The following is a 57,671-nucleotide window of genomic DNA, read 5'->3' as shown; positions in this document are numbered from 1 at the left end:
GCACTACCAGGTAAGTTGGCGGATTGCCGAGGCGGTATCAGAGAAGGAGCTGAACTATTTTTGGTAGAGGGTGATTCAGCTGGGGGTAGTGCCAAACAGGCACGTGACCGTCATTTCCAGGCTATTTTACCCCTGCGTGGTAAGATTCTGAATACTTGGGAAGTCTCACCTGATACTGTACTCTCAAGCCGTGAGATCCATGATATTGCTATTGCTATTGGGGTAGACCCAGCATCTGATGATTTATCAGAGCTGCGTTACGATAAGATCTGTATTTTGGCTGATGCTGACTCTGATGGTCTGCATATTGCGACTTTAATTTGTGCGCTATTTGTCAAACATTTTCCAGCGTTAGTTGATGCGGGTCACTTGTTTGTAGCAATGCCGCCCCTATATAGAATTGATATAGGCAAAGAAGTTCACTATGCACTTGATGAAAGTGAACTTGAGCATATATTAAGTAAGGTGCCTGGCAATAAAAAACCACAAATTACTCGATTTAAAGGTTTGGGTGAGATGAGTCCCGAGCAGCTGCGTGAAACCACTATGAACCCAGATACACGTAGATTAGTACAGCTGGACATGGATGATATGCAGTTGACCAACAGCGTTATGGATATGTTGTTGGCGAAGAAAAGGGCCTCTGATCGTAAGACCTGGCTGGAGAGTAAGGGAGATCTTGCTGAGATTATGGTTTAAGCCAGTACCAATCAATTTAGAAAATTAAATGTAGGGACACAGCTTAATGTCTAATAATGATACATCAAAAAACGAATCAGCAGCCAAGTTAAGGCAGCTAACCCATAAAAGCTTAGGCGATAAAGTACCAAGACGTGGCGGAAGTATTGCACCACCTATTGCTCGGCGTTTGTTTAAACTTATGGGCTGGAAGGCTGTTGGTGAAATTCCTAATGTGCCAAAAGCGGTATTTCTAGCACTGCCACACACCTCAAATTTTGATGGATTGTATGCGATACCTTTAGTTCTAGGCTTGGACTTAGACATTAATATTATGGGAAAAGACAGCTTGTTTAAGTATCCTGTCTTGGCTCGTTTCTTTAAGTGGGCCGGCATCATTCCTATTAACCGCAGTAAAAAGGGCTCAGTACTACAAGCAACTATTGATCGCTTAAAGTCGAGTGAGTCATTGTATTTGGGGTTAGCGCCAGAGGGAACTCGAAACTATACTGATAAGTGGAAGACAGGTTTTTATTATATTGCTGAAGGCGCTCAAGTGCCTATTATTCCTGTAGCTATGGATTATAAAACCAAAGAGATTCGGTTTTTAAAGCCGGTGTACACCACAGGTGATTATGATAAAGACCTGGTGAAAATTGTTGAGCAGTATAAAGGGGTAGTGCCTAAGTATCCAGAAAAAATGTCAAAGCCCTTAAGAGATATCAATAAATAAACATCGGATGCAACAGCTTGATCAATGAATTTACTGCAAAAAAAGACCTATCTAAATATAGATAGGTCTTTTTTTAGGTTCAAATAAATAAAAATTTAAGAGCAATACAAAATAGTTGAATACAACAAAACAGGCTAGTCAGTTAAAGCCAATCCGCCATCAACAGCTAGCGTGGCTCCAGTAATCATACAAGCATCGTTACTGGATAGAAATAAAATGGCTTCACTAATTTCATTCATTTCGACCAATCTACCTAGCGCACTTTGATCAACAAACAGTTTCACATTATCAACATCATCGCTGTCTTCTGTTGTTAGCCCAGCATGTACGCCATTGACTCTAATGCCTTGTGGTCCTAGCTCATGAGCCAGTTGTTTATTATATTTTTCTAGGTCTGCTTGGGTCTGCTTATAGCTTTCTATCGACCAACTGGCACTGGTATCGGATAATAAAGACACATTCACGATACTACCTTTAGTCTTTGACAACTCTGTCAAAAGCACCTGACTAAATTCAATTTCAGTATTAATGTTTATCACAGTATCAATTCTATTATATTTTTCTACAATATGTGAGACTAGCCTTTCACTATGCTCTTCGTTGGTAATGTCACCAGTGACTGCTAAGTGATTACCGCTATTTATCCAAGTGTGGTCTTCAGGAAGCTCACTAGCTATGTATTTAAGTACTTTGCTATTGCGCCCTAGTAATACAACGTTACCGCCTTCTCGGGCTATCTCTAAAGCCGTAACTCGGCCTATGCTAGAGTCTGCACCTGTAATAACAATAACCTTGTCATTAAATCGCTTCATATCTTTTTAACCTATGTATGTAAAATTTTAGTAGTGACTATGATTTTGACAAGAAAAGAGGGTTATAGCAACCGCCATATTAAGGGTTTGAGTAACGGGGTAAATTTGAGTAAAACTATTCTCATATCGCTTTGGTATTAAAAAAGGCAACCTAGAAAGGCTGCCTTTTTTTGAATTGTAAAATTTATTATTACAGAATCGATCTATTAATTATTACTGATCATCTGAATTAGGAATTGAGGGCTCATCACCTGAAATAGTAGTGATTGAAGGCTCTTTACCAGTTTCTTTTGCAGTATTAGCAATGGCTTTTTCAGCTTTTGCTTTTTCAGCTTCAGTTTCTGCTTTGTCTTGTAGCTTACGTAAGAAGCGAGCAGCAGCTTCTTGACCACCAAGACCGAATGATAGAGCGAAGGCAACAGCCACGGCACCCAAAGTAAGACCAAAGGCTAGATTTACGATAGAATCTGCAATACCCATCGCTTTTAGACCCATTGCAAGCACAAGGCCCATAATAAGTACACGAACGATGTTGGCTAAAAACTGTGAGCCTTTATCAGAACGCTCAACCACACCAGCGATGATGTTGGCTAACCAGAAACCGATAAATAGGATAATAGCGCCTAAGATAATGTCAGCACCAAATGCGATGAACATAGTGATGATGCCACTGATTTGTTCAAAGCCTAGTAAGTCTGCAGCTAAAATACCAGCAAACAACATAGCAAAGAAGATGATGGCATAACCAACAAGATCTGAAACTTGAGTGTCACCCATTGCACTGTCTAGACCCACCTTAGCAGGAAGGGCGTTAATGGTAGTGTTTTCAAGTAAACCTTTAACCACATTAGCCACCATTTTCATGATGTAGTAAGTGATAATTAAAATGGCTGCAGCAGTAAAGATGTTTGGTAGAGCACTCATAATCTTGTTCAGCATATTAGTAGCTGGACGAGAGATTACTTCAATATTCAGTGCATCTAGAGCGATAATTGTGGTTGGAATGATTACCAATAAAAAGGCTAGAGAACCTGCAATGTTAGGTAAGCTGTTTTCGCGGTTATTACTAATACCTGCTTTTTCAGCAAAGCCTTGTAGGTTTAGGCTAGTTACCATGTTAGCTACGATACCACGGACAATTTTTGCCACAATATAGCCCACAAAGAACACAACGCCGGCCATGAATAGGTTAGGAATATAGCCAATTGCTTTGTTTAGCATATTAGTTAATGGGGCAAATAAACCATCTAACTGTAGTTGACCCAGTACGATAACTAATACAAACAGCAGGATAACCCAGTAAACCATATCAGCAATAGTATTGCTCATAGGTTGTACACCAGCTTCAGCACTTAATTTTTCATCAAGTGTAGTCTTTGACAAAGCGGTATTGATGGCAGTGCGAGCCACTGTAGCCACTACCCAACCAATTACACCGATGATAACGGCACCGATTAATGTCGGAATGAAAGATAAAACGCTATCAATCATATTGGCAAATGGGGCAGAGATTGCATTTAGGCTTAACATACTCAATGCACCAGAGATGGCCATTAAGAATACAAACCAAAAAACGACCTTTGAAATTATATTTTCAATGTCATAGGCTTTGCCTGTTGAAGTGTTCATACGTTGGTTTAAATTAACGCGAGCTAGCAAATTGCGAACAACACCGGCCAGTGCCATAGCAATTAACCAACCAATAACGAATACCAAAATGGCTGCGATAATCGAGCCAATCGGTCCGCCTAAGTTGTTATTAAACCAAACAAACATGTTGTCCATGCTGTTTCTCCTGTAATGTAATTCAATAAATGGGCTTGTAAAGAGTCCCGGTATCTACTTTTGTATTTTTAAGTTTAAGTATCAAAATAAGCTTAATTACCTAGGCCATTAAAAAGTAAATTATTAATTTTAATGGCCTAAATAAACTATAGCTTACAAGTTTTACAACAAAAAATGTGGATTTTATTAAAAAATCTATTTACACCAATTAATAAGTCAAAACCTTTCGCATCTTATTGCAGCTAGTCATGACTTATATTAGGTATAAAGTAAAGTTAGTTAACGTCACCACTTTATCGGATTAGACAGCAATAATAAATAGCTTTTATTCATAAAAATTTAAAGTTATGTGAGAAGTTGTGACATATACCAACTTTGTTAACATTTTCTATACAGTACAAAGACAAAATAAATTCGGCTAATGGTGATTAATCTACAATTTTGATACTATGTACGGCGATATTATAAAAAACATATAGCGTCATTTTTATTACAATTGTCCTGTGATACTTTTTGCTATAAAAGTTAAAATAGCAAGATTAAGTGAATCCACAGTCGGCTATAGAAATTGGTTATAGATAAAATAGTCTATTAGCATTTTATTTGAATATTAGCCCGCTTTATTAGCTGATTGTTCTCACTAAAGATTATTCTCACTAAAATAGTTATTCCTACTAAAATAGTTATTCCCACTAAAATAGAGTTTATATATGAATAAAGTAATGATCCCTAAGTTTTTAGCAGTAGCCCTAGCCAGTACTCTTGCCTTTGGTTGTGCAAACAATGGCAATAAATCTGACCAAAGTAGCTCAAGCTCAACGGTGACTGAAAAGAGTACGGACCTTGAAAAGGTAGGTTACAGCATTGGTTATGCTACTGCCGAAAGTTACAAAGAGTCATTGGATGATTTAAATCTAGATACCTTTGAGATGGGGTTTCGTGATGCTTATGACGGCAAAGAAGCGGTTTTAACCAAAGAGCAAATGCAAGAGGTTATGACCAAGTACGAAGAAAAGAAACAAGCTGAAATGATGGAGAAGATGAAGCAGGATGCGGTTACTAATAAAGCAGCTGGTGATAAATTCTTAGCAGAAAATGCGAAAAAAGAAGGCGTGAAAACCACAGCTTCTGGTCTGCAGTATAAAGTGCTTAAGCAAGGTACTGGTAAGCCTGTTGCAGGTAGTGAAATGGTTAAGATTAACTATGAAGGTAAGCTGCTTGACGGTACCGTTTTTGATAGCTCATATGACAGAGGTGAGCCAGTTATATTCCCAGTAGAGGGTATGATTCCAGGCTTCACTGAAGGCTTAAAGCTGATGAAAGAAGGTGGTACTTATGAGCTATATATTCCAGCCGACCTAGCTTATGGTGAAACTGGTAATGCCGGTATTGATCCTAATAGCACGTTAATCTTCAAAGTAGAAATGATTGAAGTTAATCCTAAAATGCCTGCGCAGCCAGCTCAATAACAGCATTGGCAATCAGATTGTAATAAAAAAACACCTGCTTTAAGCAGGTGTTTTTTTGGTTAGAAAATATGGTTTACAGTTTCTTTTTGAACACTTTAGAGTTACGGCCATTGTGGTAAGAGGTACGGCGTGGCTCAGGTAGAGCATCTGCATCGACTTCGACGAATCCTTGCTCCACAAACCAGTGTGCTGTTCGGGTAGTCAAAGCAAATAAGTGATGACGACCATGACTGCGGGCCTGCTGTTCTAAAAAGGCCAGTAAATCAGCGCCACGACTGCCGTTGCGATAGTCCGGGTGGATGGCAATAGAGGCGACCTCAGCGGAATCTTCATCTAAGGGATATAGAGCAGCACAGCCTAAGATCATGCCATCACGTTCAATAACGCTATATAGTTCAATCTCTTGTTCCAAACGCTCACGAGAACGCTGTACCAAGATGCCTTGCTCTTCTAAAGGCGAGAGTAATTCAATCAAGCCAACCACATCATCAATTGTGGCTCGGCGAATTTCTTCGTAAGGATCATGGCTGATTAGAGTGCCAGAACCATCTCGGGTGAATAGCTCTTCTAGTAAAGCACCGTCTTGTGCATAAGAGATGATGTGAGTACGGTGAATGCCTTCACGACAAGCTTGGGCAGCACAGTGTAAGAAGTAGTAAATTTCACGATCTAGGTCACGGTCTCTTAAGAAGCGATCGACTTCATTTGGGATCATGGCATGTAGCAAGCGACCTTCTTCATTAATTCCTGTTTCACCGCCCAAGAAGATCAGCTTGTCAGCATTAAGTGCTACAGCAGCTTTTAAGGCCACATCTTCACCCAACAAGTTAAAAATTTCACCAGTGGCAGAATAGCCCATAGATCCTAATATCACTATATGATTGTGAAGTAGGTTGTTTTTGATTGCCTCCACATCAATAGAGCGCACCTCCCCCGTCATCTGGTAGTCAACACCATCTCTGACACCATAAGGTCTCGCTGTAACGAAGTTCCCGGATACAGCATCGATACGTGAGCCATACATTGGGGAGTTGGCCAAACCCATAGAAAGTTGGGCTTCGATTTGCAGACGGATAGCACCCACAGCCTCTAAAATAGTTGGCATGGCTTCACGAGGGGTGACACGAATGTCATTATGTAGGGGGGAGTCAAACTCAAACTTAGCAAGGTTCTTTTCAATTTGCGGGCGAGCACCATGTACCAAAACCAGCTTAATACCTAAGCTATGCAGTAACGCAAAGTCATGAATTAAGTTGCTAAAATTGGGGTGATTAACCGCTTCACCGCCAAACATAATGACAAATGTTTTACCCCTATGGGTATTAATATATGGAGCGGAGTTACGGAACCAATGGACATAGTCAGGAGTTATTTGTGGCATAGCAGTGTCATTCATATTAAATATCACAATAGGCTTAAGGCGAATAGTAAGAAAATATACGCTTTTACGATAGCAAAAAATGCCAACTTGGGCTATCTTTATTTTACTAATCAAACTGTAGCAACTGACTTAATACAGCTTAATACAGACAGTTACGCCAATTTATTGCATACTAGCTGCTTTAAATTTGCTGTTAAATTTATACTGAAGTTGCTTGTATAATTTGAAGAGATAGAGTCCATTGGCTAGACTTACTTTATGCGCCAATAATTATATAGATAAAATGGGCATAAGGTCTTTAGGGTAGATATACTATGGCTGACATAGCTAAGGACCAAAATGTATACTGATTTTATTAACACTCCATAACCCCACTTAAAAAAGGAAAGGTATCTTATGAAATTTCATGCTTCAACTCGCGCTAAATTGGCCTCTAAGCTAGCTAATAAGACCGCTATTGCCTCATTAATGCTGGCAGGTAGCCTAAGCGCACAAGCTATGTTACCAACGCCAGCACCTGAAATGAGTAATCCAAGCAATGCCCAGAATGCCGCTGTTATGCAGCAAAGCCAAACCAATCAGGCCGGTAACGTAACTACCAAAACGGTAGCTGCCTTAGTGAGTGTTGATGCACAAGGTCAACCTGCTTTAAAGCCTATCGATGCCAATACTCGCTTAATAAAGGGTAATGTTATTGAGTATCACAGCTACTTCACAAATAACAGCTCAGATCGTATGCGCAATATGGTAGTAACCATGAGTATCCCTGATGAGGTGAAGCTGGTGGGTAAGCTTTCTCCAGAAAACGCGTATGCAAGTGTTGATGGTCAGAACTTCAGTCATGTTCCGTTACGTGGTCGTATTGATGGTCAAATGCAAGATGTACCTCTTGAGTTCTACAAGCACCTACGTTGGAATATCGAAGGTCTAGGCAAAAATGAAACTGCAGTGGTTAAGTACCGCGCTGTGGTTCGCTAATTTAGAGAAAACCGTTACTCAGGCTTAAGCGGTAAACGCTTAATCTAAAAGAGGCCCACAAATTGTGGGCCTCTTTTTTGTTGAGTAAGTTCTCTGTTGATTAATCTCTGTTCTGGAATTTACCTTATACCGCTCACGGCTTATTGTCGGTAGTAATCAGCCTCAGCTTTTGCAATAGCGGCTTTAATTGCTGGTAATTTCTGTTCAGTGGCTTTGACCCCTGCGGCGATTGCTTCTTCGCGATTGAGGGTGCTAATAGAGCTTATATTACTAACGTCAGGGCGAATAACGATATCAGCCCGAGATATCTCAGCACTGTTAATGGCTTCATAATTCTGGGTGTAAGGACCAGATCTATTAGTCGTAGCAGAGCTGTTATTCCTATAAGTGCTATAGCCTTGTTCAATAAGCGACCAGATACTTTTGTTGGCTGTGGCCTCAGTTTGAGAGGTATTGCCAGCTTGCAAATCTACAGCAATAACCAAGTCGGCTCCTAAAGCCTTAGCTGCATCCACTGGTACCATGCTGACCACACCACCATCGATATATTTTTTGCCAATTTGTCCAGAAGTCTTTGGGTCGGGAATACGAGGGGCTATAAAGACATTGGGCACACTGCTAGAGGCTTGTACTACCAAACCTGCTTCCCCTTCAGTAAACACCGCTTTTTTTAGGCTATGCTTCTCAGCGGCTACCGCTGCAAAGCGGATAGGAAAGGCTTGAATTGGCTTGTTATTGACTTGGGTATTAACGAAGTTACGAAGCTTGTGACCTTCGATAATACCTTGATAAGACACAGTAAAATCGGTCAGCTCACTATCAGCTGTGGTCACAGCGATAGACTCTAATTCAGCAGCCGACTTGCCACTGGCATAAATACTGCCCACAAAGCTGCCAACACTGGTGCCAACCACTAAATTTGGCGTGATGTGATTGGCTTCCAACGCTTTAATCACCCCTACATGAGCATAACCCTTCGCGCCACCACCGCCCAAAACTAGGGCAATAACGGGGCCGGCTGGTTGAGAGGTAGCCACCATCGGCTGCGTATCGGTGATTACGGTGCTACAGCCACTTAATAATAGGATAGATAGCCCCACCCAAGTTAGGCTAGGGGCAACGCAGTTATTCCTCATTGTATGAATCTTCAGCCACAGGAGTTAGTTCAAGCAGTTTAATAAATCGACCTTCGACATCAATCACTGAAATGTGCCAGCCTTGAGTGACCACGTGTTCGCCTTCTAACTCGCCCACATAGCCAAGTTCCTGCATTACTAGGCCACCCATGGTATCCACATCGGTATCATCAAAATTGGTATGTAGCTCCTCATTACAGTCTTCAATTAAAGTAGAGGCTTGTACAATCCAAGTATTGGGTTTTTCTGGATGCAGAATGATATTGTTAATATCACTGTCTTCGTCAAAATCGTCATGTTCATCGACAATATCACCAACGATTTCTTCCAGTAAATCTTCCATAGTGACCACACCCACCATGTTACCAAACTCATCTACCACCACGGCCATATGTACCTGGGTGCGCTGTAAAGAGCGTAATAAAGTGTCTGAGCGTGCTGTTTCGCTAATATATAGAGGCTGACGCACCAATGACTTTAAGCGAAAAGAGGTATCGACTCCCTCTTCTTGGCGAATGGTGTTAACCAATAAGGGAATTAAGTCTTTTGCCAATAAGATACCAATGACTGCATCATCATCCTGACTGTCAAAGACCGGATAGCGGGAGTGATTGGTCTCCATAATCATATCCATGATATCGCCTAGGGTGTCGTGTTCACGAATCCCTTCCACTTGTGGTCGTGGGGTCATAATTTCACGAACTTGAGTAGCAGGCAAATCCAGCACACCTTCAAGCATATCCACGGTATCAGGCTCTAAAAACTGACGCGAATCTTGTACTAATTTTATCAACTCATCACGAGTTTCAGGGGCAGTGTTTAACCAGCGCTTTAGGCCGCGCATCGACCAGCTGGCTGTGCCAGAATTGTCATCAGACATGGGGGAAGTATCACCTCGTATGGTTATTTAATTGCTCTCACTTTATCCCAAGGAAGCTTTATATTCAACGCCAAATCCCAATATTTTGATGGCTATTTTGTATTGTCCCTGTGTTGTATCATTTGCTAAGTTATATCGACTTAAATACACTTACCTCAATAAAGCTTTTGGGGTAGCCATAATCATGTCAAAAAACAGTATAGTTAGTAATAAAAACAACACTTTACCTTCTTCTAGTGCAGCCTCGCCTGGCGCAGCAAAAAAAGCTGTGGTTATCACCGCCAAGATTTTATTTTCTTTGGTTCTACTGATAGCGGCTCTATGGGCAGGACTTATATTTTGGGTGCATTTAGTAGATTATCCAATTCTACGTGGCATTGCCCTGACCCTTCTTGTGGTCTGTAGCTTAGTCACTCTAAGATCCAGCTTGAGTCAAAGCTTATATTGGCAAAGATGGTTGGCAGGGTTCGTCTCGTTATGGGTATTGCTAGCTATTTGGTTTGCCTGGTTACCCCCTAAGCAGGACCGACCCTGGATGGCGGAAGTAAGTCAAGTCTTACAGTTTACCCAAAGCGAGAGTAATCCAAATTTAATTACCTTACACAACGTGCGTAACTTTGACTGGGAACGGGCGCCTGGGGCTGAGAAGTTGGTGCAGCCAACACAGCCTTACTACTACAAAGCGGTAGAGAAAGGTGGCCAAGATGTGGTGGTGAATGAGCGCTGGAGTGAGCGGACGGTTGATCTTAGTAAGCTTAGCGGTGTTGATATCATCAACTCTTATTGGATGGGAGAGCAGATAGGACATACTTTATTAAGCTTTAGGTTTGAAGATGAGCGGCCGTTGAGTTTTTCAATTGAAATACGCAAAGAGCAAGACGAGTCCTTTTCAGCTTTCGGAGGCTTTGTAAAGCAGTTTGAGATGGCTGTGGTGGCCTCAGAGGAAAGAGATATTGTCTATACTCGCAGTAATGTACGCGGCGAGCAAGTGTATATGTTTCCTATTCAAGGCTTAAGCCAGCCGCAAGTACAGCAATTGTTTAGGGCTTATTTGCAGCAAGCAAAACAATTGCAGCAAGCTCCTAAGTGGTATAACACTTTGATAAGAAACTGTACTACGGTTATTTTTGATATGGCCCGTGCCATTGATGCAACAGACTTTCCGTGGGATTATCGAATCTTGATGTCAGGCTATGTGCCAAATTATTTGTATGATCAAGGATTGCTACCTGAGCAGCTCAATGGCAAAGCTCATCAGTGGGATATGGAGCAGTGGTATATCAACGCTCATATTAACCCTAAAGTGGCTAACTTTAGCTTTGAGGACAATCAGGACCCAGATGCCTATTCAGAAAAGGTGCGTCAAGGGCTGCCACAACCTAAGCTGGTGCCTTAGCCTTAAGCCTAGCGCATTAACACCTCTGGTAGTAATGAGTCCTTAATTAACCACCAAGTAATGGGATCATTGATCTTACGAAAGAAAGGATCGAAAGGAGGCGCAATAAAAATAAACATCAGCACTATAGCATACAGACCAAGGTAGTAATAACGCTGCGAGTCTTTATAAAACTTCATCGCTGTTCCCGAGGAGCGTTTCATACGGCGATTAAGTAAGTCGACGCTATAAGCTTCATCTAATCCTAGGTGAATCATGGAGCCTAAAAATAAGAATGCCCCATAAAACCAACTCACTATCGAAGAGGTGTCTAATAAGTAGTAATTAACACAGGTTAGACTCAGTGCCAATACCAACATATAAGGCACAGAGTGAATAATACCGCGGTGCACTGTTAGCTTAGTAAATATTGAAAACACTGCGTAGCGCATTATCAAATAACCCAGTACCCAAAGCAGTAACATAGACAGCAATGACAGCTCACTGCGCCAATGGATAATTAACGCAAATCCCGTTGCTAATGAGGCCAAGTCAAACCCCATTTTTATTGGAATAGAATTATCTGAGTCAATATCGGGAAGCAAGCCGCCAACTGTGCCAGCCAAGACACATAGCAAAAACTCATTTGCGTTTACCAAACCTGCTTTATAGGTTACTAAGCCCAAAATCCCACTGACTGCAAAGCCGCCAGTGAGATGGGTTCTAAAATTTGCCACGTATTGTTAACCTACTGATTGTCTAAATAAGATGAATTGTGAGGCATTAATAATAATGCCTTGTATGTATGACCAAAGTATTAGCAATAAGATAGGCAGCTATCGTGGTATTGAAAGCTGCCTATTTGCTTATTTAGTGAGGTATGAGCCGACAAGCTAGGTTTACTCTTTAAGTTAGGCTGTAAGCCAAGTTGGGAGGTAAGCCACTTTAAAGTCTACTAGTAGACTTCGATCGGCTCAGTGCCTAGCCTAAAAAGTCTTCTGCCGTAATATCTCTTCCATACGTTTAGCCAAACGAATATCATGACTTGAGATGCCATTTAAGTCGTTGGTGGTTAGACGTACATGAACCTCATTATAAATGTTGGTCCACTCTGGATGGTGCTCTAGCTCTTGGGCTCGAAACGCAGCCTGAACCATAAAGCTCATCGCTTCTACAAAGTCATGGAAGATAAAGGTCTTAACAATGGCATTACCTTCTTTACTCCAGCCCTCTAAATCCTGTAACTGTAACTCTACTTGAGCGTCGGTGAGATGGCTCATAAAGCCCTCCTAAATAAGTCAAAGATATCGATAGAATTATATAGCAGAGCACTGCTAAAACAGTCTCCAGTATATTATATATATTTTATGCAGATTGTGATGTCTAAGTGTGTGCTATTACTTAGATTTCTATAAGTCCTTTTACGTTAAGAGGCTTATTTTACTAGGTCTTGATACTCAACATGCTTGTCAATATAGGAGGCCACAAATGAGCACTGTGGAACCACTTTTTTGTTTTCACGACGGGCATAGTCTAGCGCATGTTTTACTAAAGCTGTGCCCACACCTTGACCACCCAGCTCTGCAGGGACAATGGTATGATCATAGACGATGCTATCGCCTTGGTCTTGATAGCTGATAAAACCAGTATAACCATTGATTGTGGTTTCAAAGCAGTTTTTATCGGTATTTTGGGTAATATTAATAGTCTGTTTCATAAATGATTCCTTCATCAATTAAGTGGGCTTACTCATAATCTTTATATTGTTAGTTGTTTTTGTACATTTTTAGCACATAAAGTATTAGTGAGTCAGCCACTTTTTTAATAGGTATAGTTGTAATCATCACTTTAGCATAAACTGCTAAAATTCATGCAGTATATTGTTATAACTTTTGAGCGCTAACGTAAACCAGAGCCGGCCTATGGCTTTAAGTGAGTGATAACTATCAATAACTTGTTTAATAGCAGTAAAGCCACAACATAAGATGATAACTGTAGGCCAATATGCGATAATGCCAGTTAATTCTGTATTCGATTTTTAATAGTTTTTTTAATTGCTTTTTTATAAGGCCTAACACTGATAATGGAGTCTTAATGGCACAATATATTTACACCATGAACAAGGTTTCAAAGATTATTCCGCCTAAGCGTGAAATCCTAAAAGACATTAGCTTGTCTTTCTTCCCTGGCGCCAAAATCGGGGTTTTAGGTATTAACGGAGCGGGTAAATCGACCTTACTACGCATTATGGCTGGCGTGGATACCGAATATAGTGGTGAAGCACGTGCGCAGCCAGGTATCAAGATTGGGTATCTGCCACAAGAGCCACAGCTGGATAACAGCAAGGATGTGCGTGGCAACGTTGAAGACGGTATGCGTGAAGCGCTAGATGCGCTAGAGCGTCTTGATGAGATCTATGCCGAGTATGCCGCCCCTGATGCTGACTTCGATAAGCTAGCTGAAGAGCAAGGCAAGATGGAAGACATCATCCAAGCTTGGGATGCGCATAACCTAAATACCCAGCTTGAGAAAGCAGCGGATGCGCTACGTCTGCCACCTTGGGATGCTGATGTAAGCAAACTATCAGGGGGTGAGAAGCGCCGTGTGGCACTTTGTCGCTTATTGTTATCACGTCCTGACATGTTGCTTCTTGACGAACCAACTAACCACTTAGACGCTGAGTCTGTAGCGTGGCTAGAGCAGTTCTTGAAGAACTTTAGCGGTACTATCGTTGCCATTACCCACGATAGATACTTCCTTGATAACGTGGCTGAGTGGATTCTTGAGCTTGACCGCGGCTATGGTTATCCTTATGAAGGTAACTACACTGAGTGGCTAGAGCAGAAGAATAAGCGTCTTGAAGAGCAGCAGAAGCAAGAAGAGTCATTTGCTAAAGCGCTTAAAAAAGAGCTTGAGTGGGTACGTAAAAACCAAAAAGGTCAGCAGGCCAAGTCTAAGTCTCGTATTCAGCGCTTTGAAGAGCTTAACTCAAAAGAATTCCAGCAGCGTAACGAAACTTCGGAAATCTATATTCCGCCTGGTCCTCGCTTAGGTAACAAAGTGATTGAGGTGAACAACATCTCAAAATCTTTTGGTGACCGTCTATTGTACGAAAACCTTAGCTTTAACGTTCCACCAGGGGCTATTGTAGGTATTATTGGTCCTAACGGTGCTGGTAAAACTACGCTGTTCAATATGATGACAGGCCTCGATAAACCAGACACAGGCACAGTAGAGCTGGGCGAGAGTGTGAAGGTTGCCTATGTTGGTCAGGTGCGTGATAACCTAGATGATAGCAAGACGGTTTGGGAAGAGGTTTCTGATGGTCTAGATATCATCAAAGTTGGTGATTATGAAACCCCAAGCCGCGCCTACATTGGCCGCTTTAACTTCAAAGGCCAAGATCAGCAAAAACTGGTAGGTAATCTATCAGGTGGTGAGCGTAACCGTCTGCAGTTAGCAAAAACCCTAAAACAGGGTGCCAACGTTATCTTACTGGATGAGCCATCAAACGACCTAGACGTAGAAACCTTACGTGCACTTGAAGATGCGATTCAGGTGTTCCCAGGCTCAGTATTGGTTGTATCGCACGACCGCTGGTTCCTTGACCGTATTGCGACGCACATCCTTGCGTTCGAGCCAGAAGGCCCAGTATGGTATGACGGTAACTACTCCGAGTACGAAGCTTATCGTAAGAAAACTTTGGGTGATGATGCTGGACCAAAACGCATGAAGTATAAGAAGATCTCAAGCTAATTTCAGGGTTTAATAAACTTGAGTGCTACAAAGCTTATAGCTTGATCAAGTGCTTCTATTAATAAAACAAAAGCCAGATACTATCATAGTATCTGGCTTTTTTATGGCTAAGATTTAATCTAGTCTAAAAACTTAACTGTGCCTGAAGTGCCGGTAGCCATGGCATCATTAGCTAAGTTATTTTTCTCAATAATCTCTTCAGGATCAGGTCGTCTTTCAATATGTCCGCAGTGAGTACACTCGATGTATTCATCGGCTTCAGGTTCAAATATTTGAACCTGAACGACTGCATCCATGGTCTGACATTTTGGGCAACTAACGCCCGCTAAGAACTGGCGTTTTGGTCGATTAGATTGATAGCGCATCTTAAGCCACCTCATCATTATCAATAAAACCACCATGGCGAAGCAGGGCATCTATACTGGCTTCACGGCCTCTGAAATTCTCAAAGTTGGTTTTGGCAGGCAGGCTGCCACCCACAGCTAAGATGTTGTCACGGAAAGCCTGACCTGTGTCTGCATTAAACAGACCCTCTTCTTCAAAGCGGCTAAAGGCATCGGCAGATAACAGCTCTGCCCATTTGTAAGAGTAATAGCCGGCCGCATAACCACCAGCGAAGATATGGCTAAAGCCGTTCGCAAAGCGGTTGTAGTCTGGTGTCGGCATGACCGCCACATCTTCACACACCTTATCTAAGGTGGCCAAAATACCCTGATAATCAGGGGCAGGTGATTGGGCATGGATTAGCAGGTCAAATAAAGCAAACTCGATTTGACGCAAGGTTTGCATCCCACTTTGGAAGTTTTTGGCAGCAAGCAGTGCTTCAAGCTGTGATTGCGGCAAAGGTTCACCGCTATCGACATGAGCACTGATTAGGGCGATACCCTCTGAATCCCAAGCCCAGTTCTCTAGGAACTGGCTAGGCAACTCAACCGCATCCCATTCCACACCATTGACACCGGCCACATCGCTAATACTCACCTCAGTCAATAGATGGTGTAGACCATGACCAAACTCATGGAATAAAGTTAGTACTTCATCATGGGTTAATAAGCTTGGCTTATCGGCTGTTGGTGGTGTGAAGTTACCGACCATAAAGCACACAGGCAGCTGGCTGTAAGCTTCTTTTGCACTACCTGCATACTCATAACGGGCCTGAAAACCACTCATCCAAGCACCGCCACGCTTGCCTGTACGGGCATATAAATCAAAATAGAAACCACCGATGAGGCTGTCATCTTTATCAAACAGCTGATAAAAACGCACATCTTCATGCCACAGGGCTACTTTATCGGATTGCTCAACCGCACGGACCCCAAACAGCTTGTTCACAATGCTAAATAAGCCATCAATGACTTTAGGTAGGGGGAAATAAGGACGGATTTCTTCTTGGGATAAATTAAATTTGGCCTGTTTTACTTTTTCAGCCAGATAAGCGGTATCCCAAGGCTCAATATTTTCAATACCATGAGCTTTGGCTTCTGCTTTTAATTGCTCGAAATCACGTTTGGCGGCAGGAGTGGCTTTTTCAGCCAAGTCGCGTAAGAAGCCCTCCACTTGTTCAGCACTGTCTGCCATCTTACGAGACAAAGATACTTGGGCATAATTGTCGAAGCCCAGAAGCTCAGATTTTTTGGCTCGAAGGGCCATAATATCAGCCATGACTTGGCTGTTATCTAAAGACTCTTGTTTGCTGTTTTTGTGGTTATCAAATTCTGAGGCACGGGTAACATAGGCTTTATATAAAGTCTCACGCAGATTACGGTCATCAGCATGGGTCATCACCGCCAAATAGACGGGAATGTCTAGCGTCGCCACATAGTCAGGCTTATTCTCTACCGACTCTCCAGCCTCTGACTGCTTGGCAATATATTGCTCAGCGGCTGCTTTTAGCATAGCCAGCCCACTTTCGGTAATACCAGCAAGCTGCGCTTCTGTTAAAGGCAACGCATAGGCTTGAGTGGCATCCAAGATATTGTCCGAAAACTTAGCGGATAAAGTCGATAACTGACTTTGAATGTCAGCATAGTCGCTTTGTTTGTCCGCATCTAACGCCACTCCAGACAGCTCAAAGCTTTGGATAGCAAGCTCTATAGCTCGCTTGCGGGCAGGCCCTAAACTATCAAAGAATTTGCTGTCATTTTTAATGGTTTGATAGCGGGTATATAGCGGCTTGTTTTGACCTACGCGAGTGCCAAAAGCCGACAATAAGGGCAGTATCTCATGGTGAACGTCGCGAATAGCGTCATTACTCATGACGCTATTTAGGTGAGATAAAATACCCCAACTACGATCTAAGCCCAACCCAATATGATCAAACTCAATGATGTCTGATAAGGCTTGTTGTGCTTGTTTAGGAGACTCTGTCTCGTTATCTAAGCCATCTAAAAAAGTATTGCCAGCTTCTATGGCTTGCTGTACTTGGGCTTTAAGTTGTTCAGGGCTGACTTGATTAAAATCAACCAGTTTTAAATTAGGATCTATATCAGTAACTTGCGAGGAGGTTTGCATAAATAAGTCCATAATTATAAAAAGTGAAGGTACTAATAACTATTGTGTCTAACCCTCAATATTGCAAGCCATTTATGACTTGCTCAACAATCTAGAGCAGTCTAGGTTATCTTTAGTAGGCGCTCTTTTTTGGGGGCAACCTTGTGCCGCAGGGCTATATTCCTTAATTCCTTGCATCCGTTAAAAATTGTTACATAACAATGACAAGAACCGACAATAGCCATATAGTAAGCATGGGATTGTATTGGTAATATAGAGTTATAAATAGAATTTAATGTTATTTAAAAATGACTCAATAACTAAAATATTACGGTAGATAGGATTAACACTTAATACTATCTAACACTTAATACTATTTAATACTCAATACTATATAGTAGCAACTAGCCATAAATTTAATAAATTTTAATAAATAAACCAAAAAAGGATAATTTATATGAAAGCAACTTTAAAAAGCTTACGTGAGATTACAGCAAAGCCAGCAGTAAGTATCTTTGTAAAGACTCACCGTAAACACCCAGATAACGAACAAGATCCTATCGCCCTAAAAAATCAGCTTAAAATCGCTGAAGAACGTATTACTGATGAGTACGACAAAAATACAGCGGCTACTATTTTAGAAAAAATTCATGCCAAAACAGATGATCTAAACCATAACTATAACTTAGACACTTTGGCTATCTTTGCAAGCACCGATGATGTACAAGTTCTACGTTTTCCTTTTGATGCCAAAGAGCGCGTAATTATTGATGAGCGTTTCGCTACTCGTGACTTAATTCGCGATATGGCGAGTGCGGTTCACTACTATGTGGTGGTGTTAGGTCGTGATCATGCTCGTCTTATTGAAGCGGCTAACAACCGAGTTATCAAAGAATTTGATCAGCACGATGAAGCACAAAAGAACATGGAAAGCATCCCGTTCCCAATTGAGAATAACAGCTTGTATAAAACAGGTGACGGTGGTTCAGATCGCTCAGCGAATAACGAAAATAGCTATCTAAAAGAATACTTTAACCGTGTGGATAAGAGTGTTCAAGAGCTATGGGGTGAGCATAGAATGCCCCTAATTATCGTAGGTGATAACCGCAATATCAGTTATTACAAAGAAGTGTGTGACCGCCCAGAGAACATTATTGGTGCTGTGTCGAATGTAACTGATCTAGAAGAGGGCAGTGCACAACATATCGTTGATGGTGTACAAGAAGCAGTAGAAGAATATCGCACTACACTGCACAAAGAAGCTTTAGGCGAAATCGATAAAGCTCGTGGTGCAGATATGCTACGTACTGACTTACAAGAGATCTACCGTTCTGCTTTCCAAGGTGCAGGTGAAACTTTATATCTTCGTAAAGGCTATATGCAGCCGGCGAAGATTGATGAGAAGGCTCAAACTTTAACCTTAGCTGATGATCCAGCGGCAGAAGGCGTAACTGATGATGCAGTAAGTGATATTATCGAGCACATCATTCATAATGGCGGTAAAGTAGTGTTTATGCCACAAGATATTATGGGTGATGACCTGCCAATTGCTTTGGTAACTCGTTACTAAATCTAGCTCATCGTTTATTGCTAAATTCAGCATGGTCTGTGCTGGATTCGGCCAAAAAAACACTGATTTTTATCAGTGTTTTTTTTATCCGACTTCATAATTGAATGGTTTAATCAATAGTGAAACCCTCTTGAGTGATATAATAATTATTAACAATATTGAGCATTAAGCAACGAATCTTGCTCAAAACTGGGTTTAATTTAGCCTCTAATTAATCTAAGATTATAGGTATATTGTCACATAATAAGAAAATTATAATGATTAATTCAAATAGCATAACGATCACTACCTATAACATACATAAAGGTATGTCCCCGCTGAATCGCCAAGTAGTGACCCAGAAAATTGGCCAAGCTTTGAAAGACACTAACCCTGATATATTATGCCTACAAGAAGTGCAGGGCCAAAATCTAAAGCGTATGGTTAAATATAACGAGTATCCTAACCAGTCGCAGCATGAATGGTTCGGAGAGTTCTTGGACTGTCGCCATAGCTATGGCAAGAATTCAGAATATGATAATGGTCATCATGGCAATGCGGTATTGAGCCGTCATCCGCTAGACCCGAAGCATAATATTAATATTACCGTGAATAAGCTTGAGCAAAGAGGAGTACTGCATTGTGAGGTATGGCCTTTAGGTTGGCCTGAGCCTGTGGTCGTACTGTGTGCTCACTTAAACTTGCTTGAGAATGATAGAGAGAAGCAGTATCGAGCGATTGCGGCTTATGTTAATGATACTATTGATCAAAGTCGTCCGTTAATATTGGCTGGTGATTTTAATGATTGGAAAAAAGTCTCGTGTCAGAAATTAGCAGAAGAGCTAAATATGACCGAAGCTTTTATGGAAATGCATAATAAATTACTGCCCACATATCCTGCTAAGCTTCCGGTACTTAGTCTAGACCGTATCTATGTGCGTAATTTAAGAATCAAGCGGGCATGGGTACATAAAGGCAAGCCCTGGTCCTCTTTATCCGACCATCTACCTATCAGTGCTGAGCTTTATTTATAAACACTGATTTATAAACACTGATTGATAAAAAAACCTAGCATTTGATTATCTTCTCATTCGCTAGGTATTGATGGTTAACAAATACCCAAAAAAAAGAGCTGTCCAAACTGGACAGCTCTTTTTTAATTGACCTTACGAACGGGGGTTATCCGTTGAAGCAAGTTTTAGTTATAGACTAACCTATGATTTAGGTTTACCACGGCCTCGGCTGTTACGACGGCGAGAAGGTTTCTTCTCATCCGAGTCTTTGCCTTGACCGCTATTATTGGACTTGTTATTGGCCTGTTTTGATTTTGCGTTACCATTACCATGACCATTACTATCTTTTTTAGTTTGGTTCATCGCACTGGCTTTAAGTTTAGCAATAAGCTCAAAGTCGATCTGCAATAAGTCCATATTGACCGCAGCAACTTTAATGCGTACTAAGTCGCCCAGACCATAAACAGTACCTCTGTCTTGCCCAATGAGCTGCTGTTGTTTTTCATCATAAACGAAGTAGTCTTTACCGACATTAGAGATGTGCACTAAGCCGTCGATAAACAGCTCAGTTAGGTTAATAAACAGACCAAAGCTGGTCACAGTGGTAATCACACCATCAAACTCTTCACCCACATGGTCTTTCATATAGTGACACTTCAGCCAGCTTTCGACAAAGCGAGAAGCTTTTTCGGCACGGCGTTCGGTTTCTGAGGTTTGCTGACCCGCTTCTTCAAGAGTGAAGTCCATCTGTGGCTGTTTTTTGCCAGTCACTTTGGCTTTAATCGCGCGGTGTAGCATCAAGTCAGGGTAGCGACGAATGGGTGAAGTGAAGTGCGAATACTCATCATACGCCAGACCGAAGTGACCGATATTATCAGGTGAGTAGTTGGCCTGCATCATAGAGCGCAGTAGCATACTGTGAATGCTCACCGCATCTGGGCGGTCTTTGGTAGCTTCAATGATACGCTTGTAGTCTGCTTGAGTGGGGTTCTCTTCTGGGAAGCTGATACCAAAGTTCTTCGCGTACTCATGCACCATACGTGACTTCTCAGAGTCAGGCTTATCATGGTTACGATATAGAACTGGCAGCTCGTATTTTAGAGCGAAGTTAGCTGCACAGGTATTTGCCAGTAGCATCAACTCTTCAATCAGCTTATGCGAGTCACCACGGGTACGTGGAACGATGGCATCAATACCACCCTCTTCATTAAACTTGATGTAGGTCTCTGGCGTTTCAAACTCCATCGCATTACGCTCTTCACGCTTCTTAACCAATACTTTGTATAACTGGTGCATGGTATCGATAGACTTCTTAACGTCTTTGTTGCCTGTTAGCGATTCAGGCACATTCTGCATATTGCCATCAAAGTAATCGTTGACTTGGTTGTAAGTCAATCGAGCTTGAGAGTGCATGACAGAAGGATAGAACTCATAACCGGTAATGTTGCCTGCACGAGACAGCTTAATATCTGCAACCATACATAAGCGATCAACTCCTGGGTTCAATGAACACAGGCCGTTCGAGAGGACCTCAGGTAACATAGGCACCACGTGATGTGGGAAATATACCGAGGTTCCGCGATCAAACGCTTCATGGTCTAAAGCTGAGTTTGGAGTAACATAATGGCTCACATCAGCAATGGCTACCACCACACGATAGTTGCCACCAGGTCGCTTCTCTGCATAAACGGCATCGTCAAAGTCACGTGAGTCTTCCCCATCGATCGTTACTAAAGGCAGCTGACGAATATCAGTGCGACCCTTAATCTCTTGTTCGGTGGGTTCTTTATAGCTATTGGCCTGCTTCAGTACACCAGCACCGAAATCGCTTGGGATATCATAGTTGAGTAAAGTGGTCTCAATAATCACTTCACGGTCGTTATCATCATCCATAACATTGATGATTTTACCCGTCGCAAATTCGTGCTGAGTAGGCCAATCAATAATATCTACTTTAACCGGATAGCCAGGTTTAGCATTTAAGGCTTCCACGTTTTCAGCAGTGACAGTAATTGGCTGATGGTTGTTAGGACTAGACAGGCTAACGATGTAGCCCTCATCATCTTTTTCCAAAGTACCAATAAAGTGGGTTTGTTGACGCTCAGTCACCTCGATAATGCGACCTTCAGTACGGCCTCTATTATCGGTAGTAGTGCCAATGGCATTAACTGTATCGCCATTGAATACCCAGCGCATTTGTTTTTCATGCAAAAATAAATCTGGCATATCATCTAGCACGACGAAGCCGAAGCCTTTAGCGTGTGCGGAGACAGTGCCAGTCACTACATCTTGTTTGGTTACTGCGCGATATTTATAAGGTCTACCATCACGGTTAACTTGGCCATCACGACTCATCGCTTTTAGGCGATTGCCAAGGGCATCAAATTGGTCTTCATTATCAATACCAAATGATTCAGCCAATTGTTTGTGAGTAAGCTCCCCCTTATCTGCCAAAGTTTGCAAAATAAGCAAACGGCTAGGGATAGGGTTTTCATAATTTTGAGCTTCTTGTTGTGCGTTAGGATCGTTCCAGGTCATATAATACCGTATGAGTTATTTGTATTTAATTAATGCTAGTGCACTGAATGTTGTCACTAGACTGAGATTATTGGTTTTGTTGCTATTCTTATAATAAGAAAACAAGTTAATAAAGGACAGTTAGATTAATAATTATTATATAAAGAAGAGGTTAAAAAAGTGTGTAAAGGCGAATTTAATGCCTATCGAAGCTATATTAACATAAAAAATGAGTTAATAAGTACGCACAACTATGATAGTGCGAGTTAACAAACGTAAACAAAGGTTTTTGATTGTCAATAAATGATAAAGCCCTACATTATTAGTAGGGCTTTATAGATGAAGCTAAGCTATAACCTATTAATCGGCTACCTACTGATCAACAGCAAATTGCGCTAGATAGACTTATTGTTCTTTGCTTTTTTCGTCTAAATAACGGCCGATTTCATCTTTTAGGGCCAATTTGCGACGTTTCATCTCTTCGATTTCTTCTTCACGGCTTACTGACTTAACTACGTCATTTTCTAGCTTATCAATTTCGGTATCTAGGTCATTGTGCTCTTTGAACATCTTTTGGAAAAATAGGTCTGTGTTTTTAAGTTCAGAGATTAAATCACGGTGTTCATGAAACATGGAATTATCCTTACGATAGTTTTTTGATTTATAAAGACGGTGAATATAAGGGAGTTATCCTTCATTTACCCACTGTCCAAGGGTGGAAAGCAAAGAAATATTTGTTATTGGTCTTAACTAAATTGTACCCAAATTAGTTAAGAAAAACCATAATTAAAATGGCTGGTTTACTCTCTAATTACAATATTAATGACCCTGTAAAACTCTAGTTTTATGTTTCAAAAAAGCTTAATGAAAAAGCATTACTGGTTTTGTAATATAAAACAATAAATGATATTAGATTTGTTTTATCAATCACAAGGTTTGACTTAATCAGCTTGTTGTTTTGGTCTACAGACCCGATAATACAAGTATCGACAGTAGAGAAGGCCTATATAAAACGTGCCATATCTCGCTACAGACAAATCATATATATAGATAACTATATCAGATAAAAATATCCTATAAGGAGTTCAATATGTTAGACCAAGGCTTATTAGATGCTGTAAAAAGCTATAGTGAAAATATGACCCGTCCAATTAGCTTTGTAATTGGTAGCGGTGACCATGAAAAACGTGCTGAGTTGGTAAAGTTTTTGACTCAAATTGCAGGCACTAGTGACAAAATTAACTTTGATGAAAATGCTACTGATGACAGCTTACCTAGCCCAATCAGTTTTAAAATTACCACTGAGATTGATGCAAAAGAGACTGAAACAGGTATCGTGTTTAGTGGTATTCCAGGCGGACACGAGTTCTCATCATTAATCTTAGCCATTCTTCAAGCTGGCGGGCACACCCTAAAACTTGATGATAGCATTCAGAATATGGTGAAACGTATTGGGCAGCCACTTCAGTTCCAAACTTATGTGTCTTTGTCTTGCCACAACTGTCCAGAAGTGGTGCAGGCGCTGAACCAGTTTGCTTTATTGAATGATGGCATTAGCAACGAAATGATTGATGGTGGTCTGTTCCAAGAGCAGGTTGAAGCCAATAATATCCAAGGGGTGCCTGCGGTATTCCTAAACGGCGAACCTTTCTTGAATGGTAAAGTAGATACCGCACGTATTATTGACAAATTACAACAGCAGTATCCTGATTTACTGTCTGCAGTATCAGATGACACCGAGCAGTTGGAACGTCAAGACGTTACCGTTATCGGTGGTGGTCCAGCGGGTGTAGCCTCAGCAATTTATAGTGCACGTAAAGGTCTTAAAGTGACTATCATTGCTGACCGTATCGGTGGTCAAGTAAAAGACACTCAAAGTATCGAAAACTTAATCTCAGTACCATTAACCACAGGTAATGAGCTATCAGCGAACTTTGAAAAGCACTTAAAAGAGTATGAGATTACTATCAAAGAGCACGTTAGCGTAAAAGAGTTAACTGAAACCGACAATGGTAACTACAGCGTTCATCTGAACACAGGTGAGCAGTTTGAAACACGCAGTATTATTCTGGCGACTGGTGCTCAGTGGCGTAAACTAAACGTTCCAGGTGAAGAAGAAAACATTGGTAGCGGTGTTGCTTATTGTCCACACTGTGACGGCCCATTCTTCAAAGGTAAAGACATCGCTGTCGTTGGTGGTGGTAACTCAGGTATTGAAGCTGCGTTAGACTTGGCCGGTATCGTTAAAAATGTGACTGTCTTTGAATTTGCTGACGACTTAAAAGCTGATCAGGTGTTAATTGATAAAGCCAAACAAACCAAAAACATTGACATCATTACCTCAGCGGCGACCAAAGAAATTAAAGCGACTGATGGTAAAGTGACCTCAATCGTTTATGAAGATCGTAGTAGCGGCGAAACTAAAGAGCAAGACTTGTCAGCGGTATTCGTACAAATTGGACTGGTACCAAACTCAGAGTTTGTGAAAGGCTTCGTTGATATGAACCGCTTTGGCGAGATTGAGATTGATGAGCGCTGTCGTACCAGCCGTAAAGGTATCTTCGCAGCGGGTGACGTAACTACCGTCCCATTTAAGCAAATTAACATTGCGATGGGCGAAGGGTCAAAAGCAGCACTGAGTGCGTTTGATTATTTAGTGATGCAGTAAGCTCTCAGGCTTGAACTGAAACTTTAGTTCCACGTTCCATCAAAAACCACCTCAGCTATTTATAGTTGGGGTGGTTTTTTTAGATTATTAATTTGAATGTTATTATCTTTAAATAGTTTACGCGAGCAAACTTGAAGCACATATACCTCTTTTAGTAATAAGCGTTGAAGATGGACAGTCAAAATTACTACATAATAAGAGATACTTGATTGTCAAAATTAAATCCACTGCTAGTTAGCAATAGGCACATAGAGTCATTCCCCAATTGTCCCATATGTGCCGTATTGACAGCTTCAATCATAATAAATGATAGTGTAGGGTGTGGCTATGGGTGTGTCCACACCCCATAGTACGAGACGTACATTTCACTCCCATTTAACCCAACATTTCTATCCTTTAGTTTTGCTGACTTTGATTATTATTATAGATAATCCATGAGCTTCCTAACCAGAGCAGTTGTAAAGGTAAAGTGACGGCGTCAACAGCAAGGGTTAAAGGCAATATTGATAGGTCACCATATTCTCTATAAGTGGTCGAACCCATTTGTCTAATTTCAACTTTACGCCCCTGATTTAAGGAGTAGTTTCTTTTATCAGAAGTTCGAGTTTTATAAAGATTACCCTTTAATGTACTTGAGCAATGATAATAGGTTTTGGGTTTCCAGCTATTGGTCTTGGTTTCATTACATATATTTTTTAGAATAGATTTTTCTTGGTCAGTATATTTCTCATCCGGTCTTACATAATCAAAGTCTAAGTCAGTTGATATATAGTCTTCGGTACTTCTATCCACGTACACTACTTTTGGCATCTGTAAATATTTAGGGTCTAACTTAGTCATTAGATCTACATCTTCAATACCCCTACTTAATACATAGGAATACTTATCTCCGAGCAGTACCATTTTTTTATCAGAGTTGTTTTCTATAGAGGTATAACCAATATTTCTTATAACATCCTCATCTATTTTGGTATAAGTGATTTTGTTTCTCTCCTTAGTGGCTTGACCAGTAGCAACCATAGTAAGGCACCCTGTTAACGTTAATGACAATAAGGAGACGCTTGAAACTGCAACGATTCTATTTATAGATCTGTTCATGTTTTATTAGCCAATTTGCAATGTGAATGTTTAAATTACGCAAACCACCTGTGACATTCCAATTAAGGTCATAAGAGACAATCTAGGAAAACCCGAATGTTCTTTTTGATTTTAGCAGGTTATCGTTGATTTGAACTGTATGGATTTTATTGCTTCCTGCAAGCTTGATTGGAATGTTATTACTAGTAAATGGCTTTTAATTATTAATCTAACACGTAAGTTTAATTCCTCAACGCACCTTCTAAAACGATTATCTCACCGGCTTCATTAGATAGGGGTACCTAATGTGATTATCGAAAGGGGTATAAACGAAACGCCCATCCAAATTTTGGACGGGCGCAGTTAAAAGAGGTGTGTGAGGGTTATGTAGGCTAAGCCTGTCATTATTACTGACCATTAACTCTCAAAGCTACATTAAACCTCTAAGCTAAATTAGTCGTCTAACATATCACGCTGTTTGGCCGCTTCATATAAGCCATTCGAGCGGTTACCGGTACGGCAGAACATTAAAATGGGCTGCTCAGCTTGATTAAAATAATCGGCGAAATCTTCAACATGTTGCATGTTTAATTCATTACCCGCAAATGAGATTTCTTTGTACGCAACGCCAGCGGCTTTTGCAGCCGCTTCAATATCGGCGCTAGTTGGTTGATCAGCAGCTTCGCCATCTGGACGGTTATTAATGATGGTTTTGAAGCCTTGGTCAGCAATTTCTTTTACTTGTTCTGGAGTGATTTGACCTGAAAAACTCACTTGATGTGACATAATCTTTTCCTTTTTAATAAAAACTTTTTTAAATAGATATTCTGCGGTTTATTTTACTAAATAATAGACGCTTAAAATTGGTTTATTGTTCAAGATAAGTATCAAAGCTTTAAGTGATCCACGCTACCTTAAACGGGCCGGGCTTAACTGAAGTTGTAGGATATTAAGCTTTGAAACATAAAACCTTGGGACCCTGAGTTATAGTAAACCTTGCATCAAGGCGCTTTGATACAGCAATTTAGCGCGTGCCCCTGAGCCACAAAATAGCATGATGGGTTTGGGCAACTTATGGTATTGCTCAGCAAACTGCGCAACTGTGTGACAGCTTAAGCGCTCTTCATCATAAGGGATATGGCAGTAATTCAAGTTGGCTTGCTCTGCAGCTGAACATAGTGTCTGGCTCGAAGGTTGGTTCTCCACCTCGTTATCAGGACGAACGTTTATAATTGAACGGTAGCCCATTTCAGAAAGCTTTAGGCATTGAACAGGATAAATTTGCTTATAAATGGTTAAAGAGTCGCTCATGGTATTAATTTTTGCCCGCTGAATAAATTATGTGAATTTGGTGAGCCTGATTTTAACATTTTAAGCTCAGTCCCTATTTTTTATTGTAGGCATATTTTATTTGAACAGTATTTCTATATTGGATTATTCAAATTCTCTTTTTTGTATCGTGGGATAAGTATCGTTATGTGGGTCATCATCGGTTAATAAGGTAATTGCTTGCATGGTGCTCAAAAAGACACGCCCAGAAAGCTCAGTAATGACAGGGGTTTGCTCAATAATGTCCATAACGGGGCCTTTGATGAAACTGTAATGCAAACGCTTATCGGCAGCTTTAAGTTCACGGTTTAGGGTAATGAGCATCTCTTGAGCGGTAAGGTCAATGTGGTTCACCGAGGACATAATTAGTACCAGTTCACGGGCTTGAGGGTGCTGATTGAGAGCATCTTTGATCTGGGTATAAACTGACTCACTATTTCCAAAAAAAAGACTCTCATCGACCCGCATAATTAACAGGTTGTCATAGGTAATCACATTATGACGGTGAATGTTACGAAAATGCTCTGTGCCCTCGAGTCGGCCGACCACTGCAATATGCGGCTGACTTGATTGCCATATTAGACCTGCAAAAGACACAATGATACCAATCACCAAACCCACATTAAGACCAAATAACAGCACGCCAACGAAGGTAGCCGCAAAGCTTAAGGCATCTAAGTGGTCTGTCTTTAATGCTGTCTTGAAGGTATCTACATCAATTAAGCTAATAATAGAGGCCATAATCATTGCCCCCAATAGCGCATAAGGGAGGGGAGCGATTATGTCGCCTAATACCAATAAAGCGGCCACCATAATAATCACAGTAACGATGCTGGCCAAAGGAGTCTTAGCGCCTGAGTCGGCATTAATAGCGGTACGCGAGAAGCCACCAGCTACCGGAAAGCTTTGGCTAAAGCCTCCGGCTATGTTGGCCAAGCCTAGCCCTTGAAGCTCTTTGTTGGCATCAAATTTCTCACCTCGCATACGAGCATAAGTACTGGCGACCGAGCTACTAGACACAAACACAATTAAGGCCATTAACCCTGCGGTAGGTAATAAGGTTGCGACCTGAGACAGAGAGTCAAACTTGGGCACAGCTAGCATTGGCAAGCCAGAGGGGATTTCACCGATAATGCGAATGCCTTGGTTGGACCAATGACCAAAATGGCTCAAGGCAATGGCAACTATGACCACTACTAAGGGGAATAAACGCCCTGCCCATTTGGCTTTAGCAGAGGGTAACCAAGACTGCCATAACCAATGACTGGCGTAACGGTTTAGCATAAATAATGTAAAACTAACGCTGCCGATGATAAAGGTAGGTAAGTGAAAGGTAGTTAATTGAGTCAATAAGCTTGCGGCATAGCCTGGTAAAGTGTTGCCACTAACCGCAATATTGGTCACGTATTTTAGTTGGCTAACAAATATTAATACCGCGGCACCACTAACGAAGGCTGCAGATACGCCGCGGCTAATGAACTGCATAATCCAGCCAAGTTTGAGCTTGCCCGCGAGCCAAAGTATAGAGCCCATCATTAGTGCCAGTAAGCTGGCTAGCATCGCGTATTGCACACTGCCTTCTATGGCTAAGCCATGTAAGCTACTGGCGGTCATAATGGCTGTGATGGCCACGGCGCCAATGGCTTGTATATTGCTTGAGCCAACCCAAGCATAAACCAGCACCGGTATGATGGAGGCATAGATACCATAAACTGGGGGCAAGCCTGCCAATACTGCGTAGCCCAAGCTTTGAGGGATAACTAAGATGCCGACTACCAGTCCTGCAATGATATCGGCGGGCAGGCGAGAGGTGTCATAAGTCGATATCCACTCTGGGATTAACTTAGCAAGCCAGCTGCTGTTTTCAAGACGATTAGCTGATGTTTGTTTTTCCGCCACGATAGCCTCGCATTAAAGACCGGTTAACTGGAGCCACTGATGATTATAATTGGATAGACTTGGGCTATTGAAATCCAGTTCTAAGTATCAATATATATAATTGTATAATATAACAAATTGCAGAAGAAAGATTGACTATTTGTATAGGCTAAGTGTATTTGATTAAGGCTACACTAAGTTATTAAAGTCTATCTCTAAACCGTTTATTTATAGTAATTTTTATGATAATTCTAAAGGTATAAAATTATGAGTAACTCACAATCATTACATTTGGTTTGCCCTCAGTGTGCGGCAACCAATAGAATCCCTGCTGAACGTCTGAACCAAAGTCCGGTATGTGGTAAGTGTCAAAGCCCTTTATTGATAGCAGAACCTGTAGTATTAACTGGTCAAACCGCCCATAAAACCATTCAAAAAAATGAGGTGTTAACCATCGTTGATTTTTGGGCAAGCTGGTGTCAGCCATGTCATATGATGGCGCCACAATTTGAGCAAGCCGCTAAGCAGTTGCCAAATGTGGTATTTGCTAAGTTGCAGACTGATAAGTTTGAGCAAGCCGCAGCCCCCTATGGCATTCGTAGCTTGCCGACCATGGTGGCTTTTAAAGGCGGTAAAGAAATTGCCCGACAGTCAGGAGCACTGCCGAGTAATCAGATTGTACAATGGGTACAGTCTTTGGCTTAAGACTGTTGGCATGACAAGCTGTCTGAGGCTGTCTGTGATTAAAGCTATCTGTGTTTAAAGCTATCTGTGCTTATAGCTTTGGCTAGGCAAAACAAACCTGACCCAATACCACAGCCTTAGACGCACCAGTGACGGCGGGCAGGTTACCCGTCTCGCCTATAATGGTCTGACGTGCCAGCCAAGCAAACGCCATAGCTTCTACCCAAGTAGCGGCTATGCCAAACTCTTGGCTTGTGGCCACCTGCCATTTTGGCAGCTGCTGCGCAATTTGGTTAATTAAATTGGGGTTATAAGCACCGCCGCCACACACAATGATATTGCCAGGCTTGAGGCTTAAGCGATCAGACTCGGTTTGAATGGCATCACACAAGCTCTGAGCGGTCAGCTGAGTCAAGGTGGCTTGTACTGAAGCGGCATCAACGCTCTGCTCGGTCTCTGCGCTGAAGTCCTCAATCTGCTGGGTCAGCCAGTCTAAGTTGAACTCCTCTCGGCCTGTGCTTTTGGGCCCACTTTGACTAAAGTAGGGGTGAGCCATAAGCTGGGCTAATAACTCTGTATTGACGGTACCCGACTGTGCCCACTGGCCTGCGTCATCATAAAGTGTGGCAGAGTGAGGATGATGGCTCTGATACCAAGCATCTAGCAAAATATTTGCCGGCCCCGTGTCGTAGCCAATAACTTGGTCGGCTTTATTGCTCGGTAGAACGGTAATATTGGCAATACCGCCTAGATTAACCACAATTAGGTCTTTATCAGACTGTGTTGGGTCAGCAAATTGTGCCAAATGAAAAGCTGGTGCTAAAGGAGCGCCTTGACCCCCAACGGCCATATCTCTACGGCGAAAGTCGCTAACCACACTGATTCCAGTGCGTTCTGCAATAATATTTGGGTCTACCAGCTGCAAGCTAAAGCCTAGATTTGGACGATGACGCACGGTTTGACCATGACAGCCAATGGCTAAAATGGCATCAGCAGCAATGCCTGACTTTGCAAGAAGTTCGTTGACAACAGTACTGGCAAATTCGGCATATTCGCGGCTGGCCCAGCCAAACCATTCCAGCTCGCTGTGGGGTTGTTGTTCTAAAATGGTGTTTTTTACAGGGTGAGCTAGATTGGCGATGCCATTGGGTTGGCATAACGCTAACAGGGTATCGCGTAGGTGCTCTGGGAACTGCTTAGTATGTGTGGCAACAATCTTCTCATTATCAGAGTCATCAAACTGACAAATGACTGCATCCATACCATCAAGGCTGGTCCCTGACATCATGCCGATATAGTAACCGGTGTCAAAACTGTCAAACAGAGTCTCAGATAAAGCAGTCTCCAAGTTTTGTAAGTCTTCTAAAGTGCTATCATTGGAGGGTAGTTCGGTATGTGTCATAGGCCTGCTGCATTGGTTGCAATAAAAAAAGAGTAGACTGCCGTAAGGCAGTGGTATGCTTATTATAACAAAAGGTGCTTAGATAAGCTTTTTATCAAATCTGAAATAGGTTTCAAGGTCTGAATTAGATAAAGATTTATCAAAAAAGGCTATAAAAAGCCCGTGAAAATAGCTTTTTGCTGTATTCTTCATTAAAATCCTAGCATTCGTTTTTTATACTCACTAACATAGTCCTGATTAGACTGTTATTTCTTATTCATTCATCACAAAATAATTGAGGCAGATATGAGCCAAGCGACGTCAGAACAATCAACTAATAATTTAAGTATAGAAGAGCAACTGGCCATTATTAAACGTGGTACTCATGAGATTTATTCAGAAGAAGATTTGGTTGCTAAGCTAAAGTTGGGTCGCCCATTAAAGATTAAAGCAGGTTTTGACCCCACTGCTCCTGACCTACACTTAGGCCACACAGTTCTAATCAATAAATTAAAGCATTTCCAAGACTTAGGCCATGAGATCTATTTCTTAATCGGTGACTATACCGCAAAAATTGGTGATCCTTCTGGCAAAAACACCACCCGTCCACCGCTAACCGATGAGCAAGTGCTGGCGAATGCCAAAACTTATGCTGAGCAAGTATTTAAAATCTTAGATAAAGACAAAACCAAGGTGGTATTTAACTCGCAGTGGTTCAATGAGATGAGCGCCGGTGACATGATTCAGTTGGCAAGCCAGCTCACTGTATCGCGTATGCTTGAGCGTGATGATTTTGCGAAGCGCTATGCTTCACAAACCCCAATTGCCATTCACGAATTCTTATATCCTCTGGTACAAGGCTATGACTCAATTGCTCTTGAGGCTGACGTTGAGATGGGCGGTACTGACCAGACCTTTAACCTGTTGATGGGCCGTACGCTTCAAGGACGTTATGGTCATGAAGCACAAGTGTGTATCACAGTGCCTATCCTAGAGGGCTTAGATGGCGTAAATAAGATGTCGAAGTCGCTAGGTAACTATGTGGGTGTAGATGATGCGCCAGGCACCATGTACCAAAAGCTACTGTCTATGCCAGATGATCTAATTCAGCGTTATTACGAATTCCTAAGCTTCAAGCCTATGGAAGAGGTGAATGCGCTAATGAAAGAGATGGAAGAGGGACGTAATCCGCAAGAGATCAAGCGTATCTTAGCTGAAGAGCTTATTGAGCGTTTCCACGGAGCGGAAGCTGCAGCGAACGCCCACAAATCAGCAGGTAACGTCTTAGCGGATGGTGAGCTGCCTGTGGATTTACCAGAGGTGACCTTAGAGCTTGAAGAGGGTCAAGACGCCTTGTTTATCACGCAAATCTTAAACCAAGCAGACCTGGCTAAAAACAGTGCGGCCGCCAAAGACATGCTAAAACGCAATGCGGTTAAGGTTGACGGCGAGGAAGTCAATGCAGGCTTTAGCTTAACCTCAGGTCAAACTGTGGTGATTCAGGCCGGTAAAAAAGCTTTTGCTAGAGTGACTATTGCATAAACAGTTGCATAAATTATTGCTTAAATAATTGGTTTTAATCTATGATGAAGCTGAGTTTTTGAATGGAAACTCAGCTTTTTTAATGGGTAATAGTTATTGTGTAATAGCTATTATGAAGTAGTTATCAAGGGCTGAGTTATATTGTGACCAGTTGGAAATAACTATGATGAGTCCTATCAGACTGTCTAATAATGGGATAACCCTTGCGCCTTTAACGATAGCTCATGTAGATGATTTGGCAGAGGCTTGCCAAGATGGCAAGCTATGGGAGACGGTATATACCTCTGTGCCAAGTCCGCAGACAATGACTGAGTATATTGATAAAGCAGACAGTATGAGGGATAGAGTGGCGTTTGCCGTTATTGATGACATCACTGGAAAAGCGATTGGGTCGACCAGCTTTTATAATATTATGCCCTCTGTTAAGCGTCTAAATATTGGCTATACTTGGTATGCTAAGTCCTATTGGCGCAGCCGGTTGAATACCACCTGCAAATTGATGTTATTGACCCATGCTTTTGAGGATTTAGAATACTTAACGGTAGGCTGGCGTACCGATATTATCAATATGCAATCTCAGCGAGCCATAGAGCGACTGGGGGCTAAAAAAGAAGGTATCATTCGAGGCGATAGAATCCGTCAAGATGGTACAATTACTGATTCTGTCGTTTATAGTATGACGGTTGATGAATGGCCAGATGCAAAAAATAATCTTAGCAATAAGTTGAAAAGTTATGAGTAAAAATAAGTCTGTTTCTCAAGGTATATATCGCCATTACAAGGGCAATCTCTACCAAGTACTACACACAGCGCGCCACTCAGAAACTGAGGAGTCGTTGGTAGTGTACCGTTGTCTTTATGGTAATTATGATGTGTGGGTGCGCCCGCTTGAGATGTTTACCGAAACAGTAACTGTTGAGGGCAAGACTGTGCCTCGCTTTGAGCTGATTCAGGCTTTGGCAGATTAAATTGTTTGATAGTATTTGTTTGTTGACTTGATAATAGAAAAGACAGCTTAGTGGGCTGTCTTTTTTTTGGTCAAATCTAAATTCTAAGTACTGTGGCTAACTTGGGAGTAAGCTTTAATAATTAAGCAGCAGCTGACCAAGTTTTATTATCGATACTAAATAGCCTGATCATAGTAACGGGTGCCAACACACTAAGCCAAATACCATAAATAATCGATACCCCTTGGCTGACTATAAAATAACTCAGCGCTAAGATACACAAGCTGAGTAATAGCCCTAGCAGGTTGTGGCTAGATTTACGGCACATTAAAGCCCGCAATGTGGTCAATGCCAATAAGAATGCTCCCAATTGCAGCATAATCATTGCCATAGCATAAGACTGAGAGATGCCCCCAAGTGCAACATTACTGGTTTCATCAAAGATATCTGTCACCAGTTTTAAGGTGCCACCCAAGCCTGCTAAAGCGGCAAAAATAAAGAAGTGTCCGTAGCCAAAAGAAACAAAATCATGACGGCGACGCTCTTCATCCAAGATATTGTCAAAGGGAACACTAAAGTAAAGCCACCATACCGAAAATAGTAAGGCTACTAAGGCCAAGCCTGAAATCAAAATAGTGGAAGCTGAGTAAGTGGGGCTGATTAAGAAATATAAGATGGTTTGGCTCACCCCTAAGATACCTTCGCCCAAAACAATAATAGTCAAGAGGCTATAGCGCTCAGCGATGTGACGAGGATGCCAGTTATCAAACTGCTCGGAGCGAGCCCAGACGGGCATCAACAACTCAGCTGCGATGAATAAAAACAAAGCGGGCTTTTTTAGAGAGTCAGGTAAAAACAACCAGCTTATCCACATCAGCTGCAGGGTGATTAACCCAAACATGCTGCGACCAGCCACTTTTTTGTGCCCAGGCACATGGTGATAAACCCGCCACCACTGACTGCAGCTTGCCAAACGCATGATGGCGTAACCAACTACCCCAATCCAGATTAGCCCTTGATCAAAAAACTGATGGATATTGGCAGCAATTAATAGCGAGCCAAACATCTGCATCATGACAGAAATACGATAAGGCCAATCATCTGGATCATAACCTGAGCCAAACCAAGTAAAGCTGGTCCACGCATTCCACAGGATAAAAAATGCTACGGTAAAGGTGATAAATCCTATGTATTCGTGAGCCACTAAGTCCTTATATAACCCTTGAGCTGCCGCTGAAATGGCAATGACGTAAACTAAGTCAAATAATAGCTCAAGCGTGCTTGCAGTGCGGTTTGGCTCGTGAGAGTCTCTTGCGGAGATAGGCTGAATACTGGGCAGGTTCATCTATAATATCATTCCGGTAGTATCAAGTAACGGGGCTAAAATGGCTTAATTTTAAAGACAAAAAGGCGCCACTGTTGAGTAGCGCCTTTTTTAGGCCGATGCTTTGATAAAAATAAAAGCAAAATTGGCCAAAAGTTGATGAAAGCCGGGCGTCTATTAAGACCCTTTTTTGTCGTCTTTTAGACCTGCTTCAATCTGGATTTTTAGCTTAACATTTTTCATCATACCACCATCAGTGTAAGTGTCGATACCCCACTTAGTTCTATCGATAGTGGTTTCAAAGTCACCACCACATACCTGTGTTTCTAACATTGGGCTGTCATAGCAGTTAAAGTTAGTAGCAGTTAACGTTACTGGATGAGTTTGGTCAAGTAAGGTTAAGTCACCTTTAACCGCCTTCACTTTATCGCCATCAAACTGCCATTCAGTTGACTTGAAGTAGGCCGTTGGATACTTCTCTACATTAAAGAAATCAGCAGACTTTAAATGTTTATTAAACGGCTTGATACCCGTTTCTAAGCTACCCATAGGGATAGTTACACCAACAAAGCCTTTTTTGGCTTCAGGATCGTATTCAACAATACCAGTTAAGTTGTAGAAACCACCGGCGTTAGTAGAAGTCCCAAAGTGATCCACAGAAAAACGAACATGGGCATGATGAGGATCAATTTCGTAAGTGGCCGCATTTCCGGCAACGCTTACTGTGCCAAGACCAACAAGTACAGCAATGCTTAATGATTTTTTTAATAATTTCACAGTTTGTTCTCCTATTAAAAAGCTTAAAAGATGGGACTATAAGGGGATGATATTATAATTAATTGAGTTATATATCATTGATAAGTAGCCGTTACTGTTAAACAGCAAGTCTTTATTTATCACAGCTAGACAAGATTTATCAGAACTAGGCAAGCTATCTATACTATACAAAACATGAAGCTACACCATAAAACACGAACCTATGCCTTTTGATTAAAAGGCATAGGTTATATGTAAGGGTTGCTTATATATAGAGGTTGCTAGTTTAACAAAAATTTATGAAATTTTGGGTTACATAAAGCCACCAAAGCAGAAGGTTTGGTTGTATTTTGGTTAGAAATGTATATTTTAGTTACATACTTGGCTTTATTTTGCGTCCCATCAGGGTATGTGCTACCCACGCTGGCCCAATTAATAAGAACTGCAAGTCTTCAAAGAAAGAGGGCTTCTTGCCTTCAAGCTTGTGTCCGATAAACTGTCCAATCCACGCCACCACAAAGATAGCAGCCCATGCCTTGAACCCTAAAGGCAGTAAAGCAATGGCAGCCATACTGATGAGCATAAATATGCCCATAGCAATAAATAATGGGGTAGAGAGACGTAAGTAGAATATTGCCACCAGCATGGCAGCTACGATAGTGAACCAAGCGGCTACGGACATACCCATGCCTAAAATACTCACAAAAATTGTGGGCACGCATAGCCAATGGATTTTTTTGTTAATAGGGTTTTGGTGGCTAACAGCATAGTCAGCTAGCCATTGATCTAAGCTACGCTTTTCAGAGCGTTTACGTGATGCCATTCTAATGTCCTTATTAGTTAACAGGGAGTAAGTTCCCAATAGCGTAATTGCAGAGCCTTGGCTAAACCTGTGGCAAGGCCAAGGTGTGTAGTGTTATTAACTTATTATTGCAATAACCTACCTCAAAGTAAACTGCTATGTAACAGGGAGAGCTTAAAGTCTAGGTTTTTAGCCAATGGCGGGTAATATAAACACAGAAAATATTGAATTTTAACACCAAGACCCCATTTAAGTTAGTCATGACAGTTGCAAAGTAGGGTTTGATTTTTGGCTAATATCAAACCCCAGATTGCCTCTCAAAATATATTTAAAGGAAATTAGCGTATGATGCGTATTGGCCTGTTTTTATTAACTAACTTAGCAGTGCTGGTGGTATTCGGTATTGTTTTTAGTATTTTATCGGCCTTTTTTGGCCTCGGCTCTGTTCACGGTGCTGGAGGCATAAATTTTGGTAGCTTAGCGGTAATGTGTGCCATTTATGGCATGGTAGGTTCGATGGTTTCACTACTGTTGTCCAAGTGGATGGCCAAAAGATCAACAGGTACAGTGGTCATTGAACAGCCTCGTAATGCTACTGAAAAGTGGCTTGTAGATACCGTAGCAAAGCAAGCCAAAGCAGTAAAAATTGATATGCCTGAAGTGGGTATTTTTGATAATGCTCAGCCCAATGCTTTTGCTACTGGTTGGAACAAAAATAAAGCCCTAGTAGCCGTGTCATCAGGTCTTCTACATACCATGACACCTGATGAAGTAGAGGCGGTATTGGCGCATGAAATTGGTCACGTAGCCAATGGTGACATGGTAACGCTGGCTTTGATTCAAGGGGTGGTTAACGCCTTTGTGATGTTCTTTGCACGCGTTGTGGGGAGCTTCGTCGATAGAGTGGTTTTCAAGAATGAGGATGGTCCTGGAATCGGTTACTTTGTGACCAGTATGGTGATGGATATCTTACTGGGTTTCTTAGCTTCAGCGATTGTGATGTGGTTCTCAAGAAAGCGTGAATTCCGTGCCGATGAAATGGGAGCGAAGCTGGCTGGCCGTGAAAAAATGATCAGTGCTTTAGATGCGCTGCGTCCTGCAGAACAGCGTCCAGACCAAATGCCAGAGAACATGAAAGCTTTTGCCATCTCAACTGGCCAAGCACAAAGCTTTAGCATTGCTAACTTCTTTCGCTCGCATCCGACGTTAGATGATCGTATTGCTGCCCTAAAAGACTATAACCCTAGCAAAGCTTAACTGGCTTAGCTATAAAGGCGAATAAGCTATAAAGGCTAAGAATATAAAGCTTAATACAAAAAAATACCGCGATCATTCGCGGTATTTTTTATTTAAAACAAACAGCACTGCAATGCTGAAAGGTTAAATAGCTAAATGATGAAGCAGTTAAGCCGCTTGCGCCGCACTACGTTGCCATTCATATAAACCAATAAAAGAGTTGATCTGATAGACCATGGTCTGAATAGCGAAGATATAGTTGCCCGTCATTAGGTTAACGATCAACCACACGAAATTTACCGCAATCCAAATCCACCAGTTAAAAGAGTAACGCAGGATCATCGTGGCTTGGGCTGTTATCGACAGTACGAAGGCAAAGACATTAATCCAGTAAAAATCTATCATGCCCAAAAACTGACTGCCGTCATTTTGAACCACTGCATAGCCTTTTTGGGCCAACCAATCATTAACTACAGGGAACATCGCCAGACCAATGGCGATGAAGGCTAGAGTAACCATCCAAACCCATTTTGTCGCAGATTTTGGCACCATATTGCCATCAGGGTCGGTGTTCTTAGACCAATAAAAAAGTCCGTAAACATGAGTGAAGAAGTTGAATAATGGTGCCAGCATCAGGCCTACAGCTCCTGAAGTTCCTTGCACCACAACCTCTCCTGCAGTTGCCAGCATACCTAGACCATTGCCCATGACATTTCTGCGAAAGGACAAAGATACCACGCAGCCTAAACCTACTAGAGAAACCCCTAAATAAAACCAATCTAATTGGGTATGCTCTGTGGTCAACCAAAAGCCAGAGCTTAGCGCAATCACACCGAAGATGAACCAGGCTATAATCCATTGTAAGGCCCACTTTCCAGTGAGGTTATCGAGTAGTTTGATACGCATGTTAGTCCTTAATGTGAAAGGTTAGCAATTAGATTTGGGCAAGATCTGTGTGGTTTTGATTAATACAGACTTAGATAAATCTTATACCAGCTTTAAGCGTAAGCTATTTATTTATGACCAGTTTATTTATTAAAAACATGCTGGTCAATATAGGCGATAGCTTCTTGATAGCGCTGGAAATAATCGGGACTAGTAATTCGATGCGTATTGATATTGTGACGCTCAAATAGGGCGGTTAATCTATCTTCAAAACGGTCACGAGCACTTTGACTGCCCAAAGAGCGCATACCGTCATCTACCCAAGGCGTGTTGTTGGCCAAAAATAGGGTATGGTCAAAGCGGAACTCTTCGATGCAGGCGGTAACAAAAGGGTGAGTACGTCCCTCGTATTCTTCACAAAATGCTTGGGTAGTCACAAAATCAGTGTCCACTAGAGTAATAGGGGCTTGGGCTTGGTACATGGTCTCACGCATGGCTTGAGCATGATCTAAAGCAATGGGACCATAATCACTATATTGAAGCCCTTCTTCTGTGCCACCAAGGTCAGTACCGACATACAGTCTGCCCATCTCTAACACCAAATCAGCTCCATAATAGTTGGCAAGTTTATGGGCCAAAGTGGTTTTCCCCGAGCTTTCGCCACCAACAATAGCCACCGTACGCGTGTAGTTGCCACGGGCTTCAGGATGGATAATATCCCAGTTAGCGATCGGGTTGTAGTGAATGGCTGTACTGTCAAATTCAGGATGCAGTGGGGTGGTGGTAACCTCGATATTTAAGGCTGAAGTCACGGCAGGCTTCGATAAAGGGTGCCCTTCAGTGACTAGCAAAACATTGTCACTATCAATGGCAAACTTGTCTTGAATGTAGTCAATCTTAGCGTTATAGGCATCAATATTGATGGTAATGTCTTCGATACTGTCATGCACTGGAAAAAAGAAATCATCACAAGTATGAATTTTAATAAAAGGTAAGTCACTACAAGCCATTTGCAACCAACGCGCCTTGTCTTGTAGTGTTACCGGAAACTTAGAGTTAGGACTGGGGTGCTGAGTAATGACAATGTGCAATACCTCAACGATTGATGAAGCATGCAAAATGCTACGAATATGTCCTAAATGAAGAGGCTCAAAGTGGCCGATCATCAGTCCTGATTTTTGCATAATAAAGTCCTTAATTGTTTAGCTGTAATAATTTATAGGGTCATGTAAAGAGTTAGGTCAGTGGCTTCATTTCGATAATTAATCGATAACTAGTTTTAATAAGTTGCTAGTTATTTTCGATAAATAGGTCAGTGGGTGATTGTCATTTTTTATCTATAAGACAATCATTATACCCCGTAGTGCTTAGGGGATAACACTGGGTTTAAAGAGCAGGGATAAATTGGCATAAGTTTTGTCAAATAATGAGTTACACATAGTCACACTGTGAGCTTGTCCCCAGTTTTTAGTAAGGGTTTTAGTATAAAGTTACAAAGACAGGGTAAAGTCTAAACAGCAATATTATTAATCAGCGCTATAATAATATATGTTAAATTCATTAGGGTAGATATAAGCCCGACTGTAACAAACTTATAGATAGAATAGCATAGCCAAATCCTGTTTCCTTTATTGACTTGTTGCCTGTTATTTTTAGAAGTTCTTTGGCAGTTTGTTACCGTGTCATCTTAAAAAGGAGAAAGTTGTAATGGCCAGATTAAAAAAATTACATCGTTCACGTAACCATCGCATGATTGCTGGAGTTATGGGCGGAGTAGCCGAGTACTTTGGTTGGTCGCCCAATTTGACCCGTATTTTGTTTGTTATTATCTCTAGTGCCAGTGCCGCCGTTCCAGGGATTCTGATTTACTTAATTCTATGGCTGATCATGCCAAAAGCCACTGCAGAGTCTTATGCTTAAGATCAGAGACTCAAAGTATGCAGACATGAGTAAAAAGGCTGTTGACTAATAATTACAGATAATTAAAAACAAACAAGTGATGGATTAAAATTTTTGACAAATATTATTCAGGATATTGCCCAGTGCGTAATATCCTGAAACATTACTATAACCCCAGACATTATAAAAAAATATATAATAAGAAAGTGAAAGAAACAGTTTGACTGTATTTTATAAATTTACCTATAGTTTATAAATTCATTCTTTATGCGTTGTAGCTCTTTATGAAATTCGATAGCTACAGTATTGATTTTAATGTTAATTTTAATACAACTATGAAGTATAAGTTTTTAATATAATTACAAAGTATAAGTACAATAAGATGAGTGGTCACCCGTTGACCACGATAGCATACTTTTCCTCCTGCCTAGATGGGCTACCATCTAGGTATTTTTTTGTCTATCATTTGCATCAATTCCACTTACAATATAGATAAAATAGCGTTTTTTTAGTAAGGTGAGCGTATTAAAGTAAACCCTAAAAAAATTGACTATGAGCAGTCACATTTGACTGGCTTATTCATTCCTATTTTCATTACAACGTGGCGACATTATGACTTTTCAACAATTGATTTTGACTTTGCAAACTTATTGGGCAGAAAAAGGCTGTGTGGTTCTGCAACCTTACGATATGGAAGTGGGAGCAGGGACCTTTCACACTGCGACATTTTTACGTTCTTTAGGCCCAGAGGTATGGAACGCAGCTTATGTTCAACCTTCGCGTCGCCCAACAGATGGTCGTTATGGAGACAATCCTAACCGCTTGCAACATTATTATCAGTTTCAAGTAGTGATGAAGCCAAACCCACCAAATATTCAAGAGCTATACTTAGGTTCTTTAGAGGCGATTGGTATTGATACTCTTACCCATGATGTGCGTTTTGTTGAAGACAACTGGGAATCACCTACGTTAGGCGCTTGGGGCTTGGGCTGGGAAGTATGGTTAAATGGTATGGAGGTGACACAGTTCACTTACTTCCAGCAAGTTGGTGGCCTTGAGTGCTTCCCTGTAACTGGTGAAATTACTTATGGTCTTGAGCGTCTAGCAATGTACATTCAGGGTGTAGATAGCGTCTATGACTTGGTTTGGACCGATGGCGAATTTGGTAAAGTGACCTACGGTGATGTGTTCCATCAAAATGAGGTGGAGCAGTCGACTTATAACTTTGAATACGCTGATGTGCCGAAGATGTTTGATCTATTTAATTTTTATGAAGAGCAAGCAGATAAGCTGGTAGCAGCGGGTCTGCCTTTGCCTGCCTATGAGATGGTATTAAAAGCGTCGCATACCTTTAACTTGCTTGATGCCCGTGGTGCAATTTCAGTGACTGAGCGTCAGCGCTTTATTTTAAGAGTACGTACTTTGGCGCGTAAAGTGGCCCAAGGATATGTGCAAGCACGCGCTAAGCTTGGCTTCCCATTGGCAGATGAGGCGCACCGTGAGGCAGCCTTGAAGAAGTATTTGCCAAAAGATGAGAGCACTGCGGATAAGAAAGCTGACAAATAATCTTTTAGATTGATTTTTTACCAGCTTTCATAGAGCAACGATAGCCTATAAATATTAATAACATCTTCAAAAACAGAGAATTTCATGAGTACAATTTTATTTGAACTAGGTAGTGAAGAGCTGCCACCAAAAAGCCTAAAGCCTTTACGTGATTCATTACAAGCGAGCGTTGAAGCTCAATTACAAGACGCTAATATCAGTTTTGACAGTCTAAAGGTAATGGCTGCCCCTCGTCGCTTGTCTCTATTGATTGAGGGAATCAGTGACAAACAGCCGGATCGTGTTGAGCAAAAGCGTGGCCCAGCAGTGAAGGCGGCTTATGATGCCGAAGGTAAGCCTACGCGTGCTGCTGAAGGTTTTGCTAAGGGTTTGGGGGTTGATGTCAGCGAGCTGATGACCATTGAAACTGATAAAGGGGATTACATCGGCTATGAGTTAACCGTTCAGGGTCAAAAGACCACTGAGCTCTTGCCGACTATTTTCCAAAACGCTTTAGATGAGTTACCTATTGCGAAGCGTATGCGTTCAGGCGCCAGCCGTGAAGAGTTCGTACGTCCTGTAAAATGGTTGGTACTAATGCAAGACGACCAAGTTATTGAGGCTTCTATTCAAGGCTTGCAGGCAGGCAATCAGACTTTAGGTCACCGTTATCATTCACCACAGCCTATTACGATAGGGCATGCCAATGAGTATGAAAGCATACTTGAAGCGAATAAAGTCATCGTTGACTTTGACCGTCGCCAACAGTTAATCCTTGAAGGGGTAAAAAAGCTGTCTGATGAAGTGGATGCTGAAGCCATTGTGCCTCAAGATTTATTAGATGAAGTGACTGCCTTGGTTGATCTGCCAGTGGCTTTACGGGCAAGCTTTGAAGAGCGCTTTTTACAAGTGCCACAAGAAGCCTTGATTAGCACCATGCAGGCGGATCAAAAGTATTTTTGTTTGACCGATAAAGAAGGCAAACTACAGCCTTACTTTATCTTCATTAGTAATATTGAGTCAAAGGACCCTAGCCAAGTGGTCAGTGGGAACGAGAAGGTAGTGCGTCCGCGTTTGGCCGATGCGGAGTTCTTCTTCTTACAAGACCAAAAGCAGCCTCTTATCGAAATGGCCGAAAACCTAAAAAATCTAGTATTCCAAGATAAGCTAGGTACTATTTGGGAGAAGTCTGAGCGTATTGCTAAGCTGGCAGCATTTATTGCGACCACCTTCAAAGAGCAAGACATTGACGGCTATTCAGACATCGATGTTGAGCAAACCACACGAGCTGCTATGCTGTCAAAAGCAGACTTAACCAGTACCTTAGTGGGCGAGTTCCCAGAACTTCAAGGTATCGCAGGGACTTATTATGCGCGCTTAAATGGCGAGCCTGAGACCATTGCTGCGGCGATTGAAGAGCAGTACTTGCCTAAGTTTAGCGGTGATGTGTTACCGCAAACGCCCATTGGTATTTGCTTGGCCTTAGCCGATCGTCTAGATACTTTAGTAGGAATCTTTGGCATTGATCAAGCACCAACAGGATCAAAAGACCCGTTCAGCCTACGCCGCTCAGCCATTGGGGTGCTGCGTATCTTAATTGAGAAAAAGCTACCTATTAACCTAAAAGAGTTAATCGAACAAGCGGTTGGGAACTATCAAGGTAAGCTTGCCGATGACCAAAAAACTTTGACTCAAGTTATGGCATTTATCAACTCACGCTATCGTGCCATGTATACCGAGCAAGGTATCAGTGTCGATAGTATTCAAGCGGTATTGGCCATCAATCCGAATCAGCCTTTAGATTTCGACCAGAGATTACAGGCGGTGAATGAGTTCCATAACTTACCACAAGCTGCAACTTTGGCAGAGATTAACAAGCGTGTTGCCAATATCTTAGCCAAATCAGAAGGTGAAGTAGGGCAGTCAGTTAATGAGTCTTTATTGGCTGAAGAAGCTGAGAAAACCTTGTATCAAGCGTTAACTGTAGCCAAGACAGAAGTAGCGCCATTACAGGCTGAGGCTAAATACAATCAAATCTTACAATCGCTTACCAGCTTAGAAGCCCCATTAACAGGTTTCTTTGACAATGTAATGGTAAATAGCGAAGATGAAGCTTTAAAAGCGAACCGCTTAGCCTTGTTAAAGCAGGTTCGCGAGCTGTTCTTAACTGTAGCCGATGTGGGTGAGTTGCAGATTTAGGTAGCTGGATTGCTTCCGAATTACCCTGCTATCTAGTAATTAGAGCGAAGGGCATAACGTTTTTGCGTTATGCTCTTTTTTAGCAGCAACAGATTTGTCCAAACTCTTTTAAGATTGGGGCAATTTAAGGTTGGGGCAATCAGACCCAGTGCATGGCAGGGCCAATAACTGTTTAGGCAAAGCTGCTATTGAGGAAAAGCTACTATCTTAGAAAAGCTGTCATTTCGGTTAGGTAAAGCTCTTGTTTTGGCTAAAACTGCTGTGATGAGGATGTCTGGCAGTAGAAATATTGTAAGTAAAAGTTACAAGTTAACATTACTCATTTTTAAATTCTTATCGCATAATACAATGGTTTAAGACTTCTCTAAATTTTCTGTTACGTTACTTAGGTATGCGCTGTCATGATTGAAAACTGGACGCGGGAGCGAGTCACACAGCGGGTGTTAACCGCAACCTTATTGGTGATATTATTCATTCTCTGCTTTAAAGTGGTGCAGTTTTTTATTGTGCCTGCCTTATGGGCGGCTATCCTAGCTTACGTGACCTTCCCCGCTTATACCTTCTTTCACAAAAAAGTAAAATTAAGTCCCAATATCAGTGCAGGTATTATGACCATATGCATTACCCTTATATTAGGGGTGCCTGTGGTATTGGGGCTTTTTGTGTTGCAGCAAGAGGCAGTCAACTTATACAGTAATTTGCTATATAGGATTAAAGTAGGCTACGTTGATTTGCCGGAAGAGATTAAGAATATCCCAGTAATTGGACAGCAAGTTAAAGATATTTTGTGGGAGATTAACAAAGACCCAGAGGCCTCATTGAGTGCCTTTCGAGCTTGGTTACAGTCACATTTGTATTACGGAAAATTAGCCCTAGATGTGGCTTTGAGTACCATGGCCAAGGTGGGCATGGCCTTAATGACTATCTTCTTCTTTTACCGCGATGGTATTAGCTTGATGAAGCAAATCCGTCAGGCATTACGCAATATCATTGGTAACCGTATTGACGATTATATTGATTCTGTGGGCTCTACTACTCAAGCGGTGGTTTACGGTATTGGCTTAACCGCCTTAGCACAAGCTATCCTAGCAGGGGTGGGCTATTACTTTGCAGGGGCACCTAGTCCTATCTTATTGACCTTGATGACTTTCGTTGTAGCGCTAATTCCCTTTGGGACTCCTTTTGCTTGGATGGGGGTATCTATTTGGCTATTGACTCAAGGGCACACCCCGGAAGCTATTGGTTTGGCGCTGTGGGGTATGCTGGTGATTAGTTGGGTTGATAACCTAATCCGTCCTATTGTCATCTCTGGTGCCACTAAGATTCCCTTTATCATTATTTTTATTGGGGTGCTAGGGGGGCTGACAGCTTTTGGTTTTGTGGGTCTGTTTATTGGTCCGGTTGTTTTGGCGATTGCTCTAGCCGTGTGGCGAGAGTGGATTAATCAACATCGTAATATTATCTTCGCTCCTTGTTATGCCCAGCTTGGTGACCATCAGTGGAAGCCAGCAGACCGGCCTATGGCTTTGGAGATTTCTCCAAATGTGGTGACTTTTAGTAAATATCCTTTTGCTGATGCACCAAAAGACGGGACAGATAAATCAGAGGCTAAACCAGAGTCAAAAAGTGACCCTAGCCAAGACAGCTCTGATAATAATTCTGTTAACAGTAAAGAAAAAGATGACCTGCATCGACCGGATAAATAGCGTTTATAAACCTCGCTAAGCACACTTGTCACACACCAGTCACCACTCTTATTACACTCACTTAAATAAGGATTGGCTTTTATCATGCTTACCATTATCGCTGATAGTAACATTGCTCATTTGCACGACTACTTTAATGAGGAAGTGTTAAAGCATCCGATCAAAGTGGTTGAAATGGCAGGACGTGATATCACTGCAGAGGCGCTCGACGCGCATCAGCCCGATGCTTTATTGATTCGTTCAGTAACCCCAGTCGATGCTAAGCTACTGGATAATAATCACAGCCTGCAGTTTATTGGTTCAGCCACTATTGGCACAGACCATGTCAATGAGAGCTATCTTAGCTTACGTGGTATTCGCTTCGCCAATGCCGCCGGTTGTAGTAAGCATTCCGTAGCGCAGTATGTGATGAGTGCAATTCTGCAGCTGCGTCCGGAGTATTGGCCGAATGCTGCAGCTACGACGACAGTAACGGCTAAACCAGTGAAATTAGGCATTATTGGTCTAGGTAATATTGGAGGGACGCTAGCGCGTTATGCGTTGGATCTGGGCTGGGAAGTGTTGGGCTACGATCCCTTTCAGCCGGCCTCAGTTATTAATAACGCCAGCTTTGAGCAAGTATTGACCCAAAGTAATGTGATCAGCTTGCATGTGCCATTAACGATGCCAGGTCACAGTGAGTTGCCCACCTGCCATATGATAAATGCGCAAGCTTTGGCTAAGATACCTAGTACAACAATGTTAATTAATACTGCGCGCGGACCGGTGATTAGTGAATCAGATTTACTGGCCGATCTTGAGCAAAACCCTAAGCGACAAGTGGTGTTGGATGTATTTGAACATGAGCCGGTAGTATCCGCTGAGCTACTCAATAAGTTAGCTATTGTCACACCGCACATTGCTGGCTACACCCTTGAGGGCAAACTGCGTGGCACTCAAATAATTTTTGATACTTTTGTGCGCTCTTATGGCGAAAAAGGGGCGGGTATATTAACCATCAAAGATCAAGATTTGATGGCAGAATTATTGCCGGAGAATCCTTATCAGTGGCAAGAGCTCAAGCAAGACCCTAAGAAGTTGACTGAGTTTTATGATATTAAGGCTGATGATAAGCTGCTAAGAGAAGCTTTAGATGAGACTGCTTCTAGGGTTGAGGCTCAAGCCTTTGATGCTCTACGCAAAAATTATGCGCTGCGCCGTGAGTGGCTGTTTTAGCGTTAATAGCTTTATGCTCGTCCGTCAGTGGCTTCGCTGATTCGATGGATTTTGTAAACTAGGCCCTTAACTGGGCCTTATTTAATATAACTATATAAAGAGTAACTCATGTCTAATTCTCAGTCGTCTGTCACCCTTACCGAAAACCACGCTTCTCAAAGCTATGCTCCCTCAATGAGCCTCGAGATGGCACACAGACGAGCGCAAATGTTGGCACAAATTCGTCAGTTCTTTGCAGAGCGTGAAGTGCTTGAGGTACAAACCCCTTTAATGTCGCAGGCGGGTAACACCGATGTCTTCGTGCCGTCGATATCGACTAACGTCACGGTACAAGATAAGCCACAAACCCACTACCTACATACCTCTCCTGAATTTGCAATGAAGCGAATGCTGGCAAGTTGGAAGGTAGCGATATATCAGATTTGTCCGGTATTTCGCGATAATGAGGTTGGTAGCCGTCATAACAGCGAATTTACCATGCTCGAGTGGTATCGCCCCGGCTTCGACCTGAAAGCATTGGCTGCTGAGCTGTCTGATTTATTGGCCGCAGTCTATGGACAGCCGCAAACTTTGGTTGAGTATAGTTACAGCCAAGCATTTGTGGATTATGTGGGGCTTAATCCGCTGACAGCGAGCCTTGAGTCATTGATTGAGGTAGCAGCTGAGTATGGCTTTGCGGCCTTAGATTTAGGCGAAGACCGTCAAGGCTGGCTAGATGTCTTATTCAGCCACTTGGTTGAACCTAATCTCGGGTTTCAGTCGCCGACCCTGATTACCGACTACCCGCCTGCGACCGCTGCTTTGGCTAAAATTGAAAAGGATGAAGCAGGTAATGATGTTGCCAAACGCTTTGAGCTTTATATCAATGGTATAGAGATTGCCAATGCTTATGATGAACTGGCAGATAGCCAAGCGTTAGCAGAGCGATTTGAGGCAGACAATGAAGAGCGAGCCCGCCGCGGACTACCTATTATGCCCATTGATGAGCGTCTAGTGGCTGCTTGTGATGATCTACCAGCGTCTAGCGGAATTGCATTGGGCATAGATAGACTACTGATGGTAGTGACAGGGGCTAAAAGCATTGATGAAGTTATAGGTTTTGGCATTAATAAAGCATAGCGGGAGAATTTTAGACTAAAAGCATAGACTAAAAGTAAACTCTCTCTCAGTTAGCTAAATTTTAAACGGAATATACCTATGATTGAAGCAGCAAAAGAGGCGGATGCTCATCAGATTGCTAAGGTGATACAGGCCAGTATCAAATCCTGTGTAACGGACCACCAAAACGACCCAGTAGCTATTAACCAATGGCTTGCGAATAAAACTGAAAGCAATATTAAACACTGGATCAAGCATAATTCTGCCTGGGTATTTAAACAAGACAGTGAGGTGCAAGGCGTTATATTGGTGTCTGCTGAGGGTGAGATTTTACTCAACTATGTGACCCCGGATAGCCAAGGGCAGGGGATAGGAAGGGCGCTACTAGATCGAGTAAAACAACAATATCAAAGTCGGGGCATAACTACTTTGGTCTCAGAGTCCACTTTGACCGCCAAGCGATTTTATTTAGCCAATGATTTCCAATGTGTAGAAGAGGTTTATGAACCAGTAGAGCAGGACCATAAACACAGTGAGCGTTTGATTGCCTATAAAATGAAGGCAATCTTGTGATCTTAAAAAGGCGTTGTATTTATATTTAAAAGAGTTGATGATTAACAGAGAACAGGAGCTGATTTAAAGTAGAAACCGGATTTAAAGAGAGGTGTTATTTTTAAGATAAATACTGGGCCATGCTAGCTGAAACCAATAAAATCAGAGGTTTGAAACCTACAGAGATTAAAAAAGCAGCCTTCAAGGCTGCTTTTTATCAAATAAAAGGTCGGTAAATACGGTATCACCTAGCCATCTTAGTAAATATTAGCAATGGCTTGTTTAATAGGGGTTTCCCCATTATGGATATGGAACACGCGTCTAATGGTATTATCAGCGGTTAACACAGTCGCTAGGGTCTCAGCAACATCTTCAATAGAGTTTTCGCCCGCAGAGTCGCTATTAATCTCAATTTTACCGGTTGGCTCTCGTTCTTTCAAAGTCCCTGCTTGGACGATGGTATAATCCAGAGCACTATTATTGACTAACCACTGATCCGCATAGTGTTTAGAAATATAATAGTCTTTAAGCTGGTTAATACCAGGTAGAGTCCATCTTGATGTATCTAATGAAAAGACGGTACTTAGCATAATATAACGTTTAAGCCCTTTGCTTTCTGCAATCTGCATGGTCTTAACTGCACCGTGTAGATCCACGTCTAATACTGCCTTACCGCCTGAACCTGCTGTGAAATAAACCGCATCAAAGTCATGTGCAATTTGTCTTTCGAGATCGTCTTTATCAGCGCTTAAGTCTAATGACAAATGAGTATAGTTTTTATGCTCAAATAGTTTTTCAGAGTCACGTGAAGTGCCGGTTACCTGATGATTATCGTCTAAAAGCTTTTGCACTAAGGCACTACCGACGCGGCCACTGGCCCCAATAACTAAAATATTCATATATTGTTTCCTATTATTCGCTATATTTATTGTTAATTTTGACTTTAATTGACACTGTCTACTGTAGCAATAATAGGACTGGGATTGGGTTAGAGGTTGTTGGTAACAGACTAATATTAGTTGCAGAGTGTATAGGCTCTGCAAAGTTGAAAGGGTAAAAGTATTGAAAGATATATTGATGGATTAAGATGAGCTTGAAAGCTAATAGATAAAACTAATGCGCCAAAAACCAATAGCTGAAAAATTAGCGCACCAGCTTATTTAAACCATCCGCAAACTGCTTTTTATCTTTATCAGAGTAGGGCTTTTGACCGCCCATCTGGGTTAAATCAAGCACGCCAGTTGAGCGCATGGTGTCCATGAAATCTCGAGCGTTGAGCTTTTGCTTGATATTGTTTTTATCATAGATAATGCCGTGCGGGGTCAAAACCTGCCCGCCATTGTCGAGGACATCATTGGCCAATGGAATATCACTGGTAATAACTAAGTCCCCAGGAGCGACATTATCAGCGATGTAGTCATCGGCGACATCAAAGCCGGAGCCAACCACTTTCATAGTGATTAGCGGTGACTTACGCACTTTGATGGGCTGATTGGCCACAAAAATAGCCGGGGTATTGGTGCGTATAACGGTTTTGGTGATCAAATCTTTTACCACCAAAGGGCAAGCATCGGCATCAATCCAAATGGTCATGCCCTTTTTTAGGTTTTTACTGCCTTGCTGAGTCATTAATTAAGGCCCATTTTGTTTGGCAGAACTGCTATCAACTGCTCTAATGCGCCTTCAAGTTTAGCCACATCATTTGGCATCAAGGTAATGTGGGCAATCTTACGTTCTGCACGCTCTTCTTTGTGATAAGTATGGTAGTGCGCGCCATCAATGGCCAATACATCGGCTAGGTTTGGGTATTCGCCCAATACGTTGACCATCACTGAAGGGTAAACGTTATCGGTATCACCAAGCGGTAATCCGACCACAGCACGTATGTGGTTCTCAAACTGACTGGTAACCGCGCCCTCAATACTCCAATGTCCTGAGTTGTGCACACGAGGCGCAATCTCATTGGCGAGAATAACGTCTTTGCCCTTATCATCTTTGCTCACAAACAGCTCAAGCGCCATAGTCCCTACATAGTCTAAGTGGGTCATTAAGGTTTCAATGGCTTTTTGAGCTTCAGGTAACAAATGACTGGTGCCCACAGCGGGAGCGTGAGAGGTGGCTAAAATACCGGTATGGTGATGGTTTTCGACCAAGTCATAAGTACGGATTGAGCCGTCTTGAGTACGGGTAGCAATGATAGAAACTTCACGGCTAAAGTTAATAAACCCTTCAGCAATTAACGGCGCTGGGGTTGGGGTTAGATTACCCTTACCACTCACCGCATCACCCAAGGCTTTCCAAGCTTCTGCGATATCGGCTTCAGTTTTAACCACAAACTGACCTTTACCATCGTAGCCCCCTCGGCTGGTTTTTAACACTAAAGGCAATCCAAGCTGGTCACTAGCTGCTTTAAGCTCTGCTTTTGAGCTGACGCTCATAAAGGGAACTGTTTTGATATCAAGCTCATTAAACAAGCTTTTTTCGCGTAAGCGGTCTTGAGCCACCTCTAGAGCTTGCGGGGGTGGGAACATGCCTTGTTTCTTACCAGACTCAGACAGTTGTTTTAAGCGGGCTACTGTTTCAGCCGGGGTGTTTTCAAACTCTAAAGTAAAGACATCTGCTGTAGCGATAAAATCTTCAAGCTGCTCACTACTGAATACCTGACCATACAAAGACGCAGGACAATTTGGCGCATCTTCCAAAAAAACACAGCGATAACCTAGCGGTAAGGCGGCGGCAGCCAGCATCATACCGAGTTGACCGCCACCAAGGATACCAATAGTGCGGATGGTTTGGGTTGCAGGATAAGCATTAGCTGTGGTCATATTCGGCTCTTAATACAATTGAATTGGATAAAAAATAATAAAATAAATATAACGTAAATAAATACAACGTAAAGGGTAAAAAATGCAGAGAAAAGAGGATTATAAAAACAAAAAGGTGCTAATAGCACCAATTTGTTGGAAAATTACTAATCACTCAAGTATAGCAAAATTAGCTATTGATTACGCCAGGTGTCGGGCTAGCTAAGACAGTTTCAGTTTGCTTTTGACGGAACTCTACCAGTTTTTTGGCTAGAGACTCATCTTGTAAGGCTAGAATTTGAATGGCTAATAAGCCTGCGTTATAAGCACCAGCTGTACCAATGGCCAAAGTGCCTACAGCTATGCCTTTTGGCATCTGAACGATAGACAGTAGGCTATCCCAACCACTTAGGGTGGAGGACTTAACGGGCACCCCTAAGACGGGCAGCTCAGTTTGACTGGCGCACATACCTGGTAGGTGAGCGGCACCACCAGCACCAGCGATAATCACTTGTAGCCCTTTGTCTTTGGCAGACTTGGCATAATCAAATAACTTATCGGGAGTACGATGCGCTGAAACCACTTCGCATTCAAATGGCACACCAAAGTCTGCCAATAATTGTACGCCCAAACTCATGGTGGCCCAATCAGATTGTGAGCCCATGATAATCCCCACTTTTGGCGCGCCAGCCGGAGATTGGATTGGCCCAAGAGGGGCTTCTTGCAGTTTGGTTGTGGCATTTGCCATGGCTTGAGTTTCCTTGCAAAAAACATTCATCATACAAAATTTTTGGGTTAATAAAAAGACTTTTATCAGTCAGTATATTGCACAAAGTTTTTTGGCGATAGAGGGTAGGGGTTATTGGTATCAAAGCGATAAGCGGTTAAATAACCGGTGCCAGCCGCTGAATAGTCGGTACAGACCACTTGATCACTTAGCGGAGCAGGGGTGCCTGTGAGCCAATAATGACCAATAAATACTGGTTTGTCGGTCTTTAAACAAAAGTCTAAGTCTTTCACCAAAGCTTCTTGCGGGATTTGAGCTAAGTCGGAACGTGGCGCTCGAGCAATGTCGACAATCCGCTTTCCTTGTAGCTGATCCTCCCACCATTTTACCCGCACCCGTCTGCGTACAGCACCATCTTTATCAGTGAAGCTTACTCCTTCGGGCAAAGCTATCTCCACACCTTTAAGTACCCGCTCTAAGGCCTCATACTCTACAGAATGCTTCTGACCTGTGCGCTGCAAAGCTTCTGCCGTGAGACGATTGTCAGAAGTTAGCATGGGTTTTAATAACGCCATATTATCGACGTCCCAACAGGCATGAACAAAACAGGCATGCTCGGTCTCAATCCACAGGGGTAGCTCAGCAAATCTACTAAGCCAATACTTATGAGCCTCAGAACCAAAAGGCACTTCATCTAAGAAGGCTTGGTGCTGGCGAGCATGGGTCTCATTATGGCGGCGCAAGTATAGTTTCTGGGTAGAATCTTGCTGCTGCATGGCTACTTTATCAATAGTAGCATAGGCTAGGGCATTGTATTCATGGTTGCCCATTACCGCGTCAGCAACGCCAGCATCTAACATGGCGTAGACGATTTCAAGAGACTCAACTTCCTGCGGTCCACGATCCATCAAGTCCCCGATAAATATAGCATGATGCCCTTCGGGTGGTTGATAATAATGCAAATCCAAAGTTTCATGCTGGGTTAAAGTGTAGCCTAGTTTGGTGAGTAGGCCTTTTAATTTATTGGCGTGACCATGAATGTCGCCAATAACATCATAAATCATAGGCTGACTCCTAAAATAAAGGGAATGGCTTGTTAGCGTCATGCTTTGATAGTAACCATAACTTAAGGCAATGACAACAATGTAAGGCGATGACAATCTTGGCAGTTGGTATTCACGCTACGATAAAGTTCTAGCGGGTGGTTCATTATCAGTTAACGTCATCACATGCTATATCAAATTAATAAAAGGTATAAAAATAAAAAAACACCCGAAGGTGTTTTTTTGTTTAAAGTACGCACTGTATGAATTGTGACGATAAATTTTATAGCTCACCAAATTGCTTGATAGCAATTTAAGAGTGTCTGATTTAATGTAAATTAGATCGTCTAGATTTGGTCAAATCTTAAGTTCTGCGTGAAATAAATCCAACAATAAACAGGATCACTGCGATTACTAAGAAGATATAGGCAAAGTCTTTACTTAAGCCTGCTACACCGCCGAAGCCTAGGAAACTAGCTATTAAAGCGATTACCGCGAATATGATGGCCCATCTAAACATGACACACTCCTTGTAAAACTGAAATATTATTTCAGCTATTAAAATTAGTCTTTGGTTTTTTTTTGATTTGTTGTAATGCTTACAATTAATAAGCATGATCTATAATAACTGATTGGAAAAACAATATGGTGAGTTATTGTTATACATTCAGTGTGCTATTGTTATGTTGTAGCAAAGATTTATATCTCACGCCGTCTTTCTATTAGGACCTGTGTTATTAAGGCTTGTGTAAAACTGTATTCTTAACCCCACAAACTACAACGAAAGGAGCACTATGGATTGGTCAAAATGGTTTTCAATGGACTGGAGTCAAGTGGGAGGCGTCGCCTTATCAGCCATAGGCATCTACTTTGGCTTGATACTCTTTACCCGTCTGATGGGCCTGCGTAGCTTCTCTAAATTATCAAGCCATGACTTTGCGATGACAGTAGGTATTGGTAGTATTCTCGCTTCTACGGTCCTCTCTAAGTCGCCTTCACTATTGCAGGGTCTAGTGGCTATGGCAATGCTGTTTTTATTGCAGGCTATGGTGTCGTTGATACGTCGTAAAATAAAGCCACTAAAGGATTTGATTGATAATGAGCCGGTGGTATTGATGGCGCATGGTGACTATTACTGGGACAATATCAACCAGGCTAGCTTATCAAAGAGTGATATTCATCAAGTACTACGCCAAAATGGCATCAAGTCTAAATCTCAAGTATTTGCTGTGATCATGGAAACCACAGGAGATATCAGTGTTATCAAACAAAGTGAGGCTGCTGCTGATAGAGCCTTGTTCGATGACATTCGAGACTTTGAGCACTTATTTAATCCTACCCAATATAAATAGTCTGATGGCATGCCGTTTATTAACGTATGCCCCTTAATGCAGAACTTTGGACCATGAATATATCATCATTAAAAAACCGCTTAATGGCACCGCTTATAGAGCCCTACGCTCGTTATTTGCATGCTGATTTATTGCACTCAATTAGATTGGGAACGGCGGTGGTTGCCTCCTTGTTATTTAGTCAATTGACGAAAATTCCGCATTCAGAATGGTCCACCATCACTGTGTTTGTTATTTTGGGTTTGTTGCAATATCAAGGAGCTATTTATACCAAAGCCAAAGAGCGTGTCTTAGGTACGTTACTAGGTATCGTTGTGGGTTTAGGTTTATTGTGGATTAACCACCAAGTGCAGGGCTATTTTGGAATAGCTTGGCTGTATTATGTGTTGGTCGGGGTGATTAGTGGGGTAATCGGCTATTATTCCATCAAGCAGCTTGGCTATATTGGGCTGTTAACTGGCATCACCATGTGCATGGTCATCTCAAGCTACAATAGCATTGGCCCTGATGGCATAGCGCGAGCCTTTAATGTGTTAATCGGTACCTTATTTGCGGTAATGGCTACCTTGATAGTGCCCTTAAAATCAACATTAATGTGGCGGTTCTTATTGGCTAAAAACCTAGATGCCTGTGCTGATATGTATGATGGAGTAGAGGACTATATCTCAGATCCAAGCTTAGATCAGCGTTTTGCTGAAGCGGATATTGTAGAAAGTGATGCTGAGGATAAAGAGTTAAATAAACACCGGCCTAGCTCCGCTGAGGTTGCTAACATAGACCCCCAAAATGTACAGCTAGACTTAGGAGCCACTACTGTAACGGCCATTGATGGCGCAGCCAATACTGCGTCCACCACCTATGTTAATAAAGACATGGTGGAGCAGTTTAAAGAGATCAATAAGCGCCTACTGCGGGTGAGAGGTCATATTGCAGCAACTGCTAAAGAGTCTGGCATAGACACAAAAGATCTGGATATGATTCAACGCACTCATCGTAATATCATTGGTACCATTGATTTGCTATTGAGCGCCGCTCCAAAGCTTGCACACAGTCCTATTGATGAAGAAAACCGTATCTTAGTGGATCATTATCACCGAGAATTAACTCAAGGCATGCGTCACATTGCTGCCGTATTACGTAGTCCTAGCGATCAGGAGTTTCGTCCGATTACTCGTATTAAGGTCTCAGACTATCCTAGTGTGCAGACTTTGCCTTTTGAGTGGCAAGGCTACTTTTGGTTAACCCAAACCTTGCAGGGTCAACTACAAAGCTTGAGTGATTTATTACAACAAACTCAAACACAATGGTATAAAGGCTCAGGTCTTCGTTATCAGCGCCAAGAGCAGCGCCGTATCCATGCTCATGGTGGGGAGAGTGATTTAGATATATAAGCCTAGATATATAAGCTAGATTTATAGACTCATATAGTAGGTATGTAGCGGATATTTGGTGCTTTATCCTTCATTTAGGGCCAATAACAAGGAAAGCGAGATGCCCATCCAATTGTTGTTTTTTGCAGCACTTTCAGGACTAACGGTATTTATTGGCGGTCTGTTGGCTTATCAATTTGACCATCATCTGAAGCAAAGCTTGTTTAAAGAGCAATGTGTACATACCCTGATGTCGTTTGGGGCAGGTATTATTCTGTCAGCAGTAGCACTGGTGTTGGTACCTAAAGGTTTGGAGCAACTTACTGTCTTAGGTATGGTCACTTCATTTATGGTCGGTGCAGTGCTGTTTATGATAATTGACCGCTACCTAGCTAGCATGGGCGGACAAATGGCGACCCTGCTAGCGATGCTGATGGACTTCGTGCCAGAGGCCATTGCACTAGGGGCAGTCTTCGCTATTGAACCTAATATGGCACTGCTATTAGCACTATTTATTGGCCTGCAAAACCTACCAGAATCTTTCAATTCTTTTCGGGACCTAGTGCACAATGGATTTTCAGTCAAAAATACCCTTATTATATTTTTTGCATTGAGTTTTTTGGGAGTGCTTGGGGCGTTAATTGGTCACTTGTTTTTAACGGATTATCCTAGCTTAACGGCACATTTGATGGTATTTGCTAGTGGCGGTATCTTATATTTACTGATTCAAGATATTATTCCTGAAAGTGAACCGCCCCGACTATATCGGAGAGTGGATTGCTTGAGTCAGGCAGCTTTGTCTGACTCATTAAGGCTATCATAGTATCGTCTCTCAAACTCAAAAGGCGACACATAACCAATCGTACTATGAATGCGAGTTTTATTAAACCAATCGACCCATTCAAGGGTTGCTAATTCAACATCATACGCATCCCGCCACTGCGGTTTTAAATATTCAATCACCTCTGTTTTATAAAGTCCGTTAACCGTTTCAGCTAACGCATTATCGTATGAATCACCGGTTGTACCAACAGATGCAATAACGCCAGAATCAGCCATCTTATCCGTATAGCGAATGGATAAGTACTGAACGCCGCGAT

53 protein-coding genes (1 of these 53 running past the window's edge) are annotated in these 57,671 nt (G+C 42.0%); 24 read left to right on the top strand and 29 right to left on the bottom strand.

All coding sequences use genetic code 11. The features are described from left to right. Both parE and G561_RS0108830 read left to right on the top strand, forming a co-directional pair. On the top strand, positions 1-699 hold the 3' end of the coding sequence (parE, locus tag G561_RS0108835; protein WP_028859229.1) for a DNA topoisomerase IV subunit B. Its footprint begins 1,191 nt before the window's first position; only the last 699 of its 1,890 coding nucleotides appear in the window; the start codon falls outside the window, past its left edge; its stop codon occupies positions 697-699. Positions 700-745: 46 nt separating this feature from the next. Next, positions 746-1,411 (top strand): lysophospholipid acyltransferase family protein, encoded by a 666-nt coding sequence (locus tag G561_RS0108830; RefSeq protein ID WP_028859228.1) that lies wholly within the window; start codon positions 746-748, stop codon positions 1,409-1,411. Between the two features lie 134 nt (positions 1,412-1,545). Here G561_RS0108830 and G561_RS0108825 read toward each other — a convergent pair whose 3' ends face one another. Together G561_RS0108825 and G561_RS0108820 are read right to left on the bottom strand one after the other, a co-directional pair. Continuing rightward, positions 1,546-2,223: an SDR family NAD(P)-dependent oxidoreductase gene (locus G561_RS0108825; protein WP_028859227.1), complete on the bottom strand. Its 678-nt coding sequence runs from the start codon at positions 2,221-2,223 to the stop codon at positions 1,546-1,548. A 213-nt stretch (positions 2,224-2,436) separates the two neighbouring features. Next, positions 2,437-4,008, bottom strand: coding sequence for a mechanosensitive ion channel (locus G561_RS0108820; protein ID WP_028859226.1), 1,572 nt, complete (start codon positions 4,006-4,008; stop codon positions 2,437-2,439). 710 nt (positions 4,009-4,718) lie between these two features. Between G561_RS0108820 and G561_RS0108815 the strand changes: the two genes are divergently transcribed. Next, positions 4,719-5,477, top strand: a complete 759-nt coding sequence (locus G561_RS0108815) for an FKBP-type peptidyl-prolyl cis-trans isomerase N-terminal domain-containing protein (protein ID WP_028859225.1) — start codon at positions 4,719-4,721, stop codon at positions 5,475-5,477. A gap of 73 nt (positions 5,478-5,550) precedes the next feature. On the opposite strand, the gene argA is transcribed toward G561_RS0108815, so the two are convergent. Then, the gene (gene argA, locus G561_RS0108810; RefSeq protein WP_028859224.1) at positions 5,551-6,873 is read right to left on the bottom strand and encodes an amino-acid N-acetyltransferase; all 1,323 of its coding nucleotides are present in this window, start codon (positions 6,871-6,873) and stop codon (positions 5,551-5,553) included. 381 nt (positions 6,874-7,254) lie between these two features. On the opposite strand from argA, the gene G561_RS15000 reads away from it, so the two are divergent. After that, entirely contained in the window at positions 7,255-7,836 is a 582-nt protein-coding gene (locus tag G561_RS15000; RefSeq protein WP_028859223.1) for a hypothetical protein, read from the top strand. Between the two features lie 140 nt (positions 7,837-7,976). On the opposite strand, the gene G561_RS0108800 is transcribed toward G561_RS15000, so the two are convergent. Both G561_RS0108800 and G561_RS0108795 read right to left on the bottom strand, forming a co-directional pair. Beyond that, positions 7,977-8,972: a patatin-like phospholipase family protein gene (locus G561_RS0108800; RefSeq protein WP_028859222.1), complete on the bottom strand. Its 996-nt coding sequence runs from the start codon at positions 8,970-8,972 to the stop codon at positions 7,977-7,979. Beyond that, on the bottom strand, positions 8,962-9,852 hold the full coding sequence (locus tag G561_RS0108795; protein ID WP_028859221.1) for a CBS domain-containing protein: 891 nt from the start codon (positions 9,850-9,852) through the stop codon (positions 8,962-8,964). Before G561_RS0108795 ends, G561_RS0108800 begins: the two co-directional genes overlap by 11 nt. A 184-nt stretch (positions 9,853-10,036) precedes the next feature. Here G561_RS0108795 and G561_RS0108790 point away from each other — a divergent pair, with 184 nt between their 5' ends. After that, positions 10,037-11,248 carry an Lnb N-terminal periplasmic domain-containing protein gene (locus G561_RS0108790; protein ID WP_028859220.1) on the top strand — a complete coding sequence of 404 codons (1,212 nt, stop codon included), beginning with the start codon at positions 10,037-10,039 and terminating at the stop codon, positions 11,246-11,248. 8 nt (positions 11,249-11,256) lie between these two features. Here G561_RS0108790 and G561_RS0108785 read toward each other — a convergent pair whose 3' ends face one another. The 3 genes from G561_RS0108785 to G561_RS0108775 all read right to left on the bottom strand — a co-directional run bounded on the left by G561_RS0108785 (position 11,257) and on the right by G561_RS0108775 (position 12,944). After that, positions 11,257-11,964, bottom strand: a complete 708-nt coding sequence (locus G561_RS0108785; protein ID WP_028859219.1) for a metal-dependent hydrolase — start codon at positions 11,962-11,964, stop codon at positions 11,257-11,259. 249 nt (positions 11,965-12,213) lie between these two features. After that, positions 12,214-12,507 carry a 4a-hydroxytetrahydrobiopterin dehydratase gene (locus G561_RS0108780; RefSeq protein WP_028859218.1) on the bottom strand — a complete coding sequence of 98 codons (294 nt, stop codon included), beginning with the start codon at positions 12,505-12,507 and terminating at the stop codon, positions 12,214-12,216. 155 nt (positions 12,508-12,662) lie between these two features. Beyond that, positions 12,663-12,944 carry a GNAT family N-acetyltransferase gene (locus tag G561_RS0108775; RefSeq protein WP_051584472.1) on the bottom strand — a complete coding sequence of 94 codons (282 nt, stop codon included), beginning with the start codon at positions 12,942-12,944 and terminating at the stop codon, positions 12,663-12,665. A 377-nt stretch (positions 12,945-13,321) separates the two neighbouring features. Here G561_RS0108775 and ettA point away from each other — a divergent pair, with 377 nt between their 5' ends. Further along, positions 13,322-14,983: an energy-dependent translational throttle protein EttA gene (ettA, locus tag G561_RS0108770; RefSeq protein WP_028859216.1), complete on the top strand. Its 1,662-nt coding sequence runs from the start codon at positions 13,322-13,324 to the stop codon at positions 14,981-14,983. A gap of 119 nt (positions 14,984-15,102) precedes the next feature. Here ettA and G561_RS0108765 read toward each other — a convergent pair whose 3' ends face one another. Both G561_RS0108765 and G561_RS0108760 read right to left on the bottom strand, forming a co-directional pair. Next, complete coding sequence (locus G561_RS0108765) at positions 15,103-15,348, bottom strand: YheV family putative metal-binding protein (RefSeq protein ID WP_028859215.1); 246 nt, start codon at positions 15,346-15,348, stop codon at positions 15,103-15,105. Position 15,349: 1 nt separating this feature from the next. Further along, a complete protein-coding gene (locus tag G561_RS0108760; protein WP_373277679.1) occupies positions 15,350-17,506 on the bottom strand; it encodes a M3 family metallopeptidase in 2,157 nt (718 codons plus the stop codon). A 424-nt stretch (positions 17,507-17,930) separates the two neighbouring features. Between G561_RS0108760 and G561_RS0108755 the strand changes: the two genes are divergently transcribed. Together G561_RS0108755 and G561_RS0108750 are read left to right on the top strand one after the other, a co-directional pair. Beyond that, positions 17,931-19,043 carry an AOC03_06830 family ribosome hibernation factor gene (locus G561_RS0108755; protein ID WP_028859213.1) on the top strand — a complete coding sequence of 371 codons (1,113 nt, stop codon included), beginning with the start codon at positions 17,931-17,933 and terminating at the stop codon, positions 19,041-19,043. A 257-nt stretch (positions 19,044-19,300) separates the two neighbouring features. Then, positions 19,301-20,056, top strand: a complete 756-nt coding sequence (locus G561_RS0108750; RefSeq protein ID WP_028859212.1) for an endonuclease/exonuclease/phosphatase family protein — start codon at positions 19,301-19,303, stop codon at positions 20,054-20,056. A gap of 180 nt (positions 20,057-20,236) precedes the next feature. On the opposite strand, the gene rnr is transcribed toward G561_RS0108750, so the two are convergent. Both rnr and G561_RS0108740 read right to left on the bottom strand, forming a co-directional pair. Then, a complete protein-coding gene (gene rnr / locus G561_RS0108745) occupies positions 20,237-22,573 on the bottom strand; it encodes a ribonuclease R (protein ID WP_028859211.1) in 2,337 nt (778 codons plus the stop codon). A gap of 384 nt (positions 22,574-22,957) precedes the next feature. Continuing rightward, the gene (locus G561_RS0108740; RefSeq protein WP_028859210.1) at positions 22,958-23,185 is read right to left on the bottom strand and encodes an HP1242/YdcH family protein; all 228 of its coding nucleotides are present in this window, start codon (positions 23,183-23,185) and stop codon (positions 22,958-22,960) included. Between the two features lie 457 nt (positions 23,186-23,642). Here G561_RS0108740 and ahpF point away from each other — a divergent pair, with 457 nt between their 5' ends. Continuing rightward, a complete protein-coding gene (ahpF, locus tag G561_RS0108735; protein ID WP_028859209.1) occupies positions 23,643-25,220 on the top strand; it encodes an alkyl hydroperoxide reductase subunit F in 1,578 nt (525 codons plus the stop codon). A 396-nt stretch (positions 25,221-25,616) separates the two neighbouring features. Here ahpF and G561_RS0108730 read toward each other — a convergent pair whose 3' ends face one another. The 4 genes from G561_RS0108730 to G561_RS0108715 form a co-directional block, all read right to left on the bottom strand. Further along, positions 25,617-26,240: a hypothetical protein gene (locus G561_RS0108730; RefSeq protein ID WP_028859208.1), complete on the bottom strand. Its 624-nt coding sequence runs from the start codon at positions 26,238-26,240 to the stop codon at positions 25,617-25,619. Positions 26,241-26,750: 510 nt separating this feature from the next. Further along, on the bottom strand, positions 26,751-27,083 hold the full coding sequence (locus tag G561_RS0108725; protein WP_028859207.1) for a protein tyrosine phosphatase family protein: 333 nt from the start codon (positions 27,081-27,083) through the stop codon (positions 26,751-26,753). 198 nt (positions 27,084-27,281) lie between these two features. Then, the gene (locus G561_RS0108720; protein WP_028859206.1) at positions 27,282-27,608 is read right to left on the bottom strand and encodes a protein tyrosine phosphatase family protein; all 327 of its coding nucleotides are present in this window, start codon (positions 27,606-27,608) and stop codon (positions 27,282-27,284) included. 123 nt (positions 27,609-27,731) lie between these two features. Next, positions 27,732-29,525 carry a SulP family inorganic anion transporter gene (locus G561_RS0108715; RefSeq protein ID WP_028859205.1) on the bottom strand — a complete coding sequence of 598 codons (1,794 nt, stop codon included), beginning with the start codon at positions 29,523-29,525 and terminating at the stop codon, positions 27,732-27,734. A 246-nt stretch (positions 29,526-29,771) separates the two neighbouring features. On the opposite strand from G561_RS0108715, the gene trxA reads away from it, so the two are divergent. Continuing rightward, positions 29,772-30,209 carry a thioredoxin gene (trxA, locus tag G561_RS0108710; protein ID WP_028859204.1) on the top strand — a complete coding sequence of 146 codons (438 nt, stop codon included), beginning with the start codon at positions 29,772-29,774 and terminating at the stop codon, positions 30,207-30,209. An 82-nt stretch (positions 30,210-30,291) separates the two neighbouring features. On the opposite strand, the gene G561_RS0108705 is transcribed toward trxA, so the two are convergent. Beyond that, on the bottom strand, positions 30,292-31,590 hold the full coding sequence (locus G561_RS0108705) for an anhydro-N-acetylmuramic acid kinase (protein ID WP_028859203.1): 1,299 nt from the start codon (positions 31,588-31,590) through the stop codon (positions 30,292-30,294). A 285-nt stretch (positions 31,591-31,875) separates the two neighbouring features. On the opposite strand from G561_RS0108705, the gene tyrS reads away from it, so the two are divergent. The 3 genes from tyrS to G561_RS0108685 all read left to right on the top strand — a co-directional run bounded on the left by tyrS (position 31,876) and on the right by G561_RS0108685 (position 34,079). Continuing rightward, a complete protein-coding gene (gene tyrS, locus G561_RS0108695; RefSeq protein WP_028859202.1) occupies positions 31,876-33,111 on the top strand; it encodes a tyrosine--tRNA ligase in 1,236 nt (411 codons plus the stop codon). A gap of 163 nt (positions 33,112-33,274) precedes the next feature. Next, complete coding sequence (locus tag G561_RS0108690) at positions 33,275-33,853, top strand: GNAT family N-acetyltransferase (RefSeq protein WP_028859201.1); 579 nt, start codon at positions 33,275-33,277, stop codon at positions 33,851-33,853. Continuing rightward, positions 33,846-34,079 carry a DUF1653 domain-containing protein gene (locus tag G561_RS0108685; protein WP_028859200.1) on the top strand — a complete coding sequence of 78 codons (234 nt, stop codon included), beginning with the start codon at positions 33,846-33,848 and terminating at the stop codon, positions 34,077-34,079. The genes G561_RS0108690 and G561_RS0108685 overlap by 8 nt, the downstream gene beginning before the upstream one ends. Before the next feature lie 121 nt (positions 34,080-34,200). Here G561_RS0108685 and G561_RS0108680 read toward each other — a convergent pair whose 3' ends face one another. The 3 genes from G561_RS0108680 to G561_RS0108670 all read right to left on the bottom strand — a co-directional run bounded on the left by G561_RS0108680 (position 34,201) and on the right by G561_RS0108670 (position 36,961). Next, on the bottom strand, positions 34,201-35,403 hold the full coding sequence (locus tag G561_RS0108680) for a low temperature requirement protein A (RefSeq protein WP_028859199.1): 1,203 nt from the start codon (positions 35,401-35,403) through the stop codon (positions 34,201-34,203). Positions 35,404-35,559: 156 nt separating this feature from the next. Further along, complete coding sequence (locus G561_RS0108675) at positions 35,560-36,159, bottom strand: YceI family protein (protein WP_028859198.1); 600 nt, start codon at positions 36,157-36,159, stop codon at positions 35,560-35,562. Positions 36,160-36,511: 352 nt separating this feature from the next. Then, positions 36,512-36,961, bottom strand: coding sequence for an Mpo1 family 2-hydroxy fatty acid dioxygenase (locus G561_RS0108670; RefSeq protein ID WP_172462166.1), 450 nt, complete (start codon positions 36,959-36,961; stop codon positions 36,512-36,514). 324 nt (positions 36,962-37,285) lie between these two features. Here G561_RS0108670 and htpX point away from each other — a divergent pair, with 324 nt between their 5' ends. After that, positions 37,286-38,197 carry a protease HtpX gene (gene htpX / locus G561_RS0108665; protein WP_028859196.1) on the top strand — a complete coding sequence of 304 codons (912 nt, stop codon included), beginning with the start codon at positions 37,286-37,288 and terminating at the stop codon, positions 38,195-38,197. A gap of 147 nt (positions 38,198-38,344) precedes the next feature. Here htpX and pnuC read toward each other — a convergent pair whose 3' ends face one another. Together pnuC and nadR are read right to left on the bottom strand one after the other, a co-directional pair. Next, the gene (gene pnuC, locus G561_RS0108660) at positions 38,345-39,082 is read right to left on the bottom strand and encodes a nicotinamide riboside transporter PnuC (protein WP_028859195.1); all 738 of its coding nucleotides are present in this window, start codon (positions 39,080-39,082) and stop codon (positions 38,345-38,347) included. 122 nt (positions 39,083-39,204) lie between these two features. Continuing rightward, complete coding sequence (gene nadR, locus G561_RS0108650; protein WP_028859194.1) at positions 39,205-40,245, bottom strand: multifunctional transcriptional regulator/nicotinamide-nucleotide adenylyltransferase/ribosylnicotinamide kinase NadR; 1,041 nt, start codon at positions 40,243-40,245, stop codon at positions 39,205-39,207. A 523-nt stretch (positions 40,246-40,768) separates the two neighbouring features. On the opposite strand from nadR, the gene G561_RS0108645 reads away from it, so the two are divergent. The 7 genes from G561_RS0108645 (at position 40,769) to G561_RS0108615 (ending at position 49,296) form a co-directional block, all read left to right on the top strand. Beyond that, on the top strand, positions 40,769-40,981 hold the full coding sequence (locus G561_RS0108645) for a PspC domain-containing protein (RefSeq protein ID WP_028859193.1): 213 nt from the start codon (positions 40,769-40,771) through the stop codon (positions 40,979-40,981). 591 nt (positions 40,982-41,572) lie between these two features. Beyond that, positions 41,573-42,526 carry a glycine--tRNA ligase subunit alpha gene (gene glyQ, locus G561_RS0108640; RefSeq protein ID WP_028859192.1) on the top strand — a complete coding sequence of 318 codons (954 nt, stop codon included), beginning with the start codon at positions 41,573-41,575 and terminating at the stop codon, positions 42,524-42,526. Positions 42,527-42,610: 84 nt separating this feature from the next. Further along, on the top strand, positions 42,611-44,704 hold the full coding sequence (gene glyS, locus G561_RS0108635) for a glycine--tRNA ligase subunit beta (protein ID WP_028859191.1): 2,094 nt from the start codon (positions 42,611-42,613) through the stop codon (positions 44,702-44,704). A 401-nt stretch (positions 44,705-45,105) separates the two neighbouring features. Continuing rightward, the gene (locus G561_RS14350) at positions 45,106-46,410 is read left to right on the top strand and encodes an AI-2E family transporter (RefSeq protein ID WP_227674073.1); all 1,305 of its coding nucleotides are present in this window, start codon (positions 45,106-45,108) and stop codon (positions 46,408-46,410) included. An 84-nt stretch (positions 46,411-46,494) separates the two neighbouring features. Continuing rightward, complete coding sequence (locus G561_RS0108625) at positions 46,495-47,625, top strand: 4-phosphoerythronate dehydrogenase (protein ID WP_028859190.1); 1,131 nt, start codon at positions 46,495-46,497, stop codon at positions 47,623-47,625. Positions 47,626-47,733: 108 nt separating this feature from the next. After that, entirely contained in the window at positions 47,734-48,744 is a 1,011-nt protein-coding gene (gene epmA, locus G561_RS0108620; RefSeq protein ID WP_051584471.1) for an EF-P lysine aminoacylase EpmA, read from the top strand. A gap of 78 nt (positions 48,745-48,822) precedes the next feature. Then, positions 48,823-49,296, top strand: a complete 474-nt coding sequence (locus G561_RS0108615; RefSeq protein ID WP_028859188.1) for a GNAT family N-acetyltransferase — start codon at positions 48,823-48,825, stop codon at positions 49,294-49,296. Between the two features lie 236 nt (positions 49,297-49,532). On the opposite strand, the gene G561_RS0108605 is transcribed toward G561_RS0108615, so the two are convergent. The 6 genes from G561_RS0108605 to G561_RS15195 form a co-directional block, all read right to left on the bottom strand. Then, a complete protein-coding gene (locus G561_RS0108605) occupies positions 49,533-50,174 on the bottom strand; it encodes an NAD(P)-dependent oxidoreductase (RefSeq protein WP_028859187.1) in 642 nt (213 codons plus the stop codon). Between the two features lie 244 nt (positions 50,175-50,418). Continuing rightward, complete coding sequence (locus G561_RS0108600) at positions 50,419-50,868, bottom strand: YaiI/YqxD family protein (protein ID WP_028859186.1); 450 nt, start codon at positions 50,866-50,868, stop codon at positions 50,419-50,421. 35 nt (positions 50,869-50,903) lie between these two features. Beyond that, a complete protein-coding gene (locus G561_RS0108595; RefSeq protein WP_028859185.1) occupies positions 50,904-52,100 on the bottom strand; it encodes a 5-(carboxyamino)imidazole ribonucleotide synthase in 1,197 nt (398 codons plus the stop codon). A gap of 169 nt (positions 52,101-52,269) precedes the next feature. Beyond that, on the bottom strand, positions 52,270-52,827 hold the full coding sequence (gene purE / locus G561_RS0108590) for a 5-(carboxyamino)imidazole ribonucleotide mutase (protein ID WP_081794424.1): 558 nt from the start codon (positions 52,825-52,827) through the stop codon (positions 52,270-52,272). A gap of 65 nt (positions 52,828-52,892) precedes the next feature. Continuing rightward, a complete protein-coding gene (locus G561_RS0108585) occupies positions 52,893-53,870 on the bottom strand; it encodes a metallophosphoesterase (RefSeq protein ID WP_028859183.1) in 978 nt (325 codons plus the stop codon). Positions 53,871-54,213: 343 nt separating this feature from the next. Beyond that, positions 54,214-54,369: a DUF1328 domain-containing protein gene (locus G561_RS15195; protein ID WP_028859182.1), complete on the bottom strand. Its 156-nt coding sequence runs from the start codon at positions 54,367-54,369 to the stop codon at positions 54,214-54,216. A 274-nt stretch (positions 54,370-54,643) separates the two neighbouring features. Here G561_RS15195 and G561_RS0108575 point away from each other — a divergent pair, with 274 nt between their 5' ends. The 3 genes from G561_RS0108575 to G561_RS0108565 all read left to right on the top strand — a co-directional run bounded on the left by G561_RS0108575 (position 54,644) and on the right by G561_RS0108565 (position 57,394). Continuing rightward, complete coding sequence (locus G561_RS0108575; RefSeq protein ID WP_028859181.1) at positions 54,644-55,201, top strand: DUF421 domain-containing protein; 558 nt, start codon at positions 54,644-54,646, stop codon at positions 55,199-55,201. Between the two features lie 53 nt (positions 55,202-55,254). Then, positions 55,255-56,592: an FUSC family protein gene (locus tag G561_RS0108570; protein WP_028859180.1), complete on the top strand. Its 1,338-nt coding sequence runs from the start codon at positions 55,255-55,257 to the stop codon at positions 56,590-56,592. Positions 56,593-56,692: 100 nt separating this feature from the next. After that, a complete protein-coding gene (locus G561_RS0108565; protein WP_028859179.1) occupies positions 56,693-57,394 on the top strand; it encodes a ZIP family metal transporter in 702 nt (233 codons plus the stop codon). On the opposite strand, the gene G561_RS0108560 is transcribed toward G561_RS0108565, so the two are convergent. Then, the coding region (locus G561_RS0108560; protein WP_028859178.1) for an integrase core domain-containing protein at positions 57,358-57,671 on the bottom strand (314 nt) is incomplete at its 5' end. The two genes, G561_RS0108565 and G561_RS0108560, sit on opposite strands and share 37 nt — an antisense overlap.

This window comes from Psychrobacter phenylpyruvicus DSM 7000 = NBRC 102152 (assembly GCF_000685805.1).
GTDB classification, from domain to species: domain Bacteria; phylum Pseudomonadota; class Gammaproteobacteria; order Pseudomonadales; family Moraxellaceae; genus Psychrobacter; species Psychrobacter phenylpyruvicus.
Note: the sequence above shows the minus strand (reverse complement) of the source record. Positions and strands in the feature narration are given on the sequence as shown.

Bases quoted from the DNA above. Each gene is read 5' to 3' on its own strand.
- G561_RS0108830 (WP_028859228.1), top strand. From the start codon at position 746: ATGTCTAATAATGATACATCAAAAAACGAATCAGCAGCCAAGTTAAGG.
- G561_RS0108825 (WP_028859227.1), bottom strand. From the start codon at position 2,223: ATGAAGCGATTTAATGACAAGGTTATTGTTATTACAGGTGCAGACTCT.
- G561_RS0108820 (WP_028859226.1), bottom strand. From the start codon at position 4,008: ATGGACAACATGTTTGTTTGGTTTAATAACAACTTAGGCGGACCGATT.
- G561_RS0108815 (WP_028859225.1), top strand. From the start codon at position 4,719: ATGAATAAAGTAATGATCCCTAAGTTTTTAGCAGTAGCCCTAGCCAGT.
- argA (WP_028859224.1), bottom strand. From the start codon at position 6,873: ATGAATGACACTGCTATGCCACAAATAACTCCTGACTATGTCCATTGG.
- G561_RS15000 (WP_028859223.1), top strand. From the start codon at position 7,255: ATGAAATTTCATGCTTCAACTCGCGCTAAATTGGCCTCTAAGCTAGCT.
- G561_RS0108800 (WP_028859222.1), bottom strand. From the start codon at position 8,972: ATGAGGAATAACTGCGTTGCCCCTAGCCTAACTTGGGTGGGGCTATCT.
- G561_RS0108795 (WP_028859221.1), bottom strand. From the start codon at position 9,852: ATGTCTGATGACAATTCTGGCACAGCCAGCTGGTCGATGCGCGGCCTA.
- G561_RS0108790 (WP_028859220.1), top strand. From the start codon at position 10,037: ATGTCAAAAAACAGTATAGTTAGTAATAAAAACAACACTTTACCTTCT.
- G561_RS0108780 (WP_028859218.1), bottom strand. From the start codon at position 12,507: ATGAGCCATCTCACCGACGCTCAAGTAGAGTTACAGTTACAGGATTTA.
- G561_RS0108775 (WP_051584472.1), bottom strand. From the start codon at position 12,944: ATGAAACAGACTATTAATATTACCCAAAATACCGATAAAAACTGCTTT.
- ettA (WP_028859216.1), top strand. From the start codon at position 13,322: ATGGCACAATATATTTACACCATGAACAAGGTTTCAAAGATTATTCCG.
- G561_RS0108765 (WP_028859215.1), bottom strand. From the start codon at position 15,348: ATGCGCTATCAATCTAATCGACCAAAACGCCAGTTCTTAGCGGGCGTT.
- G561_RS0108760 (WP_373277679.1), bottom strand. From the start codon at position 17,506: ATGGACTTATTTATGCAAACCTCCTCGCAAGTTACTGATATAGATCCT.
- G561_RS0108755 (WP_028859213.1), top strand. From the start codon at position 17,931: ATGAAAGCAACTTTAAAAAGCTTACGTGAGATTACAGCAAAGCCAGCA.
- G561_RS0108750 (WP_028859212.1), top strand. From the start codon at position 19,301: ATGATTAATTCAAATAGCATAACGATCACTACCTATAACATACATAAA.
- rnr (WP_028859211.1), bottom strand. From the start codon at position 22,573: ATGACCTGGAACGATCCTAACGCACAACAAGAAGCTCAAAATTATGAA.
- G561_RS0108740 (WP_028859210.1), bottom strand. From the start codon at position 23,185: ATGTTTCATGAACACCGTGATTTAATCTCTGAACTTAAAAACACAGAC.
- ahpF (WP_028859209.1), top strand. From the start codon at position 23,643: ATGTTAGACCAAGGCTTATTAGATGCTGTAAAAAGCTATAGTGAAAAT.
- G561_RS0108730 (WP_028859208.1), bottom strand. From the start codon at position 26,240: ATGGTTGCTACTGGTCAAGCCACTAAGGAGAGAAACAAAATCACTTAT.
- G561_RS0108725 (WP_028859207.1), bottom strand. From the start codon at position 27,083: ATGTCACATCAAGTGAGTTTTTCAGGTCAAATCACTCCAGAACAAGTA.
- G561_RS0108720 (WP_028859206.1), bottom strand. From the start codon at position 27,608: ATGAGCGACTCTTTAACCATTTATAAGCAAATTTATCCTGTTCAATGC.
- trxA (WP_028859204.1), top strand. From the start codon at position 29,772: ATGAGTAACTCACAATCATTACATTTGGTTTGCCCTCAGTGTGCGGCA.
- G561_RS0108705 (WP_028859203.1), bottom strand. From the start codon at position 31,590: ATGACACATACCGAACTACCCTCCAATGATAGCACTTTAGAAGACTTA.
- tyrS (WP_028859202.1), top strand. From the start codon at position 31,876: ATGAGCCAAGCGACGTCAGAACAATCAACTAATAATTTAAGTATAGAA.
- G561_RS0108690 (WP_028859201.1), top strand. From the start codon at position 33,275: ATGATGAGTCCTATCAGACTGTCTAATAATGGGATAACCCTTGCGCCT.
- G561_RS0108685 (WP_028859200.1), top strand. From the start codon at position 33,846: ATGAGTAAAAATAAGTCTGTTTCTCAAGGTATATATCGCCATTACAAG.
- G561_RS0108680 (WP_028859199.1), bottom strand. From the start codon at position 35,403: ATGAACCTGCCCAGTATTCAGCCTATCTCCGCAAGAGACTCTCACGAG.
- G561_RS0108670 (WP_172462166.1), bottom strand. From the start codon at position 36,961: ATGGCATCACGTAAACGCTCTGAAAAGCGTAGCTTAGATCAATGGCTA.
- htpX (WP_028859196.1), top strand. From the start codon at position 37,286: ATGATGCGTATTGGCCTGTTTTTATTAACTAACTTAGCAGTGCTGGTG.
- pnuC (WP_028859195.1), bottom strand. From the start codon at position 39,082: ATGCGTATCAAACTACTCGATAACCTCACTGGAAAGTGGGCCTTACAA.
- nadR (WP_028859194.1), bottom strand. From the start codon at position 40,245: ATGCAAAAATCAGGACTGATGATCGGCCACTTTGAGCCTCTTCATTTA.
- G561_RS0108645 (WP_028859193.1), top strand. From the start codon at position 40,769: ATGGCCAGATTAAAAAAATTACATCGTTCACGTAACCATCGCATGATT.
- glyQ (WP_028859192.1), top strand. From the start codon at position 41,573: ATGACTTTTCAACAATTGATTTTGACTTTGCAAACTTATTGGGCAGAA.
- glyS (WP_028859191.1), top strand. From the start codon at position 42,611: ATGAGTACAATTTTATTTGAACTAGGTAGTGAAGAGCTGCCACCAAAA.
- G561_RS14350 (WP_227674073.1), top strand. From the start codon at position 45,106: ATGATTGAAAACTGGACGCGGGAGCGAGTCACACAGCGGGTGTTAACC.
- G561_RS0108625 (WP_028859190.1), top strand. From the start codon at position 46,495: ATGCTTACCATTATCGCTGATAGTAACATTGCTCATTTGCACGACTAC.
- epmA (WP_051584471.1), top strand. From the start codon at position 47,734: ATGTCTAATTCTCAGTCGTCTGTCACCCTTACCGAAAACCACGCTTCT.
- G561_RS0108615 (WP_028859188.1), top strand. From the start codon at position 48,823: ATGATTGAAGCAGCAAAAGAGGCGGATGCTCATCAGATTGCTAAGGTG.
- G561_RS0108605 (WP_028859187.1), bottom strand. From the start codon at position 50,174: ATGAATATTTTAGTTATTGGGGCCAGTGGCCGCGTCGGTAGTGCCTTA.
- G561_RS0108600 (WP_028859186.1), bottom strand. From the start codon at position 50,868: ATGACCATTTGGATTGATGCCGATGCTTGCCCTTTGGTGGTAAAAGAT.
- G561_RS0108595 (WP_028859185.1), bottom strand. From the start codon at position 52,100: ATGACCACAGCTAATGCTTATCCTGCAACCCAAACCATCCGCACTATT.
- purE (WP_081794424.1), bottom strand. From the start codon at position 52,827: ATGGCAAATGCCACAACCAAACTGCAAGAAGCCCCTCTTGGGCCAATC.
- G561_RS0108585 (WP_028859183.1), bottom strand. From the start codon at position 53,870: ATGATTTATGATGTTATTGGCGACATTCATGGTCACGCCAATAAATTA.
- G561_RS15195 (WP_028859182.1), bottom strand. From the start codon at position 54,369: ATGTTTAGATGGGCCATCATATTCGCGGTAATCGCTTTAATAGCTAGT.
- G561_RS0108575 (WP_028859181.1), top strand. From the start codon at position 54,644: ATGGATTGGTCAAAATGGTTTTCAATGGACTGGAGTCAAGTGGGAGGC.
- G561_RS0108570 (WP_028859180.1), top strand. From the start codon at position 55,255: ATGAATATATCATCATTAAAAAACCGCTTAATGGCACCGCTTATAGAG.
- G561_RS0108565 (WP_028859179.1), top strand. From the start codon at position 56,693: ATGCCCATCCAATTGTTGTTTTTTGCAGCACTTTCAGGACTAACGGTA.